Below are 56,416 nucleotides of genomic sequence, written 5' to 3'. Positions count from 1 at the left end.
CGGCGGATGAGGCGCAGATCCGCGCCGCGCACCGGATCGGCGCGCCGGTGATAGAGCTGCATTCCGGCGCCTATGCCGATGCCTGGGCCGAAGGGGACTGGGCCACGCGCGACGAAGAACTGCGCAAGATCACCGCAATGACCGACTTTGCTACGGATCTGGGGTTGGAGGTCCATGTCGGCCACGGGCTGACCTATGAATGTGTGGCACCGATTGCCGCGCTACCGCAGGTCGCGGAACTGAACATCGGTCATTTCCTGATCGGGGAATCGGTGTTCTTGGGCCTCGGCCCCGCGATTGCCGAAATGCGCCGCCTGATGGATGAAGCGCGCGGATGATCCTTGGCATCGGCACTGATCTGGCGAATATCGAACGGATCGCGGGGACTTTGGACCGTTTCGGCGACCGGTTCCGCAACCGTGTCTTTACCCCTGTTGAGCAGGCCAAGGCCGAAGCGCGGCACGACACGCCCGGCACCTATGCCAAACGCTGGGCCGCGAAAGAGGCTTGTTCCAAGGCACTCGGCACCGGGTTGCGCATGGGGATTGCGTGGAAAGATATGGCGGTATCGAACCTGCACACCGGACAGCCGGTGATGGCCGTGACGGGTTGGGCGAAAGACCGGCTCGATCAGATGACGCCACCGGGGCATGAGGCCATTATCCATGTCACGCTGACCGATGATCACCCTTGGGCACAAGCCTTTGTGGTGATCGAGGCGCGGCCCATCGCTTGACACCACACCGCCGCGCGATCATGTAGCGTCAAACCCATAAAGGAACGGAAAATGGCCGAAAAGACAGGCTTTGTCAGCAGCGTGAAAGAAACGATCAAGACGATCTTTTGGGCGCTGATCATTGCGGGTGTGTTCCGAACGCTGTTTTTCCAGCCATTCTGGATTCCCTCCGGGTCGATGAAGGACACTTTGCTGATCGGCGATTTCCTTTTCGTGAATAAGATGGCCTATGGATATTCCTATGCCTCCTGCCCGTCGATCCGGGTGCCTGCGGTGGGGCTGGATATTGGTGCTGATGACTTCTGCGGCTTTGCCGAAGACAGCGATACCCGCCTGTTCGGCTCTGATCCGGTGCGTGGCGATATCGTTGTGTTCCGCCATCCGGTCACGGGGCAGGATTACATCAAACGCCTGATCGGCGAGCCGGGCGACCGGGTGCAGATGATCGACGGCGTGTTGCAGATCAATGGGACGGCAGTCGGGTTGGAAGACGGCGGCACCTTTACCGAGGTCATGGAACCGCAGGGCCCGATGGGTGGCCGCCCGATGTGCGCCAACGGACCGGTCGGCATGGGCGCTGATTGCGACAAGATCCGCCAGATTGAAACGCTGCCCGGTGGTACGACCCATTCCATCCTCGATGTCGGCCCACGTTCCAGCGACAATACTGGTGTCTATACCGTGCCAGAGGGCCAGTTTTTCTTCATGGGCGACAACCGTGACAATTCCGTTGACAGCCGCGTGCCGCAAACCTTGGGCGGTGTCGGCTTTGTTGAGCGCAAACATATCGTCGGGCGCGCTGACCGCGTGCTGTTCTCCTCTGCTGGTCGGTCGATGCTGGCCTTCTGGACATGGCGCAGCGACCGTTTCTTTAAGGCATTAGAGTGAAATTATCCGCTGATCTGATGGCGTTCTCAATGCGCCTTGGCCATGATTTTGCACGGCCCGATCTGTTGGTGCGCGCGGTGACCCATTCTTCCATGGTCAGCCCGCATCGCGATGATAACCAGCGGCTGGAATTTCTTGGTGACCGGGTGCTGGGTCTGGTCATGGCCGAGGCTTTGTTGAAAGCTGATCCCTCTGCGCCCGAAGGTTTGCTGGCACCCCGCTACAATGCCCTCGTGCGTCGCGAAACCTGCGCCGATGTCGCCCGACAGATTGATCTGGGTTCGGTGATCAAACTGGGCCGGTCCGAGATGAAATCAGGTGGCCGCCGCAAAGAGGCTCTGCTTGCCGATGCGATGGAGGCGGTGATTGCCGCCGTCTATCAGGATGGTGGCTTTGACGCCGCGCGGCAGGTGATCCTGACCCTTTGGGGTGCGCGGATCACGGATGTGGCCGATGACGCCCGCGACGCCAAAACCGCGCTGCAGGAATGGGCGCAGGCCCGCGGTGAGGAACCGCCGAGCTATACAGAGGTCGCGCGCACTGGACCTGACCACCAGCCCGCGTTTACGATTGCGGTCAAACTGGCATCCGGCCAGACCGAGACAGCGACCGCAGGGTCAAAACGGCAGGCGGAACAAGCTGCTGCCGCCGCCCTTTTGAAGAAAGTTGACCCATGAGTGACGCACCGACCAAAGCAGGCTTTGTCGCCCTGATCGGGGAACCGAATGCCGGCAAATCGACGCTGCTGAACCGGATGGTGGGGGCCAAGGTGTCTATCGTCACCCATAAGGTGCAGACCACGCGCGCGCGCATTCGTGGTGTCGCGATGGACGGGCAGGCGCAGCTGATCTTTATCGACACGCCCGGTCTGTTCAAACCCCGTCGGAGGCTGGATCGTGCAATGGTCGCCGCTGCTTGGGGCGGTGCCGCAGATGCCGATGTCGTCGTGCTGATGATCGAGGCCCATCGCGGGATGAGCGAAGGGGTCAAGGCGATCCTTGCCAATCTCGCGGACCGGACCGGCAAGACCAAAGTGGCGCTGGCGATCAACAAGATCGACAAGGTGAAATCCGAAGGTTTGCTGGCCCTGACTCGCGATATGAATGAGGCATTTCCTTTTGCCGAAACCTTCATGATCTCTGCTGAACGTGGCCACGGCTGCGATGCGCTTCGCGCCTGGCTGGTTGAACAGGTGCCGGAAGGCCCGTGGCTTTATCCCGAGGACCAGATCGCCGATCTGCCGATGCGGATGATCGCGGCAGAGATGACCCGTGAAAAGCTGACTTTGCGGTTGCATCAGGAATTGCCTTATGAATTGACGGTCGAGACTGAAAATTGGGAAGAACGTCCAGATGGATCAGCCAAGATTGACCAGTTGATCTATGTCGCGCGTGACGGCCACAAAGGCATCGTGTTGGGCAAGGGCGGCGAGACGATCAAAGCTGTCAGTCAGGCGGCCCGTGCCGAGATCACCGAATTTCTGGGCCGCCCGGTGCATCTGTTCTTGCAGGTCAAGGTGCGGCCCAACTGGTTGGAAGAAAAAGAGCGCTATTCCGAAATGGGGCTGGATTTCAAAGACGGCAATACATGAGATTGACCGCCGACATCTGGGTGTCGGCCTATCTGACCCGGTTGCGGCTCGCCGCGATCCCGGCTTTTGTTGTAGAGCGCGGCGATGCCACCTCCGGCGCGGTGATGGTGAAGCTGAACACGCTGGACGGGCAGGCTTGTTGTTACCAGCGCAGTTTTGATCTGATGAGTGGGGATCGCGTCTGGGTCGTGCTGGCCGAAGGCGCGGAGGCGGATGTCGATCAATCGATCCAATGCCAATGCGGCTTTGATCCTGACCTTTGGGTGATCGAGGTTGAAGACAGGCTGGGGCGGCATCTTTTGGATGACGATGGGTTGAAATGACTTTGATGCCTCCGGCGGGAGTATTTTTGGAAATAAGAAGCCAGGGTCCAAAATGATCACCTGGCGCGATGAGGCGGCTTTGCTTTCGGTGCGCGCCTTTGGTGAAACCTCGGCGATTATCGAAGTGTTCAGCCCGGATCATGGCCGTCACGCCGGTGTTGTGCGCGGCGGTGTCAGTCGCAAAATCGCGCCTGTGTTGCAGCCCGGCGCGCAGGTCACAGTGACCTGGTCGGCCCGGCTGGATGATCATCTGGGGACGTTTACCGTCGAGCCTGTCCGGTCACGATCAGCCGCAGCGATGGGGGACCGGTTGTCGCTGGCGGGGCTGAATGCGGTCTGCGCATTGTTGGTGATGGTCCTGCCAGAGCGCGAGGCGCATCTGCCGCTTTATCAGCGCACTATCGCCCTGCTCGACCTGCTGGGGCAGCCGGATGTCTGGCCATTGGCCTATCTGCGCTGGGAACAGGCTTTGCTGGAGGAGATGGGGTTCGGGATGGACCTGTCCGCCTGTGCGGCAAGCGGGGTGAATGAGGATCTGGCATTCGTTTCGCCCAAATCCGGTCGCGCGGTCAGCCGTGATGCGGCGGGGATATGGGCGGACCGGTTATTGCCTTTGCCGGCGGTGCTGGCCGGCAAAGGTGAAGCTTCGGGGGCAGAGATTGCCAAGGCGCTTGGGACGACCGGGTTCTTCATCGAAAACCGGCTGATCAAAGGGTTGGGGGATCGCCCGATGCCAGCCGCTCGCGCGCGGCTGATTGATGCGATCCTGCGGATGGATGCCAATTAACCGAGCACCCGCCGCGCGATGACCTGGGCCTGAATTTCGGCGGCACCTTCAAAGATATTGAGGATGCGGGCATCGCAGAGAATCCGGCTGATCTTGTATTCCAGGGCGAAGCCGTTGCCGCCGTGGATTTGCAGCGCATTATCGGCGCAGGCCCAGGCGACACGCGCGCCCAGCAGTTTGGCCATCCCGGCCTCAAGATCGCAGCGCCGGTCGTGGTCTTTTTCATGGGCGCTGAAATAGGTCAGTTGCCGGGCCACGGTGATTTCTACCGCCATCATGGCCAGTTTGCCTGCCACACGCGGGAAATTGATCAGCGCGGCACCGAATTGCTTGCGGTCCTGCGCATATTGCATCCCCACATCGAGCGCCGATTGCGCGACACCCACGGCGCGGGCGGCGGTCTGGATCCGGGCGGATTCGAAGGTCTGCATCAATTGTTTGAAACCTTTGCCGGTTTCGCCGCCAAGCAAATTGTCGCCTTTGACCACGAAACAGTCAAAAGCCAGTTCATATTCCTTCATGCCGCGATAGCCGAGCACTTCGATCTCGCCGCCGGTCATGCCGGGCGTGGGAAAGGGGTCTTCTTCCGTGCCGGGTGTCTTTTCGGCCAGAAACATCGACAGACCGCTGTAATCGGTGGTGGAAGGATCAGTCCGGGCGAGCAAAGTCATCACATGGGTGCGGGTCGCATGGGTGATCCATGTCTTGTTGCCGGTCACTTCCCAATCATCGCCCTTTTTCACGGCGCGGGTACGTAAGCTGCCCAGGTCGGACCCGGTATTAGGTTCGGTGAAGACAGCGGTGGGCAAGATTTCGGCAGAGGCCAGGCCGGGCAGCCAGTGCTGCTTTTGCTCTTCCGTGCCGCCGCAGAGGATCAGTTCGGCGGCGATTTCCGTACGTGTCGCCAGTGACCCCACGCCGATATAGCCGCGCGACAATTCCTCTGACACGACGCACATGGAGGCTTTTGACAGGCCAAAACCGCCATATTCCTCTGGGATGGTCAGGCCGAAAACGCCCATTTCGGCCATTTCATCAATGATCGCCAGCGGGATCAATTCATCCTTGAGATGCCAGTCATGCGCATGAGGTTCGACCTTTTCCAAGGAAAAGCGCCGGAATTGTTCGCGGATCATTTCCAATTCGTCATCAAGGCCCGAGGCGCCGACCGTCAGATTGGCGGATTGATCCTGCATCAATGCGACGAGGCGCATCCGTGCGTCCTGCGTATTGCCCTGTGCGGCCAATGTTTTCACCGCAGGCACATCCATGCTGAGCAGGTCGTCCTGCGACAGGCCGATATCCTGAGGGCGGATGATCTCGCCTTGGCTCATCGGGATGCCGCCGATGATCTGGGACAGATATTCGCCAAAGGCGATCTGGTGAATCAATTGTTCGACCTCGCCGAATTTGCCTTCCGCCTGCAAACGTTCAGCCCAGCGTTGCATCTGGGTCAGGGATTGGGCGTAGGTGGCAAGCCAAGCAAGGCCATGGGCAGCAGTTTGGTATTTGTCGATCAGCTTGGCGCTGACGCGGCCATCCTGTGTGACTTTGGCGCGTACGGCGTCTTTGGCCAGCGTGAGGATTTGGTCAACGGCGGGCACAGCCGTGCCTGTCAGCGCCAGCAGATCCGCAAGCACCGGGCTTTGCGTCATGTGAATGTCCTGTCCGTCATGGGGCATGGCGTCTCTCCAATCGATGTGCAGGTGCAGAGATAAACACTTCGCAGTCGCAGCGCAATATTAATTCACAAAACGTAGATCCAGTGAATGAAAGTGTCGCATGCAATTTCGTGATGCGGCGGGTCAGGAAACATCCTAAGACACGGCATGTCATATATTTTCAGCGTCATCTCGCCCGAATTATTCGCTTTCGCCTGTTTGGTCACCTTGCTTGGCGGGTTTGTCAAAGGGGCGGTAGGCTTTGCCATGCCGCTGATCATGGTGTCGGGGATGGGGATTGCCATCGCACCCGAGCTGATCATCGCGGGCATCGTCCTGCCGATTGTGGTCAGCAATATCTGGCAGGTCGGGCGCGCCGGTATGGGACAGGCGCGCGAGGCTTTGATCGAACATTGGCGTTATATCGTGATGGTCTGCGTGATGATTCTGGTCTCGGCCCAGTTTTTGCGCCAGATTCCAACCGATACGTTGTTCATCGTTTTGGGCGTCCCGGTGGTGATCCTGTGCCTGATCCAGATCGCGGGCTGGCGTCCGGTGATTCCGCCGCATTTGCGCCGTGTGGTGGAATGGGTGGCGGGGATCGCCTCGGGCATTCTGGGCGGTTTGACCGGCACTTGGGGGCCGCCGACGGTGCTCTATCTGCTGGCGGTTGGCACGCCGCGCGACCGGCAGATGTCGGTGCAGGGGGTGATCTATGGGCTGGGGTCGGTGATGCTGTTCATGGGGCATCTGCAATCGGGCGTGCTGAATGCGCAGACTTGGCCATTTTCAGCGGCGCTGGTGGTGCCGGGCCTGCTGGGCATGTGGTTGGGGTTCAAACTGGGGGATCGGTTCGATGCTGACAGGTTCCGCAAAGTGACCCTGTGGGTGCTGGTGATCGCTGGGATCAATCTGGTTCGTCGCGGGCTGATGGGCTGATGGTTGCCATCCGTGCTGCAGCTACCGACACAACGCGGTAGCTGCATGGCGCGGGGTGACATGCCCCACCCAGCTTTTTAGCCAATTGCGGCTGCTTTCACATCTTCATCGATGAACGGCACATATTTCGCGAAATTATCGCTGAACATGCCCACCAGCTTGGCTGCCTGCGCGTCATAGGCCGCAGGATCAGACCATGTGGAGCGCGGGTTCAACAGGCCCGAATCCAGCCCATCGACGGCCACCGGCACTTCAAAGCCAAAGTTCGGGTCCTTGCGGAAGGTGCTTTCGATCAAGGTCCCGTCCAATGCTGCGGCCAGCAAGGCGCGCGTCGCCTTGATCGGCATCCGCGATCCTGTGCCATAGGCGCCGCCGGTCCAGCCGGTGTTGACCAGCCAGCAAGTGGCGCCGTGGCTTGCGATCTTCGACCGCAGCAGATTGCCGTAAACCTCTGGACGGCGCGGCATGAACGGCGCGCCGAAACAGGTGCTGAAGGTCGGTTCGGGTTCAGTCACGCCACGTTCGGTCCCGGCGACCTTGGAGGTAAAGCCGGACAGGAAGTGATACATCGCCTGCGCGGGGGTCAGCCGCGCGATGGGGGGCAACACGCCGAAGGCATCGCAGGTCAGCATGATGATATTCTTCGGATGCCCGCCCAGAGCCGTGTCCGAGGCATTGGCGATGTAGTTCAGCGGATAGGCGCAGCGCATATTGGCGGTCAGGCTGTCATCCTCGAAATCCAGCTCGAAGGTTTCGGGGTCGAACACCATGTTCTCGATCACCGTATGCGGCTTGAAACAGGTGGCGTAGATATCGGGTTCAGCCTCGGCGCTCAGGTTGATCGTCTTGGCGTAACAGCCACCTTCGAAATTGAAGGTGCCACGATCCGACCAGCCATGTTCATCATCGCCGATCAGGACACGGCTTGGGTCAGCCGACAGGGTCGTCTTGCCGGTGCCGGACAGGCCAAAGAACACCGCGGTATCGACCGGATTGCCCGGCGCGTGGTTGGCGCTGCAATGCATCGGCATGATGCCTTTCTCGGGCAGCAGGTAATTGAGCAGGGTGAACACGGATTTCTTGTTCTCGCCTGCGTATTCGGTGCCGCCGATCAGGATCAGCTTTTTGTCAAAATTCAGGGCGATCACGGTTTCGGTCCGGCAACCATGTCTGGCCGGAACGGCCTTGAAGGTCGGGCAGTTGATGATGGTGAATTCAGGCGAGAAACCGGCCAGCTCTGCCGCATCGGGACGGCGCAGCAGGTGACGGATGAACAGCCCGTGCCAAGCCAGTTCTGTCACCACACGCACATCCAGGCGATGTGCCGGGTCGGCCCCACCGAACAGATCCTGCACATGGTAGGTGCCGCCCTGCATATGGGCCAGCATATCAGCGTAAAGCACGTCAAAGGCAGAAGGTGTCATCGGGGCGTTATTGTCCCACCAGATTTTGTCTTCGACAGATGGCGTACGGACGACGAATTTATCCTTGGGTGACCGGCCGGTATGTTTGCCGGTGGTGACAAGCAGGCTGCCGCCCTTGCCGGTGACGCCTTCACCAGCCGCGATGGCCGCATCATGCAATTCGGATTCAGAGCTGTTGTAATACACATAACCCAGCCCTGTGATGCCTTGATCGTCAAGTTTCATCTGCGGGTTGACCGTTCCGTGGTCCATGGGTTCGCTCCTTTTTGAATTGGCCAGATTGGCCAGCGATAATGATCCTTAGCATCAAGCTTTCCGCCGCCGATAGTGCGGTTTACAGGCGTTAGCGCAACCAAATGCATGTTAGCGCAATCAAGGGGGTCGCTTTTGCCTGTGCTGCTGGCAGGATAGTATTCAGACCCGCCTAAAGGCATAATGCCTTACTCAACCTTTTGGGGATTGATTCGGATACCCGGAACGGGGAAACTGCATCAGTTACCGCCAAATTTATTCGACGTATGAGGATAAGCCGTTCATGGCACGAATTGCACTTGTAGATGACGACCGGAACATCCTGGCTTCTGTTTCAATGACGTTGGAAGCCGAAGGGTTCGAGGTGGAAACCTATAGCGACGGGCAAAGTGCGCTGGATGCATTCAACAAGCGGATGCCTGACCTTGCCGTTCTTGATATCAAGATGCCCCGTATGGACGGGATGGATCTGCTGCAACGTCTCAGGCAGAAAACCAAGATACCGATCATCTTTCTGACCTCCAAAGATGATGAAATTGACGAGGTTCTGGGCCTGCGGATGGGTGCGGATGATTATGTCAAAAAGTCATTCTCGCAGCGGTTGCTGGTTGAACGGATCCGTGCCCTGCTGCGCAGACAAGATGCCATCAATGGCGAAAAAATTGAAGAGACCGAAGACACCAAGATCATGGTGCGCGGTGAGTTGACGATGGACCCGCTGCGGCATGCCGTGAAATGGAAAGGCCAGGACATTTCTTTGACTGTGACAGAGTTTTTGCTGTTACAGGCTTTGGCGCAGCGTCCGGGCTTTGTGAAAAGCCGTGACCAGTTGATGGATGTGGCCTATGACGATCAGGTCTATGTCGATGACCGCACCATTGACAGCCACATCAAACGTCTGCGCAAAAAGATGCGGCAGGCTGATGATGCGTTTTCAGCAATTGAGACACTTTATGGTATTGGGTATCGTTATAACGAAGATTAAGGCATGACGCCTGCACATGATATCGACGTGCGTGATCTGAAATCGGTCCGCAAGGCCGTGCAATCACCTGATGTCGTCTTGGGCGAAGACTGGATCGGGTTGGATGGCGTCAGCGACCGGCCCGTCAGGCGGCGTGGGCTTTTTGCGCTGCGCAAATCGCCCATCGCGCGCAAGATTGTGACATTCAACCTGATCGCGATGATCCTGATGATCGCGGGGCTGTTGTTTTTAAGTTCGTCACGCGACGGTCTGGCCTATCAGCGCGCCAATAGCCTGATTAGCGAAGCTCAACTGATCGCCGATGTATTTGAGGCGCAATTGCCGGCGCAGCCCCCGGTCAACCTCGCGACTGCAGATGGGATCGACCCCGCGGCGATGCTGTCACGACTGACATTAAGCGGCGGCATCGAAGTGTCGGTCTACGCGCCTGATGCGACTTTGGTTGCCCGCACAACGGGTACGCTGACCCAGAGCGAGATTGCCGATCTTGAAGCGCAGATCGGACGCACAATCATGATCGATTTTCTGGGCGCGATCAGCACCCGCGTTGCGGATCTGTTTCAGCTGGAACCGGCACAAGCCGTCGATCAGACCCTGTCGTCGATGTCGCCAACTGCTGTGGCACAGGCCATGCAGACCGGCACTTTTCTGGACGTCCATGACATTGCAGGCAATACGATCTTTACCGCCGCGACGCCGATCATCCATAATAACGCCGCAATCGGTGTGATCGCTGTCGCCACTGCCGCTGGCGAAGTCGACAGCTTTGTGCGTCGCGCGCGCGAAGATGTGTTGCGCCTGTTCGTGGTGGGCCTTGCTGTCAGCATCGGGCTTAGTCTGGTTCTCGCGTCTACCGTGGCGAACCCGCTGGCCGATCTTGCCCATGCCGCGGAGGCCAGTCATCAGAAAAACGCGCGCAAGATGTCGCCTGTCAGGGTCCGTATCCCTGACCTGACCGCGCGCCCCGATGAGATCGGCAGGCTGTCGGGGGCGTTGCGCGGGATGGTGTCGGCCCTGTCCGAGCGGATTGAGAGCAACGAACAATTCGCCGCCGATGTCGCGCATGAGATCAAGAACCCTTTGGCGTCGCTGCGCTCTGCCGTGGGGTCGCTGCGGGTGGCGCAGCGCGAAGACCACCGTAGCCGCATGTTGGAGATTATCGAACATGACGTCAGGCGGCTGGACCGGCTGGTCACCGATATCTCTAATGCATCACGACTGGACAGCGAATTGGTCAAAGAGGTCGAAGAAACCTTTGATCTGAATACCACTTTGCGTAATATCGTGGATTATCTGGGCAAGGATGCAGCCCAGCAGGGCATCGATTTCATCGCCGATGTGCCGGATGCGCCGATCATGATCCAGGGGCTGGAAGGACGGTTGGCGCAGGTCTTTGTTAATCTGATCACCAATGCGATCTCTTTTTGCGAAGACGGTGATTCGATCCGGGTCTGGAGCAGGACCCGCGAAAACCGCGTGCTGGTCGTGGTCGAAGACACCGGACCCGGTATCCCGGAAAGTGCTCTCAAGAAAATCTTTCAGCGGTTTTATTCCGAACGGCCCGCCGGGCAATTCGGGAATAACTCCGGGCTTGGTCTTGCGATCTCGAAGCAGATTGTCGAGGCACATGGCGGTGTGATCTGGGCAGAAAACATCCGCCCGACAGATGCAGACCCGACATCGGAACCGGCAGGGGCAAGGTTTGTCGTTGGCCTGCCCTTGTAAAGGATGAACATGCCCGATGCCCAGACCCTGCACGGCACCTGCGTGGCATGGGGTGATGATGCGGCGCTGATCATCGGCGCATCCGGGCGCGGGAAATCGGCACTGGCCTTGCAACTGATGGCGCTGGGCTGTGTGCTGGTCGCCGATGACCGGGTGATCGTGCAAGCTGATGGTGCGCGCCTGCGGGCCTCTTGCCCCCCTACCATCGTCGGGCTGATCGAGGCTTGGGGTGCTGGTATCCTGCGGGCACCGCCGCGGGCGCAGGCCCATATTGCGCTGGTCGTCGATTTGGACCATGACACAACAGGCCGCATGCCCGACCGTCGCCTGACCCGGGTCGCGGGCTGCGACATTCCCTTGATTAACCGGATCTCGGGGCCACATTTCGCTGCAACGATCCTGCAGATCCTCAAATCCGGCTGGAGCGACCGATGATTGATGAATCCCGCAGCTTTCCGATGATTGTGCTGGTGACCGGCCCGTCCGGTGCCGGACGGTCCACGGCGATCAATGCGCTGGAAGATCTGGGATATGAGGTGATCGACAACCTGCCCTTGTCCTTGCTGCCACGCCTGCTTGACGGGCCGCCGCCCGCCCGGCCCTTGGCGTTGGGGCTGGACGTGCGCAATCGCGATTTTGGCACTGATGCGCTGATCGCGATCATTGATCAGCTCGCTGCGCGCAGCGATCTGGACATGCAGGTGCTGTATCTGGATGCCGCAGAAGAAGAACTGGTCAAACGCTATTCCGAAACCCGCAGGCGGCACCCGCTCGCACCTGCCGGCCCGCCATTGTCGGGCATTGCGCGCGAACGTGAGCTTTTGGTGCCGGTGCGCAGCCGCGCCGATGTGCTGATCGACACCACGGGCCTGTCACCGCATGACCTGCGTGCCGAGGTAGACAGGTGGTTCGCTACGCCGGACGGGCGTAATCTGGGTGTGACTGTACATTCATTTTCCTATAAACGCGGTTTGCCGCGCGGGCTTGATATCGTCATTGACTGCCGTTTCCTGCGCAATCCGCATTGGGATGAATCCTTGCGCGGCATGGACGGGCGCGACGCCGCTGTCGTGGCCTATGTCGCGGCTGACCCGCGATTCGCGGATTTCTTTGACCGGGTGAAAGCCTTGATCGATCTGGTGCTGCCTGCGCATAAGGACGAAGGCAAAAGCCATCTGTCGATCGGTTTTGGCTGTACCGGCGGGCAACATCGTTCCGTCACAATGGCCGAACGCATGGCAGAAGCCCTTGCGAAGGACGGCTGGCATGTGTCTAAACGTCACCGAGAGATGGAACGACGCGACACATTGGCCAGCAAGGAAAGACAGGCTTGATCGGAATTGTCATCGTAGCCCATGGTGGTTTGGCGCAGGAATATCTTTCTGCTGTTGAGCATGTCGTCGGCCATCAGCCTGGTATGGTCAGCGTGGCCATCGGGCCAGAGGATGACCGCGCCCTGAAACAGGCTGAAATCTGCGATGCCGCCGATGCCGTCGATACCGGGGCAGGGGTGATCATCGTGACCGATATGTTTGGTGGATCGCCGTCCAACCTGTCCTTGCGCGCCTGCAGCCCGGCGAACCGGAAGATCCTTTACGGGGCCAATCTGCCGATGCTGATCAAGCTCGCGAAATCGCGCAGACGCTCTGTCCCCGATGCGGCAGAGGCTGCGATTGCCGCCGCACATAAATATATCAACAGCCACAATGGCGGCCCGGCCCAATGACCACAGCACAGCTGAAGATCGAAAATATCAAGGGTCTGCATGCCCGCGCCTCTGCCAAACTGGTTGAGGTGGTGGAAAGTTTTGACGCCGAAGCGACCGTGCGCAAAGATGGCGAAACGGCCAGTGGCGATAGCATCATGGGGCTTTTGATGTTGGCAGCTTCCATCGGGACCTTTATCGAGGTGGAAACCCGCGGCCCGGACGCGGAAAAACTGCTGGCCGCAATTACGGCGCTTGTGGCGGATAAATTTGGTGAAGGTGACTGACCTTCCGCATGGATCTGACAGGGACGATCTTTTGACCAAGGAAAGCCCGATCATCACCCCCGTTGCCAGCAGCCCGACCGGGCCTGCACCGCGACTCTACGACAGGCGGAGCCTGACCTATTCCAACACATTCGACAGTCGCGGTCGCCGTGCCTTGATCAAGGCGGTGGAATGGATGACCGGCAAGGTCACGATCATCCGCATGATCCGCAAATTCGAAGCCAAAGGCAAACAATCCGGCCAGCAATTCTGGCGCGGCGCACTTGATGTGATGGGGATCGACCTGCTGACGCCCCAGGACCAGCTTGATCATATCCCGCGCCAAGGCCCTGTTGTGCTGGTGGCAAATCATCCGCATGGGCTGGTCGACGGGATCATTCTGGCAGAACTCATTGGCCGGGTGCGTCCCGATTACCGGATCCTGACCCGCGCTTTTCTGACCGGGATTGATGAGGAAGCCTCGCAATATCTGATTCCCGTACCGTTTCCGCATCAGGCGGATGCGCAGGGCCGCATGGTGGAAATGCGGCGCGCCGCGATGGATCATCTCAAACAGGATGGGCTGATCGCGCTGTTTCCCTCGGGCGTCGTCGCCTCCTCGCCCAGCCTGTTCAGCCCGGCAGAAGAGGCGGAATGGAACGTCTTTACCTCCAAGATGATCCGCACCTCGGGCGCGCAGGTGGTACCGCTGTTCTTTCCGGGATCAAATTCGCGCTGGTATCATATCGCCAACCGCCTGTCTGCGACCCTGCGGCAAAGCCTGCTGATCTACGAAATCGTGCGCGCCTGCGGCAAACCGCATAAACCCGTGATCGGCCCGACCTTTGCGCAAAGCGAAATCAAGGCACGCCTATCGGAACCCCGCGCCTTCATGGCCTGGCTGCGGGCCGAGACGCTCGCCCTCAAAAACCGGCCATAGCCGCATCGTCAGAGCTTAAATATCCCCGCCGGAGGCATAGAATCGTTCAGCGCGTGGGCACCGGCTGATCGCCACGGTAATCATAAAACCCGCGCTTGGTCTTGCGACCCAGCCAGCCCGCCTCGACATATTTCGTGAGCAGCGGGCAGGGCCGGTATTTGGTATCCGCCAGCCCGTCATGCAGCACGTTCATGATCGCCAGACAGGTATCCAGCCCGATGAAATCGGCCAGTTCCAGCGGCCCCATCGGATGATTGGCACCCAGTTTCAGCGATGTATCGATGGATTGCACTGACCCCACACCTTCATACAGCGTATAAATCGCCTCGTTGATCATCGGCATCAGGATGCGGTTGACGATGAAGCCGGGGAAATCCTCTGACGCGGTGCTGGTCTTGCCTAATTTGCCCACGACCTCTTCGCAGGCGCGGAAGGTCGGTTCATCGGTGGCGATGCCGCGGATCAATTCGACCAATTGCATGATCGGCACTGGGTTCATGAAATGAAAGCCCATAAAACGTTCGGGCCGGTCAGTCCGCGATGCCAGCCGCGTGATCGAGATCGAGGATGTGTTCGATGTCAGGATCGTATCGGGCTTCAGATGCGGCACAAGGTCTTCGAAGATCGCCGCCTTGATCGTTTCGCGTTCAGTCGCGGCTTCGATGATCAGATCGGTGCGGCCCAGATCGGTCAACGTCTGGGTTGAGCTGATCCGGCGCATCGCTTCGGCCTTGGTCTCGGCCGTGATGATCTCGCGGCTGACCTGCCGTTCCAGATTCCGGTCGATCTGGGCCAGGGCGGCGGCCAAAGCATCGGCGCTGATGTCGGTCATCAGCACATCATATCCCGCCACGGCAAAGACATGGGCAATCCCGTTGCCCATCTGTCCCGCACCCACAATGCCCACACGTTCGATTGCCATCGCTTTTCCCTCAGCTTTTCAGCTGCACCATAGGCCCTAGGGTGGGCCATCTTCAAGCCGGACAGTTCCTGCAAATTTGAATGAAAGGCGATCATTAGCGATTTGGCAAAACTATTGCACGAATCTGTCCGGCGATGGGTGAAAACGCGGGGGCGTGTATGCGACAGGAACTGATTGATCCGGGGAATTTGTATTACCCGCCTTGTCGCTATGGTGCGTCGCGGATGTTCTTTCGCGGGCCGGGCAGGACATTGGACCGGCCTTATATTGTCTTTATCGGCGGGACGGAAACCTATGGCAAATATATCGAGGCACCGTTTCCCATGCTGGTCGAGGCGGCCTTGGACCGGCCGTGCGTTAATCTGGGCTGCGTGAATGGCGGGATTGATGCTTTCGTCCATGATCCCGTGATCATGGACCTGTGTCATGCGGCAGAGCTGACAATCGTGCAGATCATGGGGGCAAATCATCTGTCGAACCGGCTTTATACCGTGCATCCTCGCCGAAATGATCGGTTCCTGCGACCAATGCCGATGTTGCAGGCCTTGTACCCCGAGGTTGATTTTACCGAATTCGCCTTTACCCGCCACCTGCTTGGGGCGTTGCACGCGATCTCACCCGTTCGGTTCGAAATTATCGTGCAGACTCTGCGTGAGGCTTGGGTGAACAAGATGCAGCGGATGCTGACCCGGATCGGGCGGCAGAGTCTGTTGTTGTGGTTTTCGGCAGATCCGTTGAGCGACGCAGATTGGTCGGCGCGACCAAACCATCTGCAAACCGATCCTTTGTTCATTACCGCCGCCATGATTGACCGGCTGCACCCCCTGGTCAGATCTTTGGTCGTGGTCACCCCTTCGCCTGCGGCTTTGGCGCAGGGCAGTGCAGGCATGCGGGTGCCGCCATCGCAACAGGGTGTCGCTGCGGGTATGTTGGGTGTCCGGTGCCACGAAGAAGCAGCCACTGCCCTGATCCGCAATTTGCAAGACCTCTGAGCGGCTGCTGATATGGCGCTACAGGGCTGGCTGGCGGTCCTGCGTCAGCCGCGTCGCCATGGCAAAGGCAAAAGGCGTGACCCCCATCCCAAAGACAAATGCGATGGGCCAGGCGGTCAACATCTGGAGCGGCCAGGCGGCCAGCCATTCCATGCTGAACCCCATATGGATCAGGGACATGGTCCCCGACATCAAGGTGGCCATCAGGAAGGTGATGATGATCTGGGCGGTGATCAGTGTTTTCTTAGGCATAATTTCAGTCCGATAAAGGGACGGGCCGGGGCCATATCGGACTCACCAGCACCGACCCGGGTTAAGGTCGATGCCGTGGGGCTGCGCATCTGGCGCAATGCGATCTTTGCGATGCAAAGGACCGGAATAACCAACCAGCCTGAAATCTTTTCGGCACGGAGGCGATACAAGAGGCAGGTGGTTTTGGCAAGACGCAGATGGGGATGCAGATGCTAGGCTGCGATAGAAATCCGTTTCTTGGCGTTTTCCACGACCAGCCGCCCAGATGATGCACCTGACGTTTTCTTTTTGACGACAATGTCGATATCGCGCCCAAGCTTCAGAAGCATCGTCATAATTCGGTCTGCGGTGATGCCGGCCAGCTTGCCGTTCACGATGTTTGATACGTGGGATTGCGGGATATTCAGAATTTCTCCCGCTTCGCGTTGGGTAAGGTGACGATGTTTGATGATCGAAGCAACCTGAATGGCGAGCGCTGCTTTCAAGCTCAGCTCTTCGGGGTTGTCCAGTCCCAGATCTGCGAAAACATTGCCTGATCCATCTATGATATGCTCAGTCATTCTGTTGGCCTTTTCTCGTAATCTTCTTGCGCAAGTTTGATCCTTGATCTGATCAAGACGATGTCTTGGGTCGGGGTTTTGATGCCCTTCTTTGACTTTTTCTGAAAGGCATGGAGGACATAAACACATCCCTTCAGACGAAGAAGGTAGACGCAGCGGTAGGTGTCACCATCATGGTCATCAACAATCTCCAGAACGCCAGTTCCGAAACCCTTTAGCGGTTTTGCGCAACCGACCTTGCTGCCCGCTTGTGCGTACATCAATGCCGTCCCGATGTGTTCTTTCACCTTCGCCGGGAAATGCTGGAGGTCTTTCTTGGCACTTCCTACCCAGCGACATGGTTTCAGTTCCATCTTGTGCCTGAAGTTATACTCATTCATGTATATCCGTCAAGCTGGGCGCTTGCCGCATATGGATCTACCGCACAAAGATGAAGAAAGCCTGAACCGGAAAGGACACAAAGCACAGATCTGGCCTGCGTGACGACTTCAAACGCAAAAGGGGCCAGCAATTGCCAGCCCCCCTTGCACTATCTCACGCGGATCACAGCTTGTCGGTCAATTCCGGCAGCGCCTCGAACAGATCGGCGACCAGACCGTAATCGGCGACCTGAAAGATCGGCGCTTCTTCGTCCTTGTTGATCGCCACGATGATCTTGCTGTCCTTCATCCCGGCCAGATGCTGGATCGCACCGGAAATACCGACCGCGACGTAAAGATCGGGGGCGACCACCTTGCCGGTCTGGCCGACCTGCCAGTCGTTCGGCGCATAGCCGCTGTCGACGGCGGCGCGCGAGGCACCGACTGCGGCACCGAGCTTATCCGCCAGCTTTTCGATCATGGCAAAATTCTCTTCCGAGCCGACGCCACGCCCACCGGACACAACAACGCCTGCCGATGTCAGCTCTGGCCGGTCAGAGGCCGCGACCTTGTCTTCGACCCATTCCGACAGGCCGGGGTTGCCAGCGGCATCGATGTTTTTCACCGCAGCCGAACCGCCCATTGCGGCAGCATCGAACCCGGCGGTGCGGATCGTCATGACCTTGGTCGCGTCAGAAGATTTGACGGTCTGGATCGCGTTGCCCGCATAGATCGGGCGTTCAAACGTGTCGGCATCGACGATCCCGGTCACTTCGGAGATCACCATCACGTCGAGCAGGGCCGCAACACGCGGCATCACGTTTTTCGCATCCGTGGTGCCGGGCGCTGCGATATGGCTGTAATCCCCTGCCAGCGACACAATCAGATCGGCGGTGGGTTCGGCCAACCGATGCCCCAGCGCCGCATCCTCGGCGCAAAGCACGCGCGCGACCCCGTCGATCGTCGCCGCTTCATCAGCGGCGGCCTTGGCAGAGGCACCGGCGCAAAGCACGGTCACATCGCCAAGCAATTTCACGGCCATCACGGCCTTGGCCGTCGCATCGACCGACAGAACGCCACCGGTGACTTCACCAATCAACAGAACAGCCATTACACAGCCCCCGCTTCTTTGAGTTTCGCGACCAGCTCATCCACCGATTTCACGATGATGCCCGCCTTGCGGGTGCCGGGTTCGACGGTTTTCACAACGCTCAGGCGCGGGGTGATGTCGACGCCGTAATCGGCAGGTGTCTTTTCATCCAAAGGCTTTTTCTTGGCCTTCATGATATTGGGCAAGGACGCATAGCGCGGTTCATTCAGGCGCAGATCGACGCTGATGATGGTCGGCATCTTGACCTTGATGGTCTGCAAACCGCCGTCAACCTCACGCGTGACTGTCGCATGGTCGCCGTCAATGTTGACTTCGGACGCAAAGGTCGCCTGCGACCAGCCCAGCAGCGCCGACAGCATCTGGCCGGTGGCGTTCATATCATTGTCGATGGCTTGCTTGCCGCAGATCACCAAACCGGGGTTTTCTTCCTTCACGACAGCGGCGAGGATTTTCGCGACGGCCAAAGGTTCGATATCCTGATGCACGTCATCCGTGGCGATGACCAGAATGGCGCGGTCAGCGCCCATGGCCAAAGCGGTGCGCAGCGTTTCTTGCGCCTGTTTGACGCCGATGGAGACCGCAACAACCTCTTCGACTTTGCCCGCTTCGCGCAGGCGGATCGCTTCTTCGACGGCGATTTCGTCGAAAGGGTTCATGGACATTTTGACATTGGCAAGATCGACACCGGAACCATCCGCTTTGACGCGGACCTTCACGTTATAGTCGATCACGCGCTTGACAGGTACGAGCACCTTCATCTGCGTTTCTCCCATAGAAATTGATCATGTGGTCTGGTGACGTTGTTAACGGCTCGCCGCCGTCAACAATAGTGCAAAATCGACGCGGGGACGCGACGTTCTTGACGCGCACGTCAAGTAAGGCACCCGTCTTCAGCGGTTCGCCCCCGGAACCCAGAGCACATCCGCCTTGCCGTCATCGTTGGCGATACGCGAGGCCTGAAAGAACCAGTCTGACAGCCGGTTGAGGTATTTCGCCGCTGCCGGATTGACCGCCTCGACCCCGGCCAGTTCAACCGTCAGCCGTTCAGCGCGGCGCGACACCGTGCGGCAAAGATGCAGATGCGCGGCCAGCGCCGACCCGCCCGGCAGCACGAAACTGCGCAAAGGTGCGACCTTGCCGGTCATTGCATCGATCTGGGATTCCAGCCGCGCGACCTGCGTGTCCGACATCCGCAAGACTTTATAGCCAGCCTCGCCGTCCTTCTCCATATCGGGACGGCATAGATCAGCGCCCAGATCGAACAGATCATTCTGGATCATCGCCAGATGGGCATCCATCTCGCCCGTCGCATGCAACCGCGCCATGCCGACTGTGGCGTTGGTTTCATCCACCGTGCCATAGGCATTCACCCGCAGCGCATATTTCGCGACCCGGTCGCCATTGCCCAAGGCAGTTTCGCCCGCATCGCCAGTTTTCGTATAGATCTTGTTCAGCACCACCATCGGTTCAGCTCCCTTGTCCGCGCAGATAAACGAAAAGCACGATCAGGATCACCGCCACGAATTGCGCCCCGATCCGCCAGCGCATGATCTTGTTGGCGTTCTTGCGGTAAAATTCGCCGCCTTTACCAAAAGACCCGATGCCCAGCATCAAAATTCCCAGCACCAGCAGCACTGCGACGGCGACCAGCCAGAAAAGGGGATCGTTGCCCATTCGTCTTATCCTTCAACCATGTCATCGCGAACTAGCGCCGCGCGCCTTGATAGCAAACCCCTACCCGCGCAGCAGCACCGCATCAAGCAGCCGCGTCGGCAGGACCCGGCGCATGAACCCCGCCAGATAGGTGGGCCGGGTGACGTAATAGCGCGGCTTGGGGTTGGGTACGGTCAGCGCGTGCAGCAGTTTTGCCGTCACCGCAGCGGGCGGCAGTTCAAACCGGTCCGGCCCGCTGGCGGTGTAAAGCCGCGACAGCACTTTGGCATATTCATCGGCGCGGGCAGAGGCTTTCCAGTCAATCCAGCGTTCAAAATGCGGGATCGCGTTCTGGCGGATATCGGATGTGATCGGCCCGGGTTCGATCAGGATCACCTTGATCCCCGTCCCGGTCATTTCCAGCCGCAGCACATCCGTCAGCCCTTCCAGCGCGAATTTGCTGGCGGTGTAGGCACCGCGCCATTTGATGCCGACCAACCCCAGAACCGACGAACAATTCACGATCCGCCCATGCCCCTGCGCCCGCATCACCGGAATCACAGCGCGGGTCAGCGCATGATAGCCGAAAAAATTCGTCTCGAAGATCGCGCGCAGCGCCTCGACCGGCAGATCCTCGACCGCGCCGGGCAGAGCGAACGCGCCGTTGTTATATAGCGCATCCAAAGTGCCACCCGTGGTCGCCAGCACTTCGGCCAGACCTTCCACGATGCTGTCTGCATCGGTGTAGTCAATCCGGGGGCTGTCGAACCCTTCCGCCTGCAACCGCGCGCAATCCTCTGCCTTGCGGCAGGAGGCAAACACCCGCCAGCCCGCCGCGCGCAATCCCTGCGCCGCATCATAGCCGATGCCCGAGGATGCGCCGGTAATCAGGATGGTTTTCTGTCTCATGGCGCAGCTTTGCCGAAACCCCGCGCAAAGGGCAAGCAGCGCCATCGGTTCATTTCCACGCTTTACGGCTGAAATGCGGATCGCTACACCGCAGCCCATGGATGATGATAACGACAGCGCCCTTGGCCCCAATGATGTAACCGAATCTTTGCGCAGCGCGATCGGCGATCGCTATCTGACCTATGCTTTGTCGACGATCATGCACCGTGCGCTGCCCGATGCGCGCGACGGGCTGAAACCTGTCCACCGGCGCATCCTTTACGCGATGTCGCGACTGCGGCTGTCGCCCACGGGCGGTTTCCTGAAATCTGCCAAGATCAGCGGCGACACGATGGGGGACTTCCACCCGCACGGCGACGCTGCGATCTATGATGCGATGGCGCGCTTGGCGCAGGATTTCAACGTCCGCTATCCGCTGGTCGACGGGCAGGGCAATTTCGGCAATATCGACGGCGATAACCCGGCTGCCAGCCGCTATACAGAGGCACGGATGACCGCCGCCGCCGAGGCGTTGCTGGAAGGTCTGTCCGAAGATTCCGTCGATTTCCGGGACAATTACGATGGCCGCCTGACTGAACCGTCGGTCCTGCCTGCCAGTTTCCCCAACCTGCTCGCCAACGGCTCCAGCGGCATCGCCGTCGGCATGGCCACGAACATTCCGCCGCATAGCCTGCACGAATTGATCGACGCCTGCCTGCATCTGATCAAATCGCCGGGGGCAGCGGATGACAGCCTGCTGAACCATATCCTTGGCCCTGATTTTCCCACCGGCGGCGTGATCGTCGAACCACCCGAAAACATGGCCGAGGCGTATCGCACCGGTCGCGGCTCCTTCCGCCTACGCGCCAAATGGGAGATTGAGGATCTGGGCCGCGGTCAATGGCAGATTGTGGTCACAGAGATCCCCTATCAGGTCCAGAAATCGAAACTGATCGAAAAACTGGCCGAGGTCATCCAGACCAAAAAGGTCCCGCTGCTCGCCGATGTGCGCGACGAATCCGCCGAAGACGTCCGCGTCGTGCTGGAACCGCGCGCGAAAACAGTGGACCCTGATATGCTGATGGGCATGTTGTTCCGCAATTCCGATCTGGAAATCCGGTTCAGCATGAACATGAACGTGCTGATCGACGGGCTGACACCCAAGGTCTGTTCGCTGAAAGAAGTCCTGCGCGCCTTCCTCGACCACCGGCGCGAGGTGCTTTTGCGCCGCAGCCGCTATCGTCTGGGTAAGATCGACCATCGGCTTGAGGTTCTTGAAGGTTTCATCATCGCCTTCCTGCATCTGGACCGGGTGATCGACATTATCCGTTACGACGACGACCCGAAATCTGCCCTGATGGCCGAGGATTGGGCGCATCCGCATACCCGCGCGACATCGGAAAAGGATTACAAAGGCCCCACGGCGACCGACCCCGAAATCGCCCTGACGGAAGTGCAGGCCGAGGCGATCCTGAACATGCGCCTGCGGTCCTTGCGGCGTCTGGAAGAGCTCGAACTGATTGCCGAACGCGACGGTCTGGCGGCAGAGCGCGCAGAGATCGAGGCTTTGCTGGCCGAGGAATCCCTGCAATGGGCGCGGACCGCCGAAGAATTGCGCGAAACCCGCAAGATTTTCGGCAAAACCAGCCCCGGCGGCGCGCGGCGAACCGCTTTCGCGCAAGCGACCGAAGTCCCCGATGTCCCGCTGGAGGCGATGATCGACCGCGAACCGATCACGGTCGTTTGTTCACAAATGGGCTGGGTGCGCGCGATGACCGGGCATATCGATCTGGCCCGCGATCTGAAATTCAAGGATGGCGACGGGCCGCGCTTTACCTTCCATGCCGAAACCACGGATAAATTGCTGGTCTTCGGCGCGAACGGGCGGTTCTACACCGTCTCTGCCGCCAATCTGCCCGGCGGGCGCGGCATGGGTGAACCTTTGCGCCTGATGATCGACCTGCCGAACGAGGCTGAAATCGTCGATATCCTGATCCACAAACCCGGCGCGAAGATCCTGCTCGCCTCATCGGACGGGAATGGTTTCGTAGTGCCGGAAGATGAGGTCGTGGCCCAGACCCGCGCCGGAAAACAGGTGCTGAACTTGGGTAGCAGCAAGGCAATGGTCTGCAAACGCATCGCAGGTGATCATGTCGCCGTGGTCGGCGAAAACCGCAAAGTGCTGGTCTTCCCGCTGGATGAACTGCCAGAGATGACCCGCGGCAAAGGCGTGCGCCTGCAGAAATACAAAGACGGCGGGCTGTCCGATGCGACGACCTTTACGTTGGCAAACGGGCTTAGCTGGCTCGATCCGGCAGGCCGCACCCGCACCCAGAATGATCTTGACGAATGGATCAGCAAGCGCGCCACCGCAGGCCGGATGGCCCCACGCGGATTTCCGCGCGACAACCGCTTCTCCTGACATCGTCAGAGTATAAGTATCCCCGCCGGAGGCATAAAAGTCGAAACCACCCTCTCCCCTTGGCATTGCCCTTGATTTCCCGCGCAAGAGGCAATAATTGGCCCGCGATGGTGCAACGGGCCGCCGCCCTCTGGCGGGGTTTTTCCCGCCGCCCCAAACATCAAGTTGAAGGAGCCAGACCATGGCAAAGGCAAAGTTTGAACGCAACAAGCCGCACGTCAACATCGGCACGATTGGCCACGTTGACCACGGCAAAACCACATTGACCGCAGCGATCACCAAATATTTCGGTGATTTCAAAGCCTATGATCAGATCGACGGCGCGCCTGAAGAAAAGGCACGTGGCATCACCATTTCGACCGCCCACGTCGAATACGAATCCGAGAGCCGTCACTACGCCCACGTCGACTGCCCCGGCCACGCTGACTATGTCAAAAACATGATCACCGGTGCTGCCCAGATGGACGGCGCGATCCTGGTCGTGAACGCTGCTGACGGCCCGATGCCCCAGACACGCGAGCATATCCTGCTCGGCCGTCAGGTCGGCATCCCGTACATGGTCGTCTACATGAACAAAGTTGACCAAGTGGATGACGAAGAACTGCTCGAACTGGTCGAGATGGAAATCCGCGAACTGCTGTCCAAATACGACTATCCAGGCGATGACATCCCCGTCATCCCCGGTTCGGCCCTGCATGCGATGAACGGCACCGAGCCTGCCATCGGTGAAGAATCGATCCGCAAGCTTATCGCCGCTGTCGACGAATATATCCCGACACCAGCACGCGCAGTTGACCTGCCGTTCCTGATGCCAATCGAGGACGTGTTCTCGATCTCTGGCCGCGGCACAGTTGTGACCGGTCGTGTGGAACGCGGTGTGATCAACGTCGGCGACGAAATCGAAATCGTCGGTATCCGCGACACCAAGAAAACCATCTGTACCGGCGTGGAAATGTTCCGCAAATTGCTGGACAGCGGTCAGGCTGGCGACAACATCGGTGCGCTGCTGCGCGGTGTGGATCGTGAAGGCGTCGAGCGCGGTCAGGTTCTGTGCAAGCCCGGTTCGGTCAAGCCACACACCAAATTCGAAGCAGAAGCCTATATTCTGACCAAGGAAGAAGGCGGCCGTCACACACCGTTCTTCGCAAACTACCGCCCGCAGTTCTACTTCCGCACAACGGATGTGACCGGGACTGTGGTTCTGCCTGAAGGTACGGAAATGGTGATGCCCGGCGACAACCTGAAGTTCGAAGTCGAGCTGATCGCGCCAATCGCGATGGAAGACGGCCTGCGCTTCGCGATCCGCGAAGGCGGCCGGACCGTCGGCGCCGGTGTTGTGTCGAAAATCCTGCTGTAAACGGTTGGGTGCGTCTTGACGCACCCAACGCCAGACGAAAGGCCGCTCCTTTGGGGGCGGCCTTTTGCGCTTCGTACATCCAAAGCTTCGGCGCATCGATGTCAGCTACATGCCGACCACCAATCCAGATCTCCGTTGTACCTTGCTTGAAAGCTGGCATTCATTGGTCATGATTTTACGCAAACCAACCACGTCAGATGCCTCTAGCATTGCCGCGATTTCGATTGAGGTATGGATCGGCACCTATCTTAAACGCGGTGTAAATGCCTTTTTTGCGGATTATGCGCTGTCGGAATTTACGCCATCCAAGATCGAGAAGCTCATACCTGATCCCGATCAGTTCATCCTTGTTTCTGAAAATGCAGAGGGGATAGACGGATTCATACGGTTGTCCTCTGCGAGCAAGGCACCCGTGCCCGGCTGTTCAGAAATGGAGATTTCGACATTTTACGTTCAGCCGCGTCATCATGGAAAGGGCATCGGCAAACGTCTGTTGGATGCAGAGCTCCAACATTGTCGTGAAAAAGGAATCGAGTCTGTCTGGCTCACGACCAATGCTGAAAATGACCCAGCAATAGCCTTCTATCTCGCGCGGGGGTTTGAACAGGTTGGAGAGACCCATTTCCGTATCGGAGACCAAGGTTATCTAAATAACGTATATTCATATCGCTTGTGATGATGCTTCTTTAATGACGGTAGCGGCGGGACGGTTCCTCTGGCGCTGTTTTTTCACTTGGGGACTTTTCTGACGCTGCATCCTCATCTATGTCAGCTATAGCTAAGGGAGGTACCAATGGATCATCCGCTGTTCTGAAACTGACATCGTTCCAGCACAAAGGTATCCTATGCCCTTCCCAGACCCCAAGACCCGCAATCCATTGCGCCTGCCCGATGGCGCTGCCCATGCAGGCACTGTGTTTTTATCCGCCGTCATCGACCATCCGCGTATCAGCATCGGTGACTATACCTATGCCAGCGCCCATGTTCCGCCCGAGGATTGGGCGGCCCGGCTCGCGCCCTATCTCTACGATTTCTCGCCCGAGATGTTGCGTATCGGCAAGTTCTGCCAGATCGCGGATGGCGTGACCTTTATCACCGCCTCGGCCAATCACCGGCATGACGGGTTTTCCAGCTTTCCCTTCATGATCTTTACCGGCGGTGGCCCGGACAGCCCATCCGTCCCTGATCCAGGGCCGGATACGATCATCGGTCATGATGTCTGGATCGGGCAGGGGGCGCGGATCATGCCGGGTGCTGTGATCGGCAATGGCGTGATCGTGGGGGCGGGGGCTGTGGTCAGCGGGACGGTGCCCGATTATACCATTGTCGCGGGCAACCCCGCCCGGGTGATCCGGCGGCGCTTTGCACCTCACATCATCGCCGCACTGACCAGGATTGCTTGGTGGGATTGGGACATTGATCGGATCGCAGCAAATGAAGCCGCCATTGTCGGTGCGGATCTGGCCGCGCTGGAAAGCGCTGCCAAGGCTGGTCGGGACTGACTGAATCCGGTCCTTCACCCCGCAGCATGCGGTCGTTCTTACCGCAAAAATACGCCTTCATCCTGCGGGGGATTCTGCCATTTTCTGCAAGATAGCATATTTTATATAACCTATTGATAATGCGCTGAATATCAGGAGATTGCCAATTGGCAACTTTTCCTGGCCCTGCCGTCTGAAAGCGTTTCTACCGCGCGATCAGCGCATCGGCGCGTGCGGTGGTGGCGTCCATGAACAGGCGCAGATCCTCGCGCAAAGTCTCGCGCGCGGCATCGGGTAATTTCCGAGGAACATCGCCATCAAACCGCGCAAAAACCACCGCGCCGCGTCCGAACAAGCGCGGCACCAGCATCCGGTCCCAGGAGTTCAGCCGCCGCCCGCGTGTCGTCGCAAAAGCATAGCAGAACACCGGCGCGCCGGTGACCCGCGCCCATTCCAGCGGCGCATCCTTGACCACCAGCGCAGGCCCCAGCGGGCCATCGCCGGTCAGCCCGATGCTGACGCCGTCGCGCACGCGCTTCAGCACGATGCGCGACGCCGCCAGATTGCCCGTCTTGCGCGACATCTGCATCGATTGCAGGCCGACACGCCGTTGCAGGGCCCCCGACACCCGCCCGATGGGCGAGGCGTCGTAAAGGCTCGACAGCGGCCCATCCGCCACAGGCCAATGCAGCGCACCCATGACCGACCTTTCGTGCCACATGATCAGCAACACCGGCCCTTTGGCCAAGGCGGCGCGCAGATCATCCAAGCCATCGACCTGCCAGCAGGTCGTGCGGTTGCACAAGGCCAGATAGGCCCCCGCCAGCCAGGCGAGCCACGATGCCAGCCGTTGAGAATGTTCAATCCGTCTGCGCAGGGACAATATATTGGCCTTTTGGTCGGGGTCTTACGGCCTGTTTCAACATTTCTGGTGTTGAACACAAGTCTGCGGCACCTTCGCTCTTGATCAGCAGGGCTTTTGCGACTAATCCGACACTCGGCCTTAGGGGTATAGCTCAGTTGGTAGAGCGACGGTCTCCAAAACCGTAGGTCTGGAGTTCGAGTCTCCATGCCCCTGCCACTTTTTACCATCATTGCAGATGACGCGTGAGAATGCGAAATTTGGTGTCTTCCGAGGGGGAGAGCCAATAGCATGTCATCCGCGGCATATTGCAACAAATGCCCGTTGCCGGGCCAGCTTTGATGGATATCGATACCGGACGATTACATCATCAGAACTGGATCATTTTGTCAGCGCCCGCGACAGCACAGGCGGGCTGTCCTGAGCCGCCGGACGAGGCAATCCCGTCCGGTAGTGAGTTCAAGACAGGCAGTCGCCCATCAGACCTTGCAGGTCTGGACGACACCGGGCAGTTTGCTCCATTCCGCATACCAGGCGCGGAACTGGGTCAGTTGCGCCTCGGCCCAGCCTTGCTGGCTGGGGGTCAGCGCGTCGGTGGCGTTGAAATGCAGGCTGTATTCCGCATCACCCTGCAGCACCATCATGTGTTTGTAATACAGCACCAGATCGGTGCCTTCGTCCCAGGATGACAGCACGTCCAGCGCTTCGCCCAATTCGCGCGCGCGCGTGCGGGCCTCGGGGTTGCCGGTGGCGGCAAGCTTGGCCAGCGCGACGAAGTGCAGCACTTCTTTGGGGATCACATTGCCGATGCCGGTGATCGTGCCGCTGGCACCGCATTTGACATAGCCGTGGTAAACGCCGGTATCGACGCCGGCCATCAGGATCACGCCGTCATCGGCGCTGGTGATATGTTCGGCGGCATAGGTCATCGCGGCGGCACCGCCGAATTCCTTGAAACCGATCAGATTGGGATGCGCGGCGCGCAAAGCAAAGAACAGATCAGCCTTGGTTTCATAGCCATAATAAGGGCTGTTATAGATCACGGCAGGCAGATCGGGGGCGGCGGCAAGGACTGCCTCGAAATGGTTGCGCTGCGCGATGGCCGAAGCACCGCGCGACAAGACCCGCGGGATCACCATAAGGCCAGCGGCACCGACCTCTTGCGCATGGGCGGCATGGGCGACGGCGAGGGATGAATTGACCGCGCCGGTGCCGACGATGACCGGAATGCCCGCCTGCACGAGCCGCGCGACACCCTCCATCCGCTGCGCATCGGTGAGCAGGGGCCAGTCGCCCATCGAGCCGCAATAGACGACACCGGACATGCCAGTATCCATCAATTGCCCCGCCTTGCGCACCAGCGCATCAAAGTCAGGGGTGCGATCCGCCTTGCAGGGCGTCATGAGCGCCGGAATGACGCCGTTGAATACCTTCGTGTCCATGAAAACTCCTTATGATCCATTGCGGCAATACGGCACGCAAGCGCCGATTCCTGATCAGATCATAAAGATTGCATTTTATTTGTCGACATAAATTATGCGGGCGTTGGCGTCACTATAACGGCACATCCTGCCGCAGGTCCCGGGCAAAGTATTGCTGGATTTGCTGCATGATCTGATCGGCATGGGCGCGCGCCAGACGGTCGCTGAGTTCAATGTCGCGGGCCGCGATGGCGGCGATGATCGCCTCGTGTTCGTCGGCATATTCTTGCGGCAGCCGATCGTTGAAGGATTGGTAATAAAGTCGCAACAGACGCCGCCCCTCATCCAGAAGCCGCAGGAACAGCGTGGTATAATATGGATTGCGCCCGGCTTCGGCGATGGCGGCGTGAAAGTCGCGGTTGGTCGCGATCATGCCCAGAGCGTCCTGCGCTTTCACCGCAGCGGCAAAATCAGCCTGAAGCGCGCGGATCCGGTCAAGATCAGCGGGGTGGTGATATTGCGCTGCCCCCCGGCTGGTAATCCGATACATCAATGTGATCGCGTCGAAGAACGTGTGCAGGTTCAGAAAGTCGATATTCGACACCATGGTCGAGCGGTTGGGAAGTGTTTCGACCAGTCCTTCACCGGCCAGCCGCACCAGCGCTTCGCGGATCGGGGTGCGTGACATGCCGAACCGTTCGGCAAGCTGCACTTCGTCAATCGGGCTGCCGGGGGCGAGAATCAGGTTCAGGATTTCATCGCGGAGCGATTCATAGACCAGCTTGACCCCTGATCCGCGTTTGCGTTCCGGGGCGGTGTCAGGCGTGGCTTCGGTCATGGCGATATCCTTCCTCGGTCAGAACTTTGTGTCGACAGGGGGATACGGTGGTTCGCCGTGCGAATCAATCACCCGCCGCTTGCGTCAGGTAATCGCCTCCAGCCCCAGTTCCAGCATCCGGTCCAGCTGATCCGCTTCGGCCTGGGTCAGTGTCACACCATCCACCATGGCGCTGGCCCGTTCGGCAAACCGCCGGGCCGACGGCAGCCGCGCCCCTTGACCGGTGATTGCGTCAAAGAGAACCTCGGCCCGGGAAAAGGGGTCGCCGGGTCGCCCAGCGGCGAAAGCTTCGGGCGACAGGGCGATGATCAACTCGCCATGGAACGGGGCCAGCATGGTGCTGCCGATCTGATCGAGCACTTCGGGGCTGGTCAGATCGCCGATCATCACGCCAGCCAGCAATTCGATCATCGTCCCGATGGCCGATCCCTTATGCCCACCAAAAGGCAGCATAGCACCGGCGAGTGCTGCGACCGGATCATCGGTGGGTTGGCCTGCTGTATCAATCGCCCAGCCTGCGGGGACAGGTTTCCCGGCACGGCGCAAAAGTTCGATCTCGCCCCGCGCGGCGACTGAGGTGGCGAAGTCGAACACATAGGGTTGCCCTGACGGGCGCGGCCAGCCGAAGGCCAGCGGATTCGTTCCCAAGAGCGGCTTTGTGCCGCCGGTCGGGGCGACGCTGGCATAGCTGGGGCACATCACCAGACCGGCCAACCCATGGGCGGTGATCGCCTCGACCTCGGGCCAGAGCGCGGAAAAATGCGTGCAATCATTCACCACCATGGCCGCCAGACCCAGATCGCGGGCGCGATCTGCGAGCAGTGGCAGGCCCAGTTCGAACGCCGGGCTGGAAAAGCCGCGCTTTGCATTCACCCGGATGATTGCCTTGCCGTCATCAGGTTGCAGCACCGGCAGCGCAGTGCCGTCAACCATGCCCGCCTTGAGCGTGCGCAGCACACCTTCGATCCGGTAGATGCCGTGCGACTTGCAGCCGTCACGCTCGCCCGCTGTGATGACACGGCCCAGCGCCTCAGCCTGCAGCGTGTTCATCCCGGCGCGGCGCAGGATCGCCACGGTTCGTGTTTGCAGGGCTTCGATGGGCAGAGTCAGGGACATGGCGACAAACCTTTTTGGACAAGGAGGAGATTGCTTGACCATTTGCATACTATTTGTATACAAAAAGCAAGGCATCTGGCGCGCCTTTGACGGGTGGCCGTTGATCGTGCCCAAAGTCATAATGAAAAGGACGCCAGATGGAATTTCATCCGACAGGGAAGCATCTCATCGCCGGTAACTGGGTCACCGGTGCTGCAGTCTTTGCTTCGACGCCCGCCCATGGTCCGGCGCATAACTATGCCGTTGGCACTGCTGACCTCGTGGACCACGCCTGTCAGGCCGCTGAACAGGCATTCTGGTCTTATGGCTATGCCAGCCCTGCCACACATGCCGGTTTTCTGCGCGCCATCGCGGACGAAATCGAGGCCCGCGCGGAGGCGATCACCCAGATCGGCACGCAGGAAACCGGCCTGCCTGCGGCACGGCTGAACGGTGAACGCGGGCGCACCACTGGTCAGTTGCGGCTGTTTGCCGATCACATTGAAAAAGGCGATTTCCTTGATCGCCGTCATGACGCCGCCCTGCCTGACCGGCAGCCTGCCCCGCGCCCGGAATTGCGGATGATGCAGCGGCCTATCGGCCCGGTGGCCGTCTTCGGTGCGTCGAATTTTCCGCTGGCCTTTTCCACCGCCGGTGGCGACACCGCCGCAGCGCTGGCTGCGGGTTGCCCCGTCGTGGTCAAAGGCCATTCCGCCCATCCCGGCACGGGCGAGATTGTGGCACAAGCGATCCACGCCGCGATCAGCCGGACCGGCGTGCATCCGGGTGTGTTCAGCCTGATTCAAGGCGGCGACCGCAGCGTCGGCGCGGCATTGGTGACCCATCCGCTGATCCGCGCGGTGGGCTTTACCGGCAGTCTGGGGGGTGGCCGTGCGCTGTTCAACCTCTGCGCTGCACGCCCGGAACCGATCCCGTTCTTTGGCGAGCTTGGCAGCGTGAACCCGATGTTCCTGCTGCCCGCCGCCATGGCAACACGTGCCGACGCGCTGGGCGCGGATTGGGCGGCATCGCTTTGCATGGGGGCAGGGCAGTTCTGCACCAATCCCGGTATTGCCATTGTGCTGGATGGTGCCGATGCGGATGATTTCACCGCCAGCGCCAAAGCTGCGCTGGAAAAAACTGCGCCGCAAGTCATGCTGACCGATGGTATTGCGCAGGCCTATCAGGCAGGCCAGCGGCGCTTTGCCGATCATCCCGGCGTGATGGCTTTGGTGACGACGACATCCGAAGGGCGCCTCGCACAGCCCAATCTGTTCCAGACCTCTGCCGCCAGATTCCTGTCGGATCATGATCTGGGGGAAGAAGTGTTCGGCCCGCTTGGCCTGATTGTCCGCGCCGGATCTGTCGATGAAATGGATCAGCTGGCGCGTGGCTTATCCGGGCAATTGACTGTGACCCTGCATATGGACGATGCCGACCTGCCTGCCGCACAGCGCCTGCTGCCGGTGCTGGAACGCAAGGCCGGGCGCATCCTTGTCAACGGCTTTCCCACTGGGGTCGAGGTCGTCGATTCGATGGTCCATGGCGGGCCCTACCCGGCGAGCACGAATTTCGGCGCAACGTCGGTCGGGACATTGTCGATCCGCAGGTTCCTGCGCCCGGTCTGCTATCAGAACCTGCCCGCAGACTTGCTGCCCGAGGCATTTAATTCCTAATAAAAACAATAGGGCGCCCCGATCGGGCGCCCAGCACCAACACCATGAAATTCACACTTGTATATTTTTTGTATATTATGTTTGATTTGATCAGTCGGAAGCAGAATACTGCCGTGACACCACACCATCCACACAGGGAGATAACGATGAAAACGACGATTTTTGCGATTGGCCTGATGGCCGCCACGGGGGCTGCTGCCCCCGCCTTTGCTGACAAGCTGGACGATATCATTGGTTCCGGCACTTTGCGCTGCGCTGTCGTGCTGGACTTTCCGCCGATGGGGTCGCGCGATGCCGATAACAACCCGATCGGCTTTGACGTCGATTATTGCAACGATCTGGCCGCTGCCTTGGGCGTCGAGGCTGAGATTGTCGAAACCACCTTCCCCGAGCGTATCCCCGCCCTGATGTCGAACCGTGTGGATGTGGCTGTCGCCTCGACCTCGGACACACTGGAACGTGCCAAGACGGTAGGTTTCTCGATCCCCTATTACGCCTTTGAAAACGCTGTCGTCGCCAATGAAGGCGTCGAAATGGCGACTTGGGAAGACATGAAGGGCAAGACTGTCGGCGCGACCGCCGGCACTTACGAGGCGATCTGGCTGGAAGAGCAGGTCACGACCTGGGGTGAAGGCGAATTCCGCCCTTACCAGAACCAGGCCGACGTGTTCCTCGCGCTGAGTCAGGGCCAGTTGGACGCGACCGTTTCCACCGTGGAAGTGGCCGAAGCAAATGTCGCATCGGGCAATTTCCCCGGCCTGCGGATCGTCGACAAGGCGCCTATGGTGCCCGATTATGTCGGATTGATCACCCTGCGTGAAGAATATGGCCTGATCAATTACATGGACCTGTTCATCAACCAGCAGGTCCGTACCGGCCGCTATGCCGAGCTTTATGCCAAATGGGTGGGTGAAGGTGAGCCTGCCGACTTGACGATCCCCGGCGTTTACCGCTGATCTAAACAGATCCGGGGCGCGCTGTTGCGCCCCGGTTTTCCGCCGGGGGTGTGATGTTCAATTATAATTTCCGCTGGGCGCAGGCGCTTGATTCTCTGCCGCGCATGCTCGAAGGCGCGCTGATCACGCTGGAGGTCGCGCTGCTGTCGATGGTAATCGGCATTTGCATCGCCATGGTGCTGACGATGTTCCGCCTGTCCGGCAGCCGCATCCTGTCGGCCATAGCGACCACATGGGTTGAAATTGCGCGTAATACGCCCGCTTTGTTCCAGATCTATATGGTGCATTTCGGGCTGGGTAGTTTCGGCATCCATCTGTCGCCCTATCTGTCGCTGCTGATCGGCATCGCCTTCAACAACGCAGGCTATCTGGCCGAGAATTTCCGTGGCGCGCTGAAAGGTATCCCCGATACGCAAACCCGTTCTGCCCGGTCACTTGGCATGACGCCGGTGCAATCGTTCCGTTATGTCGTGATGCCACAGATGCTGCGGATCTCGTTCCTGCCGATGACCAATCAGATGGTCTGGGCGATCCTGATGACCTCGCTTGGCACGGTGGTTGCGATGAATACTGACCTTTATGGGGTCACCTCTGACCTGAACGCCCGCACTTTCCGTACGTTTGAACTGTTCGCGATTGCCGCCGTGATCTTTTACGTGATTACCAAAACCGTCACCCTATCTGCCCGCCTGCTGGCGGCGCGGCTGTTCCGTTACTGAAGGGGGCGCGCGATGTTTGACACGGCTTTAACCACCAATGATCTGATCTTTCTGGCCAAAGGTGCCGGGATGACGCTGATCGTCACCGCGATCTCGGTCTTTTTCGGCACCATTCTGGGCGTGATCTTTGGCGTGTTCCGCTATCAGGTCGGCCCTTGGTGGGCGGCACCTTTGACCTTTGTGCTGGATATCTTCCGCTCGATCCCTTTGTTGATCCAACTGGTGTTGGCCAATGCCTTTATCACCACCGTGCTGGGGATCCGGGTGTCGGGCTTTACCATCGCCTGCGGGGTGCTGTCGCTTTACACCGCCGCCTATTGCGCCGAAATCGTGCGCGGCGGGATCGAGGCGGTGCCATCCACCCTGCGCCGCGCGGCCCGTTCATTGGGCATGACATGGCGTCAGGATATGACCAGCGTGACGATGCCTTTGGCGGCACGGATCGCGCTGCCATCATGGATCGGGCTGGCGCTGGGCGTGATGAAGGACAGCGCGCTGGTTTATGTCGTGCAGGTCGTGGAACTGCTGAAATCCGCCCAGATCCTGATCACCCGCCTGCAAGAACCATTGTTCCTGCTGATGATCTGCGGGTTGTTCTATTTCCTCATTTCCTTCCCCGTCGCACGGTTCGGCGGTTATCTTGAAAAGAAGTGGTCCAATGATTGAGATCGAAAACGTCCGCAAATCCTTTGGAGCGCTTGAGGTTCTCAAAGGCATCGACCTGACTGTCGCCAAGGGCGAGGTGCTGACCGTCATCGGCGGCTCTGGCTCGGGCAAATCCACCTTGCTGACCTGTATCAACGGGCTGGAACCCATTGATCAGGGCCGCATTCTGGTCGACGGGGTCGAGGTGCATGCCAAGGCCACCAACCTCAACCAATTGCGCCGCAAGATCGGGATCGTGTTCCAACAATATAACGCCTTTCCGCATCTGACCGTGCTGGAAAATGTCATGCTGGCGCAGCGCAAGGTGCTGGGCCGGCCCAAGGATCAGGCCGAGGCCGAGGCGGTGCGGCAGTTAAGCCATGTGGGGCTGGGCGATAAACTGGGCGTCTACCCCACCCGCCTGTCGGGTGGCCAGCAGCAGCGCATGGCAATTGCCCGCGCTTTGGCGATGTCGCCTGATTATATGCTGTTTGACGAGGTCACTTCGGCCCTCGACCCTCAGTTGGTCGGCGAGGTGCTGGACACATTGCGCCTGCTCGCATCCGAAGGCATGACGATGATCTGCGTCACGCATGAGATGAAATTCGCGCGCGAAGTCTCCGACCGCGTCGCTTTCTTCCATCAGGGCGTGATGGTGGAAATTGCACCACCTGCCCAATTTTTCGACACGCCCGAAAGCCCGGAATTACGAAACTTTCTGGCAGCGACCCACTGATCATGCCCCATGTGATCGTGATCGGTGCCGGGGTGATCGGCCTGTCCGCCGCTTTGGCGCTACAGGCGCGCGGGATGCAGGTAACCGTGCTGGACCGCGAAGGGCCAGCCGCCGGGGCATCCGCCGGGAATGCCGGGGCTTTTGCCTTCAGCGATATCCTGCCGCTGGCCTCACCCGGTATTCTGCGCAAGGCGCCGCGCTGGCTGTTGGACCCTTTGGGGCCTTTGTCGGTGCCGCCGCGCTATGCTTTGCAGATTGCGCCATGGATGTTCCATTTCTGGCGCGCTTGCCAGCCATCCCGCGTGGCGCAATCGACCAAGGCACAGACCCTGCTGATGGATCTGTCCAAGGCCGAGCTTGAACCGTTTCTGGCCGCCACCGGCACGGCGCATATGCTGCGCAAGGATGGCAATTTGCAGGTCTATGAATCGCAATCAGAGTTTGACGCCGCTCTGCCCGGCTGGCAGGCCCGCGCTGATCATGGCATTGATTTCCGCCACATGAGCGCCGCTGAAATGGCACTGATCCAGCCCGGTCTTGCGCCGCGTTTCACCCATGGCACCTTTACGCCAGGCTGGTATTCCATCGCCGATCCGCGGCTTTACGTGCTGGCACTGGCCGAAAAGTTCCGCGCGCAGGGCGGGGTGATTGAGACTGCACAGGTCACCGCGCTGACGGCCAGTGCCGATGGCGTGACGGTGACAGCGCAGGGCCGCACATGGTCCGCCGATCATGCTGTGCTGGCTGCTGGGGCATTTTCGCGCGATCTGGCGCGCGGGCTGGGTGACAGGATCCCGCTGGAAACTGAACGCGGCTATAACACCACCCTGCCGCCCGGTGCCTTTGATCTGCGCACGCAGGTTACTTTCGGCGGCCATGGGTTTGTCGTCAGCAGCCTGTCCACCGGCATCCGCGTCGGTGGTGCTGTGGAAATGGGCGGGCTGCATCTGCCGCCGAATTACAAACGCGCCGAGGCGATGCTGACCAAGGCGCGCGCCTTTCTACCCGGCCTTGACAGCCAAGGTGGCACGCAATGGATGGGGTTCCGTCCTTCGCTGCCCGACAGCCTGCCTGCGATTGGGGCCTCGCGCGCGTCGCAAAGGGTGATCTATGCGTTCGGCCACGGTCATCTGGGCTTGACCCAATCGCCCGGCACCGCGAGGCTTGTGGCGGATCTGATCACCGGCGCGGCACCGGCCATTGACCCACAACATTTCTCACCGCAAAGGTTCTGACATGGCCAATCACACGTTTTCCTGCCTTGATGGGCATACTTGCGGCAATCCGGTGCGGCTTGTCTCTGGCGGCGGCCCGCTGCTGGAAGGGGCGACCATGCTGGACAAGCGCGCCCATTTCCTGCGCGATTTCGACTGGATCCGCACCGGGCTCATGTTCGAGCCGCGCGGCCATGACATGATGTCGGGATCGATCCTTTATCCGCCGACCCGGCCCGATTGCGAAGTCGGCGTGTTGTTCATCGAAACCTCGGGCTGTCTGCCGATGTGCGGCCATGGCACGATTGGCACGATCACCATGGCGCTGGAAAACGGGCTGATCACGCCGCGCGTTCCGGGGCAATTGTCCATCGACACACCAGCCGGCAAGGTCGATATCACCTATCGGCAAGAGGGTCGCTTTGTCGAAGAGGTCCGCCTGACCAATGTCCCCGGTTTCCTGTTCGCCGAAGGTCTGACGGCGCAGGTCGAAGGTCTGGGCGAGATCACTGTCGATGTCGCCTATGGCGGCAATTTCTATGCCATCGTCGATCCGCAGCCCAATTTCCGCGATATCGCGGATCATACCGCCGGTCAGTTGATTGGCTGGTCCCCCGCCCTGCGCCGGGCGCTGAACGAGAAATACGATTTCGTGCATCCCGAACATCCGCAGATCAACGGGTTGAGCCATATCCTGTGGACCGGTGCTGCGACGCAACCCGGCGCGCATGGCCGCAATGCGGTGTTTTACGGCGATAAAGCGATTGACCGCAGCCCCTGCGGCACCGGCACCTCGGCCCGGATGGCGCAGTTATCGGCCAAGGGGCAATTGCACACGGGCGATGAATTCTGGCATGAAAGCATCATCGGGTCGATCTTCAAAGGCCGGGTCGAGGCGGAAACGACTGTCGCGGGCAAACCCGCGATTATCCCGTCGATTGGTGGCTGGGCGCGGCAGACCGGGATCAACACGATCTTTATCGATGATCGCGATCCTTATGCGCATGGGTTTGTCGTCAAGTGAGTGCTATGGCGATCCTGCCCGGCAGCGCGCAAGGCCCGGTCATTGCCACGACCGAACCGCTCAGCTTTTGGGGCGGGATTGACCCGGCTACCGCGACGGTGATCGATGTGCATCACCCTTTGCATGGGCGTTGTCTGAGTGGGGCAATTGTCTTGATGCCATCGACACGCGGGTCCTGCACCGGGTCGGGCGTCCTGCTCGATATGGCGCTGAACGGGCGCGCGCCCGCAGCGCTGGTGTTTAGCGAGGCCGAAGATGTCGTCACCCTTGGCGCGCTGATCGCAGCCGAGATGTTCGGCAAAGTGCTGCCAGTGCTGCGCCTTGATCCGCAGGATTTTGCCGCCCTCGCGGCAGAGGCGGAAGCGCAGATCACCCCCGATGCGATCCTTGCGGGCAATCTGCGCCTGAAGGTCCAGCCGCTGCCTGACAGCATGCTCGCACTGACCGAGGCTGACCAATCCATGCTGGCAGGGGACGCAGGTGCTGCCCCGCAACTCGCCATGCGCATCCTGACGCGGATGGCCGCAGCGCAGGGCGCCACCAGCCTGATCGACGTGACGCAAGGCCATATCGATGGTTGCATCTATGCCAGCCCCGCCAATCTGACCTTTGCGCAGGCCATGGCCGATCTGGGCGCAAAGGTGCGGATCCCGACGACGATGAACGCGATCTCCGTCGATCATCAAAACTGGCGCGCACAGGGCGTGCCGGATTTGTTCGGCGGCCCGGCCCAACGGCTGGCCGATGCCTATACCAGCATGGGTTGCCAGCCGAGTTTCACCTGCGCGCCCTATCTGCTCGATTCTGCCCCGGCGCAGGGTGACCTGATCGCATGGTCGGAATCCAATGCGGTGATCTATGCCAATTCGGTGCTGGGCGCGCGCACGGCCAAGCACCCCGATTTCCTTGATCTCTGTATCGCTTTGACCGGGCGCGCGCCGCTGACTGGCGTCTATCTGGATGCCAACCGCGCCGCGCAACGGGTGCTGTCCATCGATCTGCCCACCGAGATCGACGACGCCTTCTGGCCGCTGATCGGCTGGCTGGCAGGAAAGATGTCGCCCGACCGCATCCCCGTGCTGCGGGGGTTAGCGCAGGCGGCCCCGTCGCCTGACGACCTTAAGGCACTCTGCGCTGCATTTGGCACGACATCAGCAGCGCCCATGCTGCATGTCGCAGGTGTCACGCCCGAGGCGGATCGTTTGTCGCCGAAAGCCGATCACCGGACCATCACCCGGTCCGACATGGCCGAAGCATGGCATAGCCTGAATGCGGGACCAGAGGCGGTTGATCTGATCGCCATCGGCAGCCCGCATGCGTCCTCGTCCGAGTGCCGCGCCTTGGCCGCTGCGCTTGGCGGTCGCCACGTCGCAATCCCCACCATCGTCACCGCCGGGCGCAAGGTGATCGCTGATGCACAGGCCTGCGGCACGCTGGGTCAGTTGCAAGCCGCAGGCGTGCAGGTGATCCCCGATCTGTGCTGGTGCTCGATCTCGGAACCTGTGTTTCCCGTTTCCACGCAAACTGTGATGACCAATTCCGGCAAATATGCCCATTACGGGCCGGGGCTTAGCGGTCGGCAATTGCGCTTTGGCAGCTTGGCCGCTTGCGCTCAGGCCGCAACGACCGGCCACGCCCCCAAGATATTACCGCACTGGCTGGAGACCTGAATGCGTAGCAGCAAAACCATCCACGTCATTTCCGCCCATGCCGAAGGTGAGGTCGGCGATGTGATTGTCGGCGGCGTCGCGCCGCCACCGGGGGACACCTTATGGGAACAATCGCGCTGGATTGCGCGTGACAATACCTTACGCAATTTTGTGCTGAACGAACCGCGCGGCGGGGTCTTTCGCCATGTGAACCTGCTGGTGCCGCCGAAAGACCCGCAGGCCGATGCCGCCTTTATCATCATGGAGCCCGAGGATACGCCGCCGATGTCCGGCTCGAACTCGATCTGTGTGGCAACCGTGCTGCTGGATAGCGGCATCATCCCGATGCAGGAACCGGAAACCCATCTGGTGCTGGAGGCACCGGGAGGGTTGGTGCGCGTGCGCGCCCTATGCCGCGATGGCAAGGCAGAGCGGATCTTCGTGCAGAACCTGCCCAGCTTCGCCGCGCGTCTGGATGCGGAACTTGAGGTTGAGGGGCTTGGCACCTTGCGTGTCGACACCGCCTATGGCGGCGACAGTTTTGTCTGCGTCGACGCCGCTGCGCTGGGCTTTGCCCTGGGTGCGGATGAGGCGCATGAGATCGCCCGCCTCGGTGTGCGGATCACCGCAGCGGCAAATGAACAGCTTGGCTTTCATCACCCCGGCAACCCCGATTGGCGGCATATTTCATTCTGCCTTTTCGCAGGGCCTGTCACGCGCGCCAGGCGTGAATTGCGCGCCGGTGCCGCAGTCGCGATCCGGCCCGGCAAGGTCGACCGTTCGCCCACTGGCACCGCGCTGTCGGCACGTATGGCGCTGCTGCATGCGCGCGGGCAAATGGGGGTGGATGACAGGCTGACGGCTGTGTCGCTGATCGGGTCAACCTTCGCAGGGCGGATCTTAGGCGAGACTATGGTCGGCAGCCAACCCGCGATCCTGCCAGAGATTTCGGGACGCGGCTGGATCACTGGTGTGCATCAGCACATGCTCGACCCGTCCGACCCTTGGCCCGAAGGCTATCGGCTAAGTGACACCTGGGGTGCGAAATAGGGGGGCATTGAAGCCCCCCACCTCATTCAGAGTGCTGCACCGATTTCGCGCAGACGCGCGATCACCGGCGCTTTGGGCTGCCAGATCTTGTCGAATTCGGTGATCAGCATCTCGCGGTCTGCGGCGGCGACTTCGTTCATCACGATACCCGTGTCGGCGAGGTTCTGGATCAGGCCCGATTCTTCGCTGACGATGCTGTTGCTTTGCGTTTCAAGCGCTGCATTGACGGCATCAGCGATCAAGGCGCGGTCGTCTTCCGGCATCGCCTGCCAGTTCCGGCCAGAAGCGACGACAGCGGCAGGCATGAACAACGCATTCATCCGCAGGATGCTTTTCGACACTTGATCAAATCGCTGGTTCCAGGAAAATTCCAGATCCGCCTCCAGCCCGTCGACCTGTCCGTTGGCCATGGCGTCATAGACCTGCGGTGTCGGGATCGGTGTCGGGGCGGCACCCAACAGCTGATAGAAATCACGGTAAACCGGGGTCGGGTTGATCCGCAGTTTCATACCGTTCATATCCTCCACCGTCACTATCTCGCGCGACGAAAACACGGCGCGCATGCCGGTGATGGCCCAGCCCAGTCCGATGGTTCCGGTCTCGGCCGGCAGTACGTCGAACATCGCCAGCACTTCGGGATGGCGCATCAGTTCGGCAGCTTTCTCGGTCGAATCGACCAGATAAGGCGCATTGATCGCCGCCAGATGATCAGAGCGTGATCCAAGTTCGGCTGCCTGAATGATCCCCATATCCAGCGCACCGGATTGCAATTGCTGCATCATCGCGGCTTCATTGCCGAGCTGACCCGCATGAAACACGGTCATCGACAGGCGGCCATCGGTCTGCGTCTGGATCATCTCGGCCAGATCAAGCGCGGCATCGTTCCATGAATGGCCGGTGGGGGTAATCAGCCCCAGCCGCAATTCGCGGGTCTGCGCCCGTGCGATCATCGGGCTGGTCAGGGCAAAGGCGGTGCTGGTTGCCAATATCTGGCGACGTGAAAACTTGGTCATCTGTGGCTCCTTGTTGGTTGCGCTGATATGATTGGACCGCCAACGGGCTTAGCGCGACAGCACCGTCGACAAGACTGGAAAGACCGACAAAAGCACGAGGATCGTGACAATCACCGCAAAGAACGGCAGCGTCACGATGAACAGCCGCAGGGGTTTCACCCCTGTCACCGCCGCCCCGATGTAAAGGCAAAGGCCCACCGGCGGCGTCATGAAACCCAGCACCAGATTGAGCACGACAACCACGCCGAAATGGAAGGGATCAATGCCGTAAACCTCGGTTGCGATAGGCAACAGGATCGGCACGGTCATGATCAGCGCCGGTGCGCCATCGACGACTGTGCCGATGAAGAGCAAAATGACATTGACCAACAGCATGAAGGTCAGCGGATCATGCGCTACGGTCTGAATCCATGCGCCGATCTGCTGTGGCACACGGCCATAGGTCAACACCCAGGAAAACACGCCTGCTGCCGCCACCAGAAACAGGATGATCGCCGAATAGCAAGCCGCGCGCATGAAGATACGAGGCAGCGCCGCAAAGCTCAGATCGCCGATCCAGAACCGCCCGACCACAAAGGCGGCGAGAACACCGACAGCCGCTGCCTCGGTCGGGTTGGCCAGACCGGTCATGATCGATCCGACGATCACCAGCGGGATCAGCAGTGTCGGCAATCCATCGATGATGGCCCGACCGCGCTGTGCCATGGATTGCGGCGGACTGACCGGATAGGGATAGAACAGGCCCAGGATGGCGATCAGGACGATAAAGGACCCCGCGATCATCAGCCCCGGCACGATGCCTGATAACAACATATCCCCGACCGAGATTTGCGCCAGCACGCTATAGACCACGAACATGATCGAGGGCGGCACAATCGGCCCCAGAATACCCGCATAGATCGTCAGCCCGGCGGCAAAATCGCGGCGGTAGCCTTGGCGTTCCATCTCAGGCACCATGACGCGCGACATCACGGCGACCTGCGACGCGGCGGAGCCCATGATCGAGGCCACGAACATATTGGCGATCAGATTGACATAGGCGAGCCCGCCCTTGACCGAGCCGATAAAGGCCATCGCCATGCGTACGATCCGTGCGGTGATACCGCCTTCGTTCATCAGATCGCCAACCAGAATGAACAAGGGGATCGCGATCAGACCGTAGCTGCCGACGCTGTCGAACATCTGCGTGGGATAGGAGGCAAACAATACCGTGTTATCGGTGCTGTACAGAAACACGATGGCGGCCACGCACAGGCAGATGCCAATCGGTGCGCCGATGATCATCGCCAGAAAAAGAACTGCTCCCGTGCCCATCAGACGCTCGCCTCCTCAAAGCCGGAGATGGCGGTGTGATCGCAACCCCAGATTTCCTCAATCAGGCTGGCGATGCCGTGCAGCATCATGGTGATCGCGAAGATCGGGATCACGCACATCACCGCCCAGCGTGGCCAGCCCAGTGTCATCGTCGTTTCGGTGTAGACAAAGTTGAACGTCGCACCGGCAAAAGCACGACCGTCAAACCCGGCTTTGGCGATGCCCACAGGGTCAAGCCAGAGCCAGCACATCCAGGCCAGCGCAAAGCCAAACAGCACCACCAGGGCAATCCCGCCAATCCGCACCACCGCCCCGAGCCGTAACGGCACGGCCCCCGCCAGAAATGTGATCGCAAAGTCGAGCCGGAGCCGTGACATCGCCGAGGCGCCGATGAACCCGAGCCAGACCATCGCGATGACAGCCAGCTCATCAATCCAATATATCGGCATACCAGCATAACGGGTCACCACATTGGTCAGGATCACGCAAAGCAGAACCGCGAGCAGCAGCGCTGCCAACCGCAATTCGATGAAGAGGACCGCGTTTGAAAAGGTGATCCAGCCTCGCGCGGCACGTGGTGGCTGATGTGACGCTGCATCCATCGCTTGCTCCTTGTAAACAATATGTGTTCAGGCGTAGCTCGGTCTCAGTATGCAATCTATATCATCTGTAAATTTTTTATGTCGACATAAAAGTTGACCGTAACAGTCCTTTGATGAAAATTTATGCGGTTATCACCGTGTCTGGTCGGCGACGTTCAAAGAACCCGCGTTCCTTTTGCCTTGTTTCCCATCGGTGGCCGGGTTTATCCCCGGTGACACGCGGTCCCTATGCGAAGGATCACCATTGCCCATGACCAAAGCTGACTTTTCCGTCGCCTTCCATATCGGTGCGCATAAGACGGCAACATCGCATTTGCAGCGCTCTGTCGAGGCGCGGGCCGAAGCGCTTTTTGCCGCGGGCACGGCCTATCTCGGGCCGGACCATCTGCGATTGCCGGGGCAATCGGTCGCAGCGCTGTTCGGCTTGAAGCCGGGCCGCCCCGGCCTGTCCGACCTGATCGCCACGCTGCGTCAGAGCGTGCAGCGGCTGGCACTGAGCGAAGAAAACTTTATCGGACCGCTGAACAGCCCGCACCGCAAAACCGTAATCCGGCGCTATCCCGACGCTGCTGCGCGCGTCGATGCTGTCGCGCAGGCGCTGGGGCAAAAGATCGATGTCTTGCTGGGGATCCGGCGCCCGACGGGCTTTATCAACTCGGCCTATTGCCAGCAATTGATGGGCGGGCATGTTGTCCGCATGGCGCAGTACCGCCAGACAAATCCGCCCGAGGCGGTTGATTGGGCTGGAATGGTGGCCCGTCTGCGGGCGATGCCGGGGGTCGGGCGGCTGATCATCTGGTGCCATGAGGATTACTCTGTGCATTTCGACAGGATCTGCGTTGATTTACTGGGGCGGCCGTCCCAGATGGTCACGCCGCTGGACGGACGTATCCATGCCGGGCTGTCCGCTGCCGCCGTTGCCGAGGTGTTGCACCGCCATACATTGGGCGGACGCGGCGATCTTGGGATCACGGCACGCGGCCTTTTGCCGGTCGAGGATGGCTATCCGGCCTTTGACGGCTTCACGCCCGCCGAACATGCGGCAGGCGATGCCGCCTATCTGGACCAGATTGCCGCGATCGCCGGGATGGCGGGCGTCACCCTGCTTGATCCGCTATGGGCCGCAGATAGTATGCGGGCTTGAAGTCAACCGGGCAAAGCCGTATGTCCGCCGAAGTTTCGATAAAGGAAAGCGCCGATGGCTATCGCCAATCCTGTGAAGTTCATTCAAGAAGTCCGCGCCGAAGTGGCCAAGGTCGTCTGGCCGACCCGCCGTGAAGTCGTGCTGACCACCATCATGGTGTTCATCCTTGCTGCTTTGGCGGCTGTCTTCTTTTCGCTGGTCGATTTCCTGATCCGCATGGGTCTGTCCGGCGTGCTGGGCTATTTCGGCGGCTGAGGCGCTTTGGCCCTTATTCTGCCCCGCCCCTCTTGAAAACAGGCGGTGGGGGCTGTAATGGCAACCAACTTCGGAAATATGGCGTGCGGCGAATCGAGTTGCGCGCCGCTTTTATTTTCGACACCGGCGCAGGCGTCGGATCAATTTGAACCAGGGATCGTAAAGGTCTCGTGACGACAAGGTGCTCTGACAGATGGCTAAACGCTGGTATTCGGTAAGCGTTCTTTCGAACTTCGAAAAGAAGATCGCAGAGGCAATCCGCGCGAAAGCGGAAGAAAAAGGCTTGTCCGACCAGATTGACGAAGTCTTGGTGCCGACCGAAGAAGTGATCGAGGTCCGTCGCAACAAAAAGGTGACGACTGAACGCCGTTTCATGCCCGGCTATGTGCTGGTGCATATGGAAATGTCGGATGAAGGCTATCACCTGATCAACTCGATCAACCGCGTCACCGGGTTTCTGGGGCCGCAAGGCCGCCCGATGCCGATGCGCGATGCCGAAGTGCAGGCCATCCTTGGCCGTGTTCAGGAAGGCGAGGACAGTCCACGCACCCTGATCCATTTCGAGATCGGCGAGAAAGTCAAAGTCAACGACGGCCCGTTCGAGGATTTCGATGGCTTGGTCGAATATGTCGACGAAGAGCATCAGCGCCTCAAGGTGACGGTGTCGATCTTTGGCCGGGCTACCCCGGTCGAACTGGAATTCACGCAGGTTTCCAAACAGTAACTTTGCGTGTTCAGACGTGGGAGCCGCGAGGCGAACCACGGCATAACCGCCCCAATCGGGGCAATGTAGGGTGGGTAACAGCCCACCGCTGAAAAGGAGAGGCCAATGGCCAAGAAAGTAGTCGGCATGCTCAAGCTGCAAGTTGCAGCAGGCAATGCCAAACCAAGCCCGCCCGTCGGTCCCGCATTGGGTCAGCGCGGCATCAACATCATGGAATTCTGCAAGGCGTTCAACGCCAAGACAGCCGACATGGAAAAAGATGCCCCTTGCCCGACCGTGATCACCTATTACGCCGACAAGTCCTTCACCTTCGAGATCAAGACGCCACCAGCGTCTTATTACATCAAGAAGGCTGCAAAGCTGTCGTCCGGGTCCAAGACCCCCGGCCGTGCTTCTGCTGGGTCGATCACCGCCAAGCAAGTGCGCGAGATCGCCGAAGCGAAGATGAAAGACCTCAATGCGACATCCATTGAAGGTGCAATGCAGATCATCATGGGCTCTGCCCGGTCGATGGGCGTGGAGGTCAAGTAATGGCAAAATATGGTAAGCGCACTATCGCAGCCCGCGCCGCATTCGAAGGCAAGTCCAATGTGACTGTCGCCGAAGCTGTTTCCTTGCTGAAAGGCAATGCCAACGCGAAATTCGATGAAACCATCGAAATTTCCATGCAGCTGGGTGTTGACCCGCGCCACGCCGACCAGATGGTCCGCGGCACGGTCACTCTGCCCAACGGCACCGGCAAAACCGTTCGCGTCGCTGTTTTCGCTCGTGGCGACAAGGCTGACGAAGCCAAGGCAGCTGGCGCAGATATCGTCGGCGCAGAAGACCTGATGGAATCCATTCAGGGTGGCACGATTGATTTTGACCGTTGCATCGCGACACCTGACATGATGGCCATCGTCGGCCGTCTCGGCAAAGTACTGGGTCCACGTAACCTGATGCCAAACCCACGCGTCGGCACCGTGACCATGGATGTCAAAGAAGCTGTTGAAGCTGCCAAAGGCGGTCAGGTTCAATTCAAAGCTGAAAAGGCTGGCGTTGTGCATGCCGGGATCGGCAAAGCATCTTTCACAGCTGAACAGCTGGAACAGAACATGCTGGCTTTTGTGGATGCCGTCGGTAAGGCGCGTCCATCGGGCGCCAAAGGCACCTATATGAAAAAGATCGCCGTCAGCTCGACAATGGGCCCAGGCGTGACGGTTGACGTGGCCTCTGCCACCGGCAACTGATCACCTCACAGATCATTGATCGCGCGGCAGGCCGTCATGGCCTGCCGTTTGCGTTTCTGCCCTTGGCAAACGGGGTCACAGACGATAACCACAAACGCAGGCCCGAAAGATTGATTCGTTCGGGCCTTTATTCGTCCGAGACGGTGGGTTGATCGCAAGATCGTTAATTCCTGCCTGAGACGGGATAGACCAGAATTTTTCGAGGCTCTCCTCGGTTCAACTTGGCTCGCCCCGTTTACGTGGACACCGACTGTCGGGTGGTCCGCCGCCCGGCAAAAACGAGAGCCGGTGTCAGACTATCTGGCACCTAAATTGGAGTGAAACTGTGGATAGAGCACAAAAAGAACAATTGGTCGATGAACTCGGCCAGATCTTTGAAAGCTCTGGCGTTGTAGTGGTCGCCCACTACGAAGGCATGACAGTTGCTGAAATGCAGGACCTGCGGGCGCGTATGCGCGATGCCGGTGGGGCCGTGCGCGTTGCCAAGAACAAGCTCGCTAAAATCGCCCTGGAAGGCAAGCCATGCGCAAGCATCGGTGATTACCTGATGGGGATGACTGTTCTCGCTTATTCCGAAGATCCTGTCGCTGCGGCGAAAGTGATCGACGCTTATGCCAAGACGAACGAAAAACTGATCGTTCTTGGCGGGGCAATGGGTGAGACAGCATTGGATCCAGCCGGTGTGAAAGCCGTTGCCGGGATGCCAAGCCGCGAGGAGCTTATCGCTTCCATCGTGGGTTGCATCGCAGCACCTGCCGCAAACATCGCCGGGGCCATTGGCGCGCCTGCTTCGAACATCGCGAGCATTCTTTCGACCATCGAAGAGAAAGCTGCGTAAAGCATCTGAATTGACTTGGGGTTTTCGCCTCACGTTGGAACACACTTAAAACGAACGGAAAGCATAAAATGGCTGATCTGAAAAAACTGGCTGAAGAGATTGTTGGTCTGACCCTTCTCGAAGCACAAGAACTGAAAACCATCCTGAAGGATGAATACGGCATCGAGCCCGCTGCTGGCGGCGCTGTGATGATGGCTGGTCCTGCTGCTGGTGCAGCAGAAGCTGCCGAAGAAAAGACCGAATTTGACGTCGTCCTGAAAGACGCCGGCGCACAGAAGATCAACGTGATCAAAGAAGTGCGCGGCATCACCGGTCTGGGCCTGAAAGAAGCCAAGGATCTGGTCGAAGCTGGCGGCAAGGTCAAAGAAGGCGCTTCCAAAGCCGAAGCCGACGAAATCAAAGCCAAGCTGGAAGCAGCTGGCGCGACCGTCGAACTGGCGTAAGGCGGGGTTATCCCCGCCCTACGGTGGCAATGATCATCGTGGGCGTTCAAAAACGGCTGGATGCGCAAATCGCGCGTCCAGCCAAACCTGTCTTAGCGGTGGGCCATGCGTGGCCTGCGTCTTGGGCTGGTTGAAAAGTCGGGAGGCGGCCGGTGGGACGGCAGCCACGAATAGACTTGAAACCCCTCGTCAAATGGACGCGGCAGCGCAGCCCGGGCGCTGTTCGTTCGAGAGACAAACAAAAGGTGATATCGCACATGGCTTCCTCCTTCCTTGGTCAGAAACGCCTGCGCAAGTATTACGGCAAAATCCGTGAAGTGCTTGAAATGCCGAACCTCATTGAGGTTCAGAAATCTTCCTATGATCTGTTCCTGCGTTCCGGCGACAGTGAAACACCGCTTGACGGCGAAGGCATCAAGGGTGTGTTCCAGTCGGTTTTCCCGATCAAGGATTTCAACGAAACCGCTGTGCTGGAATTCGTGAAATACGAGCTTGAAAAGCCAAAATACGACGTCGAAGAATGTATGCAGCGCGACATGACATATGCCGCCCCGCTGAAGGTCACGCTGCGCCTGATCGTGTTCGAAGTGGACGAAGACACAGGATCTAAATCCGTCAAGGATATCAAGGAACAAGACGTGTTCATGGGCGATATGCCTCTGATGACGCCGAACGGCACCTTTGTAGTGAACGGCACAGAGCGCGTGATCGTCTCCCAGATGCACCGTTCGCCCGGCGTGTTCTTTGATCATGACAAAGGCAAAACCCATTCCTCGGGCAAATTGCTGTTTGCTTGCCGGATCATTCCCTATCGCGGCAGCTGGCTCGATTTCGAATTTGACGCCAAGGACCTTGTGTTCTGCCGGATCGACCGTCGCCGCAAACTGCCTGTGACCACCCTGCTTTATGCGCTGGGTCTGGACCAGGAAGGCATCATGAATGCCTATTACAACACCGTCGATTTCAGCCTTGATAAAGAGGCGAATGCCTGGACCACGAAGTTCTTCCCGGAACGCGTCCGTGGCACACGCCCGACTTATGATCTCGTTGATGCAGCGACTGGTGAAGTCATCGCCAAAGCAGGCGAGAAAGTCACACCACGGTCTGTCAAGAAACTGATCGACGACGGCAAGGTCAAAAACCTGCTGGTACCTTACGAACATATCGTCGGCAAATATGTCGCCCGTGACATCATCAACGAAGAAACCGGCGCGATCTATGTCGAGGCTGGCGATGAGTTGACGCTGGAAATGGACAAGGCTGGCGACGTTGTTGGCGGCACCCTGAAAGAACTGATCGACGCCGGGATCACCTCGATCCCGGTTCTGGACATCGATAACATCTCTGTCGGCGGATATATCCGCAGCACGATGGCGGCGGATAAGAACATGAACCGGGAAACCGCGCTCATGGATATCTACCGCGTTATGCGTCCGGGTGAACCACCAACCGTTGATTCCGCCTCTGCCCTGTTTGACACGCTGTTCTTTGACAGCGAACGCTACGATCTGTCTGCCGTTGGCCGGGTCAAGATGAACATGCGTCTGAACCTGGATGCCGAAGACACGATGCGCACACTGCGCCGCGAAGACATCGTCGCCTGTATCAAGGCGCTGACGGAATTGCGCGACGGTCGCGGTGATATTGACGACATCGACCACCTGGGTAACCGCCGCGTGCGGTCTGTCGGCGAATTGATGGAAAACCAGTACCGCGTCGGTCTGCTGCGCATGGAACGCGCTATTAAGGAACGCATGTCATCCGTCGAAATCGACACGGTGATGCCGCAGGATCTGATCAACGCGAAACCTGCCGCTGCTGCTGTGCGCGAATTCTTCGGCTCCAGCCAGCTGTCGCAGTTCATGGACCAGACGAACCCACTGTCCGAAGTGACGCACAAGCGTCGCCTTTCGGCGCTTGGGCCCGGTGGTTTGACCCGCGAACGTGCCGGTTTTGAGGTCCGCGACGTGCACCCGACCCATTACGGCCGGATGTGCCCGATTGAAACGCCGGAAGGTCCGAACATCGGTCTGATCAACTCGCTGGCCACCTTTGCCCGCGTGAACAAGTACGGCTTCATCGAAACGCCATATCGCAAGGTCGTGGACGGCAAAGTGACGGATGATGTGCAATACATGTCTGCCACCGAAGAAATGCGTCACACTGTGGCGCAGGCCAACGCCTCGATGAACGATGACGGATCGTTTGCGAATGATCTGGTTTCGACCCGTGTGAACGGCGACTACACGCTGGCCCCACGCGAAAATGTCGATCTCATCGACGTATCGCCGAAACAGCTGGTCTCGGTTGCGGCATCGCTGATCCCGTTCCTGGAAAATGATGACGCCAACCGTGCCTTGATGGGCTCGAACATGCAGCGTCAGGCCGTGCCTTTGCTGCAGGCCGAAGCGCCGCTGGTCGGCACCGGGATCGAAGAAGTCGTGGCGCGTGACAGCGGTGCGGCGATCATGGCGAAACGCGCCGGTGTCATCGATCAGGTCGATGCACAGCGGATCGTGATCCGTGCCACATCCGATCTGGAACTGGGTGATGCGGGCGTCGATATCTACCGCATGCGCAAATTCCAGCGGTCCAACCAGAACACCTGCATCAACCAGCGTCCGCTGGTAAAGGTGGGTGACACGGTCCAGAAAGGTCAGGTCATCGCCGATGGTCCGTCAACCGATCTGGGCGAACTGGCACTGGGCAAGAACGTGGTCGTCGCGTTTATGCCTTGGAATGGCTACAACTACGAAGACTCGATCCTGATTTCTGAACGCATCGTGCGCGACGACGTCTTCACCTCGATCCATATCGAGGAATTTGAAGTCGCCGCTCGTGACACGAAACTCGGGCCAGAGGAAATCACCCGCGATATCCCCAATGTCGGCGAGGAAGCTTTGCGCAACCTTGACGAGGCGGGCATCGTCTATATCGGGGCCGAGGTTGGGCCTGCGGATATTCTGGTCGGCAAGATCACCCCAAAAGGCGAAAGCCCGATGACGCCGGAAGAAAAGCTGCTGCGCGCCATCTTCGGTGAAAAAGCCTCCGACGTGCGTGACACTTCCTTGCGCCTGCCGCCCGGTGACTTTGGTACCGTGGTCGAAGTGCGTGTGTTCAACCGTCACGGCGTGGAAAAAGACGAACGTGCGCTCCAGATCGAGCGTGAAGAAGTCGAACGCCTGTCGCGCGACCGTGATGACGAACTCGCGATCCTCGACCGCAACATCTATGCCCGTCTGTGGGATATCATTGGTGGCAAGAAAGCTGCCAAAGGTCCCAAAGGCTTCAAGGCCGGGTCTGTTGTGACCGAAGAAAGCGTTGCAGATCTGAGCCGTGGCCAGTGGTGGCAATTGGCGATGGAAGACGAATACGATGCAAAAATCGTCGAAGCCTTGCATGAGCAATACGGTATCCAGAAAAAAGTCATGGATGCACGGTTCGAAGATAAGGTCGAAAAAGTCCGTCGCGGCGATGATCTGCCACCTGGTGTGATGAAGATGGTCAAAGTCTTTGTCGCGGTGAAGCGCAAGCTGCAGCCGGGCGACAAGATGGCTGGCCGTCACGGCAACAAAGGTGTGATCTCCAAGGTCGTGCCGATGGAAGACATGCCGTTCCTCGCGGATGGCACACCGGTCGACTTCTGTCTGAACCCGCTGGGCGTGCCATCTCGGATGAACGTCGGTCAGATCCTTGAAACCCATATGGGTTGGGCTGCGCGGGGTCTGGGTATCCAGATCGACGAGGCTTTGTCAGAATACCGCCGGTCCGGCGATCTGACACCTGTGCGTGAAGCGATGAAAATCGCCTATGGCGACGATGTCTACGACGAAGGCATCGCCGGTATGGACGAGGCTGATCTGATCGAATCCGCTGGTCACGTGACCCGCGGTGTGCCAATCGCGACACCCGTCTTCGACGGCGCGAAAGAGGCTGACGTAAACGATGCGCTGACGCGTGCCGGTTTCGACACCTCGGGTCAGTCGGTTCTGTTTGACGGTCGCACCGGCGAACAGTTCAGCCGCAAGGTGACGGTGGGGATCAAATACCTGCTGAAATTGCACCACTTGGTCGACGACAAGATCCACGCACGTTCCACCGGACCTTACAGCCTTGTCACGCAGCAGCCATTGGGTGGTAAAGCCCAGTTCGGTGGCCAGCGTTTCGGGGAAATGGAAGTCTGGGCATTGGAAGCTTATGGCGCGGCTTACACCTTGCAGGAAATGCTGACTGTGAAGTCGGATGACGTGGCAGGGCGGACGAAAGTCTATGAAAGCATCGTCAAAGGCGAGGATAATTTCGAGGCTGGCGTGCCTGAATCCTTCAACGTGCTGGTGAAAGAAGTCCGGGGCCTCGGCCTCAATATGGAACTCCTGGATGCGGAGGACGAGGAATAAGGCGGACGATGTCGGGGTAAACCCCGACCTACGCTGCCGGTAGGGCGGGGTTCTCCCCGCCCCCTCACTCCACCGCACCCCAATTCAAGGAATTGACGATGAACCAGGAACTGACAAACAACCCGTTTAACCCGGTTGCCCCGGCAAAGACGTTTGACGAAATCAAGGTGTCTCTGGCATCGCCCGAACGGATCCTGTCGTGGTCCTTTGGCGAGATCAAGAAGCCCGAAACCATCAACTACCGTACCTTTAAACCTGAGCGGGACGGCCTGTTCTGCGCGCGTATCTTTGGCCCGATCAAGGATTACGAATGCCTGTGCGGCAAATACAAGCGCATGAAATATCGCGGCGTTGTCTGCGAAAAATGCGGCGTGGAAGTGACCCTGCAAAAGGTCCGCCGCGAACGCATGGGCCATATCGAACTGGCTGCACCTGTCGCGCATATCTGGTTCCTGAAATCGCTGCCATCCCGCATCGGCCTGATGCTGGACATGACCCTGCGCGATCTGGAACGGATCCTCTATTTCGAAAACTACGTCGTGATCGAACCCGGCCTGACGGATCTGACCTATGGCCAGTTGATGACCGAAGAGGAATTCAACGACGCCCAAGACCTTTACGGCATGGATGCATTCCAGGCCAATATCGGCGCAGAAGCGATCCGCGAAATGCTGGCTCAGATCGATCTGGAATCAGAGGCTGAACAACTGCGCGCCGATCTGAAAGTGGCGACAGGCGAATTGAAGCCCAAAAAAATCATCAAGCGTCTGAAGATCGTCGAGAACTTTCTTGAATCCGGCAATCGCCCGGAATGGATGGTCCTGACCGTGATCCCCGTGATCCCGCCAGAACTGCGCCCGCTGGTCCCGCTGGACGGTGGCCGTTTCGCGACATCTGACCTCAACGATCTCTATCGTCGTGTGATCAACCGGAACAACCGTTTGAAGCGTCTGATCGAATTGCGTGCGCCTGATATCATCGTGCGCAACGAAAAGCGCATGTTGCAGGAATCCGTCGATGCCTTGTTCGACAACGGCCGTCGTGGTCGGGTGATCACGGGTGCCAACAAGCGTCCGCTGAAATCCCTGTCCGACATGCTGAAAGGTAAGCAGGGTCGTTTCCGGCAGAACCTTTTGGGCAAACGCGTCGACTTTTCCGGTCGTTCGGTCATTGTGACCGGTCCGGAACTGAAGCTGCACCAGTGCGGGTTGCCCAAGAAAATGGCGCTCGAACTGTTCAAACCGTTCATCTATTCGCGGCTGGAGGCCAAGGGCCTGTCCAGCACCGTGAAACAGGCCAAGAAACTGGTCGAAAAAGAACGGCCAGAGGTCTGGGATATTCTGGATGAGGTGATCCGCGAACACCCCGTCATGCTGAACCGTGCGCCGACCCTGCACCGTTTGGGCATTCAGGCGTTCGAACCTGTCCTGATCGAAGGCAAGGCGATCCAGCTTCACCCGCTGGTTTGTTCCGCCTTCAACGCCGACTTTGACGGTGACCAGATGGCTGTCCACGTCCCGCTGAGCCTTGAGGCCCAGTTGGAAGCCCGCGTGCTGATGATGTCCACGAATAACGTGCTGTCGCCCGCCAACGGCGCGCCGATTATCGTGCCGTCGCAGGATATGATCTTGGGTCTCTATTACACCACGATCATGCGGGAAGGCATGAAGGGCGAAGGCATGTCCTTCAGCAACATCGACGAAGTCGAACATGCGCTGACCGCAGGCGAGGTGCATCTGCACGCCAAGATCACCGCGCGGATGATCCAGATCGACGACGAAGGCAACGAGGTGCTGACGCGCTTTGAAACCACGCCGGGCCGTCTGCGTCTGGGTGTCTTGCTGCCGCTCAATGCGAAAGCACCGTTCAGTCTGGTCAACCGCTTGCTGCGCAAGAAAGAAGTCCAGCAGATCATTGATACCGTCTACCGCTATTGCGGCCAGAAGGAATCGGTCATCTTCTGTGACCAGATCATGACCATGGGCTTCCGCGAGGCGTTCAAGGCTGGCATTTCGTTCGGCAAAGACGACATGGTTGTGCCTGACACCAAATGGGCGCTGGTCGATGAAACCCGCGAACAGGTCAAAGACTTTGAACAGCAGTATATGGACGGCCTGATCACTCAAGGTGAAAAGTACAACAAAGTCGTCGACGCTTGGTCCAAAGCCAACGACAAGGTCACCGATGCGATGATGACCACGATTTCGACCGCTGGCCGCGAGGCTGATGGCTCGGAATCGGAGCCGAACTCGGTCTATATGATGGCCCATTCCGGTGCGCGTGGTTCGGTCACGCAGATGAAACAGCTGGGCGGGATGCGCGGCCTGATGGCCAAGCCGAACGGCGAAATCATCGAGACGCCGATCATCTCGAACTTCAAGGAAGGTCTGACCGTTCTTGAGTACTTCAACTCGACCCACGGTGCCCGTAAGGGTCTGTCGGATACCGCGTTGAAGACAGCGAACTCCGGTTATCTGACCCGTCGTCTGGTCGACGTGGCACAGGATTGCATCGTCCGTCAGGTCGATTGCGGGACTGATCGTGCGATCACTGCGGAAGCAGCGGTCAATGATGGGGAAGTTGTGTCGTCCCTGGCCGAACGCGTCCTTGGTCGTGTGTCCGCTGATGACGTCCTGCGCCCCGGCACCGATGAGGTGATCGTGGAAGCAGGTGAACTGATCGACGAACGCAAGGCCGACATGATCGATGCCGCTGCCATTGGCAAAATGCGCATCCGCAGCCCGCTGACCTGCGAAGCTGAAGATGGCGTTTGCGCGATGTGTTACGGTCGTGACCTGGCGCGCGGTACCCGCGTGAACCTTGGTGAAGCTGTCGGCATCATCGCCGCACAATCCATCGGGGAGCCCGGCACACAGCTGACGATGCGGACCTTCCACATCGGTGGCGTTGCCCAAGGTGGCCAGCAATCGTTCCTGGAGGCGTCGCAGCCCGGTAAGGTCACATTCCGTAACGCTATGTTGCTGGAAAATGCCGCTGGCGAAAACGTCGTCATGGGCCGGAACATGGTGATCGCCATCGTCGGTCCAGAAGGCGAAGATCGCGCCACCCACAAGGTCGGCTATGGTTCCAAGGTTCTGGTCAAAGAAGGGCAGGAAGTTCTGCGCGGCGATAAATTGTTCGAATGGGACCCCTACACCCTGCCGATCATCGCCGAAAAGTCCGGTACGGCCAAGTATGTCGATCTGGTCAATGGGATTGCCGTGCGGGAAGACACCGATGATGCAACGGGCATGACCCAGCGCATCGTGTCCGACTGGCGTGCAGCGCCCAAGGGCAATGAGTTGGCACCAAAGATCATCGTGGTCGGCGCCGATGGGGAAGTCGTGTTGAAAGACGATGGCAACCCTGTGTCCTACGGCATGTCGGTTGACGCGGTTTTGTCCGCAGAAGACGGGCAAGAGGTCAAGGCCGGCGACGTCATTGCGCGTATTCCGCGTGAAGGTGCCAAGACCAAGGACATCACCGGTGGTCTGCCGCGTGTGGCCGAATTGTTCGAAGCCCGTCGTCCAAAGGATCACGCGATCATCGCCGAAATCGACGGCTATGTGCGCTTTGGCAAGGACTACAAGAACAAGCGCCGCATCGCGATCGAAAGTGCCGATGATCCGGACGTGAAGGTCGAATACATGGTGCCCAAGGGCAAGCACATTCCCGTGGTGGAAGGTGACTTTGTCCAGAAGGGCGATTACATCATGGACGGCAACCCAGCCCCGCACGATATTCTTGCGGTCATGGGTGTCGAGGCCTTGGCGGACTACATGATCGACGAAGTGCAGGACGTGTATCGCTTGCAAGGTGTGAAGATCAACGACAAGCATATCGAAGTCATCGTGCGTCAGATGCTCCAGAAATGGGAAATCCAGGACAGCGGTGACACGGTTCTGCTGAAAGGCGAAACCGTCGATAAGGCTGAATTCGACGAGGCGAATGCCAAGGCGATCAAGCGCGGCGACCGTCCGGCAACGGGCGAGCCGATCCTGCTTGGGATCACCAAAGCATCGCTGCAGACACGTTCGTTCATCTCGGCGGCGTCGTTCCAGGAAACCACACGGGTGCTGACCGAAGCATCGGTGCAGGGCAAGCGGGACAAGCTGATCGGTCTGAAAGAAAACGTCATCGTCGGTCGTCTGATCCCGGCAGGCACCGGTGGGGCAACCCAGCAGATGCGCAAGATCGCAGCGGATCGCGACAATGTCGTCATCGAAGCCCGCCGTGAAGAGGCCGAACAGGCCGCAGCACTCGTCGCACCTGTGCGCAGTGAGGAAACCGATGTCTTTGGTGCCCGCACCGAGACACCGGAAGACGACGCGTAAGCATCACGTCCCATGACTT

At 59.2% G+C, this 56,416-nt stretch carries 56 protein-coding genes and 1 tRNA gene (1 of these 57 cut by a window edge); 39 read left to right on the top strand and 18 right to left on the bottom strand.

The window, feature by feature from the left end; translation table 11 throughout:
* The 7 genes in view from VOY09_RS11495 to recO are tightly spaced (at most 52 nt apart) and all read left to right on the top strand, a layout consistent with a single transcriptional unit that may run on beyond the window.
* Nucleotides 1-338 carry the end of a pyridoxine 5'-phosphate synthase gene (locus VOY09_RS11495; RefSeq protein WP_322894952.1) on the top strand. The gene continues 409 nt to the left of window position 1, outside the view, so only the last 338 of its 747 coding nucleotides appear in the window; the start codon falls outside the window, past its left edge; it ends in the stop codon at nt 336-338.
* Nucleotides 335-736, top strand: coding sequence for a holo-ACP synthase (gene acpS / locus VOY09_RS11490; protein ID WP_322894951.1), 402 nt, complete (start codon nt 335-337; stop codon nt 734-736). Before VOY09_RS11495 ends, acpS begins: the two co-directional genes overlap by 4 nt.
* A gap of 51 nt (nt 737-787) precedes the next feature.
* The gene (lepB, locus tag VOY09_RS11485; protein ID WP_322894950.1) at nt 788-1,624 is read left to right on the top strand and encodes a signal peptidase I; all 837 of its coding nucleotides are present in this window, start codon (nt 788-790) and stop codon (nt 1,622-1,624) included.
* Nucleotides 1,621-2,301 carry a ribonuclease III gene (gene rnc / locus VOY09_RS11480; protein ID WP_322894949.1) on the top strand — a complete coding sequence of 227 codons (681 nt, stop codon included), beginning with the start codon at nt 1,621-1,623 and terminating at the stop codon, nt 2,299-2,301. Before lepB ends, rnc begins: the two co-directional genes overlap by 4 nt.
* Entirely contained in the window at nt 2,298-3,215 is a 918-nt protein-coding gene (gene era / locus VOY09_RS11475) for a GTPase Era (RefSeq protein ID WP_322894948.1), read from the top strand. Before rnc ends, era begins: the two co-directional genes overlap by 4 nt.
* Nucleotides 3,212-3,538: a DUF1491 family protein gene (locus VOY09_RS11470; RefSeq protein WP_322894947.1), complete on the top strand. Its 327-nt coding sequence runs from the start codon at nt 3,212-3,214 to the stop codon at nt 3,536-3,538. Before era ends, VOY09_RS11470 begins: the two co-directional genes overlap by 4 nt.
* Nucleotides 3,539-3,590: 52 nt before the next feature.
* Nucleotides 3,591-4,325, top strand: a complete 735-nt coding sequence (gene recO, locus VOY09_RS11465; protein WP_322894946.1) for a DNA repair protein RecO — start codon at nt 3,591-3,593, stop codon at nt 4,323-4,325.
* Here recO and VOY09_RS11460 read toward each other — a convergent pair.
* Complete coding sequence (locus tag VOY09_RS11460; protein ID WP_322894945.1) at nt 4,322-6,007, bottom strand: acyl-CoA dehydrogenase family protein; 1,686 nt, start codon at nt 6,005-6,007, stop codon at nt 4,322-4,324. The two genes, recO and VOY09_RS11460, sit on opposite strands and share 4 nt — an antisense overlap.
* A gap of 147 nt (nt 6,008-6,154) precedes the next feature.
* On the opposite strand from VOY09_RS11460, the gene VOY09_RS11455 reads away from it, so the two are divergent.
* Nucleotides 6,155-6,925: a sulfite exporter TauE/SafE family protein gene (locus tag VOY09_RS11455; protein ID WP_322894944.1), complete on the top strand. Its 771-nt coding sequence runs from the start codon at nt 6,155-6,157 to the stop codon at nt 6,923-6,925.
* 77 nt (nt 6,926-7,002) lie between these two features.
* Here the strand turns inward: VOY09_RS11455 and VOY09_RS11450 are convergent, their stop codons facing one another.
* Nucleotides 7,003-8,601 (bottom strand): phosphoenolpyruvate carboxykinase, encoded by a 1,599-nt coding sequence (locus VOY09_RS11450; RefSeq protein ID WP_322894943.1) that lies wholly within the window; start codon nt 8,599-8,601, stop codon nt 7,003-7,005.
* Between the two features lie 283 nt (nt 8,602-8,884).
* Between VOY09_RS11450 and VOY09_RS11445 the strand changes: the two genes are divergently transcribed.
* From VOY09_RS11445 to VOY09_RS11415, 7 genes are read left to right on the top strand one after another with little or no spacing between them, the layout of a single operon-like run.
* Nucleotides 8,885-9,586 carry a response regulator transcription factor gene (locus tag VOY09_RS11445; protein ID WP_322894942.1) on the top strand — a complete coding sequence of 234 codons (702 nt, stop codon included), beginning with the start codon at nt 8,885-8,887 and terminating at the stop codon, nt 9,584-9,586.
* A 3-nt stretch (nt 9,587-9,589) separates the two neighbouring features.
* Nucleotides 9,590-11,311, top strand: a complete 1,722-nt coding sequence (locus VOY09_RS11440) for a sensor histidine kinase (RefSeq protein ID WP_322894941.1) — start codon at nt 9,590-9,592, stop codon at nt 11,309-11,311.
* A gap of 9 nt (nt 11,312-11,320) precedes the next feature.
* Nucleotides 11,321-11,746, top strand: a complete 426-nt coding sequence (locus VOY09_RS11435; protein ID WP_322894940.1) for an HPr kinase/phosphatase C-terminal domain-containing protein — start codon at nt 11,321-11,323, stop codon at nt 11,744-11,746.
* Nucleotides 11,743-12,645: an RNase adapter RapZ gene (rapZ, locus tag VOY09_RS11430; protein WP_322894939.1), complete on the top strand. Its 903-nt coding sequence runs from the start codon at nt 11,743-11,745 to the stop codon at nt 12,643-12,645. Before VOY09_RS11435 ends, rapZ begins: the two co-directional genes overlap by 4 nt.
* On the top strand, nt 12,642-13,037 hold the full coding sequence (locus VOY09_RS11425; RefSeq protein WP_322894938.1) for a PTS fructose transporter subunit IIA: 396 nt from the start codon (nt 12,642-12,644) through the stop codon (nt 13,035-13,037). Before rapZ ends, VOY09_RS11425 begins: the two co-directional genes overlap by 4 nt.
* Nucleotides 13,034-13,303 (top strand): HPr family phosphocarrier protein, encoded by a 270-nt coding sequence (locus VOY09_RS11420; RefSeq protein ID WP_322894937.1) that lies wholly within the window; start codon nt 13,034-13,036, stop codon nt 13,301-13,303. Before VOY09_RS11425 ends, VOY09_RS11420 begins: the two co-directional genes overlap by 4 nt.
* Before the next feature lie 49 nt (nt 13,304-13,352).
* Nucleotides 13,353-14,222: a lysophospholipid acyltransferase family protein gene (locus tag VOY09_RS11415; protein ID WP_416236761.1), complete on the top strand. Its 870-nt coding sequence runs from the start codon at nt 13,353-13,355 to the stop codon at nt 14,220-14,222.
* 46 nt (nt 14,223-14,268) lie between these two features.
* On the opposite strand, the gene VOY09_RS11410 is transcribed toward VOY09_RS11415, so the two are convergent.
* Nucleotides 14,269-15,144, bottom strand: coding sequence for a 3-hydroxybutyryl-CoA dehydrogenase (locus VOY09_RS11410; protein ID WP_322894936.1), 876 nt, complete (start codon nt 15,142-15,144; stop codon nt 14,269-14,271).
* 158 nt (nt 15,145-15,302) lie between these two features.
* Between VOY09_RS11410 and VOY09_RS11405 the strand changes: the two genes are divergently transcribed.
* Nucleotides 15,303-16,136 (top strand): DUF6473 family protein, encoded by an 834-nt coding sequence (locus VOY09_RS11405; protein ID WP_322894935.1) that lies wholly within the window; start codon nt 15,303-15,305, stop codon nt 16,134-16,136.
* An 18-nt stretch (nt 16,137-16,154) separates the two neighbouring features.
* Here VOY09_RS11405 and VOY09_RS11400 read toward each other — a convergent pair whose 3' ends face one another.
* From VOY09_RS11400 to VOY09_RS11365, 8 genes are all read right to left on the bottom strand, one after another.
* Complete coding sequence (locus VOY09_RS11400) at nt 16,155-16,388, bottom strand: DUF2798 domain-containing protein (protein WP_322894934.1); 234 nt, start codon at nt 16,386-16,388, stop codon at nt 16,155-16,157.
* A gap of 212 nt (nt 16,389-16,600) precedes the next feature.
* Complete coding sequence (locus VOY09_RS11395) at nt 16,601-16,948, bottom strand: helix-turn-helix transcriptional regulator (protein WP_322894933.1); 348 nt, start codon at nt 16,946-16,948, stop codon at nt 16,601-16,603.
* On the bottom strand, nt 16,945-17,328 hold the full coding sequence (locus VOY09_RS11390; RefSeq protein ID WP_322894932.1) for a type II toxin-antitoxin system RelE/ParE family toxin: 384 nt from the start codon (nt 17,326-17,328) through the stop codon (nt 16,945-16,947). The genes VOY09_RS11395 and VOY09_RS11390 overlap by 4 nt, the downstream gene beginning before the upstream one ends.
* Before the next feature lie 163 nt (nt 17,329-17,491).
* Complete coding sequence (locus tag VOY09_RS11385; protein ID WP_322894931.1) at nt 17,492-18,418, bottom strand: electron transfer flavoprotein subunit alpha/FixB family protein; 927 nt, start codon at nt 18,416-18,418, stop codon at nt 17,492-17,494.
* Nucleotides 18,418-19,176, bottom strand: a complete 759-nt coding sequence (locus VOY09_RS11380; protein WP_322894930.1) for an electron transfer flavoprotein subunit beta/FixA family protein — start codon at nt 19,174-19,176, stop codon at nt 18,418-18,420. Before VOY09_RS11380 ends, VOY09_RS11385 begins: the two co-directional genes overlap by 1 nt.
* A 132-nt stretch (nt 19,177-19,308) precedes the next feature.
* Nucleotides 19,309-19,881 (bottom strand): cob(I)yrinic acid a,c-diamide adenosyltransferase, encoded by a 573-nt coding sequence (locus VOY09_RS11375; RefSeq protein ID WP_322894929.1) that lies wholly within the window; start codon nt 19,879-19,881, stop codon nt 19,309-19,311.
* Between the two features lie 4 nt (nt 19,882-19,885).
* Complete coding sequence (locus VOY09_RS11370; protein ID WP_322894928.1) at nt 19,886-20,092, bottom strand: twin transmembrane helix small protein; 207 nt, start codon at nt 20,090-20,092, stop codon at nt 19,886-19,888.
* 60 nt (nt 20,093-20,152) lie between these two features.
* Complete coding sequence (locus VOY09_RS11365; protein WP_322894927.1) at nt 20,153-20,980, bottom strand: SDR family NAD(P)-dependent oxidoreductase; 828 nt, start codon at nt 20,978-20,980, stop codon at nt 20,153-20,155.
* Between the two features lie 97 nt (nt 20,981-21,077).
* Here VOY09_RS11365 and VOY09_RS11360 point away from each other — a divergent pair, with 97 nt between their 5' ends.
* From VOY09_RS11360 to VOY09_RS11345, 4 genes are all read left to right on the top strand, one after another.
* The gene (locus VOY09_RS11360) at nt 21,078-23,381 is read left to right on the top strand and encodes a DNA topoisomerase IV subunit A (RefSeq protein ID WP_322894926.1); all 2,304 of its coding nucleotides are present in this window, start codon (nt 21,078-21,080) and stop codon (nt 23,379-23,381) included.
* A 181-nt stretch (nt 23,382-23,562) separates the two neighbouring features.
* Complete coding sequence (gene tuf / locus VOY09_RS11355; RefSeq protein ID WP_323811280.1) at nt 23,563-24,738, top strand: elongation factor Tu; 1,176 nt, start codon at nt 23,563-23,565, stop codon at nt 24,736-24,738.
* Between the two features lie 169 nt (nt 24,739-24,907).
* A complete protein-coding gene (locus VOY09_RS11350; RefSeq protein ID WP_322896072.1) occupies nt 24,908-25,414 on the top strand; it encodes a GNAT family N-acetyltransferase in 507 nt (168 codons plus the stop codon).
* Nucleotides 25,415-25,583: 169 nt separating this feature from the next.
* On the top strand, nt 25,584-26,240 hold the full coding sequence (locus tag VOY09_RS11345) for a CatB-related O-acetyltransferase (protein ID WP_322896068.1): 657 nt from the start codon (nt 25,584-25,586) through the stop codon (nt 26,238-26,240).
* 184 nt (nt 26,241-26,424) lie between these two features.
* Here the strand turns inward: VOY09_RS11345 and VOY09_RS11340 are convergent, their stop codons facing one another.
* Nucleotides 26,425-27,102: a DUF374 domain-containing protein gene (locus VOY09_RS11340; protein WP_322896066.1), complete on the bottom strand. Its 678-nt coding sequence runs from the start codon at nt 27,100-27,102 to the stop codon at nt 26,425-26,427.
* Nucleotides 27,103-27,224: 122 nt separating this feature from the next.
* Between VOY09_RS11340 and VOY09_RS11335 the strand changes: the two genes are divergently transcribed.
* Nucleotides 27,225-27,300: transfer RNA gene (locus VOY09_RS11335), tRNA-Trp, on the top strand.
* Between the two features lie 260 nt (nt 27,301-27,560).
* On the opposite strand, the gene VOY09_RS11330 is transcribed toward VOY09_RS11335, so the two are convergent.
* The 3 genes from VOY09_RS11330 to VOY09_RS11320 form a co-directional block, all read right to left on the bottom strand.
* A complete protein-coding gene (locus tag VOY09_RS11330; RefSeq protein WP_322896064.1) occupies nt 27,561-28,523 on the bottom strand; it encodes a dihydrodipicolinate synthase family protein in 963 nt (320 codons plus the stop codon).
* Nucleotides 28,524-28,635: 112 nt separating this feature from the next.
* Complete coding sequence (locus VOY09_RS11325) at nt 28,636-29,340, bottom strand: GntR family transcriptional regulator (protein ID WP_322896062.1); 705 nt, start codon at nt 29,338-29,340, stop codon at nt 28,636-28,638.
* An 84-nt stretch (nt 29,341-29,424) separates the two neighbouring features.
* A complete protein-coding gene (locus VOY09_RS11320; RefSeq protein WP_322896060.1) occupies nt 29,425-30,456 on the bottom strand; it encodes an Ldh family oxidoreductase in 1,032 nt (343 codons plus the stop codon).
* Between the two features lie 137 nt (nt 30,457-30,593).
* Here VOY09_RS11320 and VOY09_RS11315 point away from each other — a divergent pair, with 137 nt between their 5' ends.
* The 9 genes from VOY09_RS11315 (at nt 30,594) to VOY09_RS11275 (ending at nt 40,104) form a co-directional block, all read left to right on the top strand.
* Nucleotides 30,594-32,111, top strand: a complete 1,518-nt coding sequence (locus VOY09_RS11315) for an aldehyde dehydrogenase (NADP(+)) (RefSeq protein WP_322896058.1) — start codon at nt 30,594-30,596, stop codon at nt 32,109-32,111.
* Between the two features lie 146 nt (nt 32,112-32,257).
* Nucleotides 32,258-33,067: a transporter substrate-binding domain-containing protein gene (locus tag VOY09_RS11310; RefSeq protein ID WP_322896057.1), complete on the top strand. Its 810-nt coding sequence runs from the start codon at nt 32,258-32,260 to the stop codon at nt 33,065-33,067.
* A 53-nt stretch (nt 33,068-33,120) separates the two neighbouring features.
* Nucleotides 33,121-33,786 (top strand): amino acid ABC transporter permease, encoded by a 666-nt coding sequence (locus VOY09_RS11305; protein ID WP_322896054.1) that lies wholly within the window; start codon nt 33,121-33,123, stop codon nt 33,784-33,786.
* A gap of 12 nt (nt 33,787-33,798) precedes the next feature.
* A complete protein-coding gene (locus tag VOY09_RS11300; protein WP_322896052.1) occupies nt 33,799-34,452 on the top strand; it encodes an amino acid ABC transporter permease in 654 nt (217 codons plus the stop codon).
* Complete coding sequence (locus tag VOY09_RS11295) at nt 34,445-35,167, top strand: amino acid ABC transporter ATP-binding protein (protein ID WP_322896050.1); 723 nt, start codon at nt 34,445-34,447, stop codon at nt 35,165-35,167. Before VOY09_RS11300 ends, VOY09_RS11295 begins: the two co-directional genes overlap by 8 nt.
* A gap of 2 nt (nt 35,168-35,169) precedes the next feature.
* Complete coding sequence (locus VOY09_RS11290; RefSeq protein WP_322896049.1) at nt 35,170-36,402, top strand: NAD(P)/FAD-dependent oxidoreductase; 1,233 nt, start codon at nt 35,170-35,172, stop codon at nt 36,400-36,402.
* 1 nt (nt 36,403) lies between these two features.
* Complete coding sequence (locus VOY09_RS11285) at nt 36,404-37,405, top strand: 4-hydroxyproline epimerase (protein WP_322896047.1); 1,002 nt, start codon at nt 36,404-36,406, stop codon at nt 37,403-37,405.
* Nucleotides 37,406-37,410: 5 nt separating this feature from the next.
* The gene (locus VOY09_RS11280; RefSeq protein ID WP_322896045.1) at nt 37,411-39,075 is read left to right on the top strand and encodes an aconitase family protein; all 1,665 of its coding nucleotides are present in this window, start codon (nt 37,411-37,413) and stop codon (nt 39,073-39,075) included.
* A complete protein-coding gene (locus tag VOY09_RS11275) occupies nt 39,076-40,104 on the top strand; it encodes a trans-3-hydroxy-L-proline dehydratase (protein WP_322896043.1) in 1,029 nt (342 codons plus the stop codon). It begins immediately after the preceding gene.
* Nucleotides 40,105-40,130: 26 nt separating this feature from the next.
* On the opposite strand, the gene VOY09_RS11270 is transcribed toward VOY09_RS11275, so the two are convergent.
* Genes VOY09_RS11270 through VOY09_RS11260 form a run of 3 tightly spaced genes read right to left on the bottom strand, consistent with a single transcriptional unit; the run spans nt 40,131 to nt 43,033 of the window.
* Nucleotides 40,131-41,117: a TRAP transporter substrate-binding protein gene (locus tag VOY09_RS11270; RefSeq protein WP_322896041.1), complete on the bottom strand. Its 987-nt coding sequence runs from the start codon at nt 41,115-41,117 to the stop codon at nt 40,131-40,133.
* 48 nt (nt 41,118-41,165) lie between these two features.
* Nucleotides 41,166-42,431, bottom strand: coding sequence for a TRAP transporter large permease (locus tag VOY09_RS11265; protein ID WP_322896039.1), 1,266 nt, complete (start codon nt 42,429-42,431; stop codon nt 41,166-41,168).
* Nucleotides 42,431-43,033, bottom strand: a complete 603-nt coding sequence (locus tag VOY09_RS11260; RefSeq protein WP_322896036.1) for a TRAP transporter small permease — start codon at nt 43,031-43,033, stop codon at nt 42,431-42,433. Before VOY09_RS11260 ends, VOY09_RS11265 begins: the two co-directional genes overlap by 1 nt.
* 250 nt (nt 43,034-43,283) lie before the next feature.
* On the opposite strand from VOY09_RS11260, the gene VOY09_RS11255 reads away from it, so the two are divergent.
* The 9 genes from VOY09_RS11255 (at nt 43,284) to rpoC (ending at nt 56,397) form a co-directional block, all read left to right on the top strand.
* Nucleotides 43,284-44,177: a hypothetical protein gene (locus VOY09_RS11255; RefSeq protein ID WP_322896034.1), complete on the top strand. Its 894-nt coding sequence runs from the start codon at nt 43,284-43,286 to the stop codon at nt 44,175-44,177.
* A gap of 54 nt (nt 44,178-44,231) precedes the next feature.
* Nucleotides 44,232-44,432, top strand: coding sequence for a preprotein translocase subunit SecE (gene secE / locus VOY09_RS11250; protein ID WP_322896033.1), 201 nt, complete (start codon nt 44,232-44,234; stop codon nt 44,430-44,432).
* 193 nt (nt 44,433-44,625) lie between these two features.
* Nucleotides 44,626-45,156, top strand: coding sequence for a transcription termination/antitermination protein NusG (gene nusG / locus VOY09_RS11245; RefSeq protein WP_322896031.1), 531 nt, complete (start codon nt 44,626-44,628; stop codon nt 45,154-45,156).
* Between the two features lie 105 nt (nt 45,157-45,261).
* A complete protein-coding gene (rplK, locus tag VOY09_RS11240; protein WP_322896029.1) occupies nt 45,262-45,687 on the top strand; it encodes a 50S ribosomal protein L11 in 426 nt (141 codons plus the stop codon).
* Nucleotides 45,687-46,385 (top strand): 50S ribosomal protein L1, encoded by a 699-nt coding sequence (gene rplA / locus VOY09_RS11235; protein ID WP_322896027.1) that lies wholly within the window; start codon nt 45,687-45,689, stop codon nt 46,383-46,385. Before rplK ends, rplA begins: the two co-directional genes overlap by 1 nt.
* Before the next feature lie 325 nt (nt 46,386-46,710).
* Nucleotides 46,711-47,223, top strand: a complete 513-nt coding sequence (gene rplJ, locus VOY09_RS11230) for a 50S ribosomal protein L10 (RefSeq protein ID WP_322896025.1) — start codon at nt 46,711-46,713, stop codon at nt 47,221-47,223.
* Nucleotides 47,224-47,291: 68 nt separating this feature from the next.
* Complete coding sequence (rplL, locus tag VOY09_RS11225) at nt 47,292-47,666, top strand: 50S ribosomal protein L7/L12 (protein WP_322896023.1); 375 nt, start codon at nt 47,292-47,294, stop codon at nt 47,664-47,666.
* Between the two features lie 257 nt (nt 47,667-47,923).
* The gene (rpoB, locus tag VOY09_RS11220) at nt 47,924-52,063 is read left to right on the top strand and encodes a DNA-directed RNA polymerase subunit beta (protein WP_322896021.1); all 4,140 of its coding nucleotides are present in this window, start codon (nt 47,924-47,926) and stop codon (nt 52,061-52,063) included.
* Between the two features lie 98 nt (nt 52,064-52,161).
* A complete protein-coding gene (gene rpoC, locus VOY09_RS11215) occupies nt 52,162-56,397 on the top strand; it encodes a DNA-directed RNA polymerase subunit beta' (protein WP_322896019.1) in 4,236 nt (1,411 codons plus the stop codon).
* The last annotated feature ends 19 nt before the right edge of the window (nt 56,398-56,416 follow it).

The organism is Yoonia sp. 67-2 (genome assembly GCF_035117555.1).
Taxonomy (GTDB): Bacteria; Pseudomonadota; Alphaproteobacteria; order Rhodobacterales; family Rhodobacteraceae; genus Yoonia.
This window is presented reverse-complemented; position numbering and strand designations above follow the sequence as displayed.

What these genes read in the sequence shown, in the direction of transcription:
- tuf (WP_323811280.1), top strand. Translation starts at nt 23,563, where the DNA reads ATGGCAAAGGCAAAGTTTGAACGCAACAAGCCGCACGTCAACATCGGC.
- VOY09_RS11380 (WP_322894930.1), bottom strand. Translation starts at nt 19,176, where the DNA reads ATGAAGGTGCTCGTACCTGTCAAGCGCGTGATCGACTATAACGTGAAG.
- secE (WP_322896033.1), top strand. Translation starts at nt 44,232, where the DNA reads ATGGCTATCGCCAATCCTGTGAAGTTCATTCAAGAAGTCCGCGCCGAA.
- VOY09_RS11315 (WP_322896058.1), top strand. Translation starts at nt 30,594, where the DNA reads ATGGAATTTCATCCGACAGGGAAGCATCTCATCGCCGGTAACTGGGTC.
- rplK (WP_322896029.1), top strand. Translation starts at nt 45,262, where the DNA reads ATGGCCAAGAAAGTAGTCGGCATGCTCAAGCTGCAAGTTGCAGCAGGC.
- nusG (WP_322896031.1), top strand. Translation starts at nt 44,626, where the DNA reads ATGGCTAAACGCTGGTATTCGGTAAGCGTTCTTTCGAACTTCGAAAAG.
- VOY09_RS11410 (WP_322894936.1), bottom strand. Translation starts at nt 15,144, where the DNA reads ATGGCAATCGAACGTGTGGGCATTGTGGGTGCGGGACAGATGGGCAAC.
- era (WP_322894948.1), top strand. Translation starts at nt 2,298, where the DNA reads ATGAGTGACGCACCGACCAAAGCAGGCTTTGTCGCCCTGATCGGGGAA.
- VOY09_RS11295 (WP_322896050.1), top strand. Translation starts at nt 34,445, where the DNA reads ATGATTGAGATCGAAAACGTCCGCAAATCCTTTGGAGCGCTTGAGGTT.
- VOY09_RS11330 (WP_322896064.1), bottom strand. Translation starts at nt 28,523, where the DNA reads ATGGACACGAAGGTATTCAACGGCGTCATTCCGGCGCTCATGACGCCC.
- VOY09_RS11350 (WP_322896072.1), top strand. Translation starts at nt 24,908, where the DNA reads ATGATTTTACGCAAACCAACCACGTCAGATGCCTCTAGCATTGCCGCG.
- VOY09_RS11365 (WP_322894927.1), bottom strand. Translation starts at nt 20,980, where the DNA reads ATGAGACAGAAAACCATCCTGATTACCGGCGCATCCTCGGGCATCGGC.
- rplA (WP_322896027.1), top strand. Translation starts at nt 45,687, where the DNA reads ATGGCAAAATATGGTAAGCGCACTATCGCAGCCCGCGCCGCATTCGAA.
- VOY09_RS11345 (WP_322896068.1), top strand. Translation starts at nt 25,584, where the DNA reads ATGCCCTTCCCAGACCCCAAGACCCGCAATCCATTGCGCCTGCCCGAT.
- VOY09_RS11320 (WP_322896060.1), bottom strand. Translation starts at nt 30,456, where the DNA reads ATGTCCCTGACTCTGCCCATCGAAGCCCTGCAAACACGAACCGTGGCG.
- VOY09_RS11260 (WP_322896036.1), bottom strand. Translation starts at nt 43,033, where the DNA reads ATGGATGCAGCGTCACATCAGCCACCACGTGCCGCGCGAGGCTGGATC.
- VOY09_RS11420 (WP_322894937.1), top strand. Translation starts at nt 13,034, where the DNA reads ATGACCACAGCACAGCTGAAGATCGAAAATATCAAGGGTCTGCATGCC.
- rplL (WP_322896023.1), top strand. Translation starts at nt 47,292, where the DNA reads ATGGCTGATCTGAAAAAACTGGCTGAAGAGATTGTTGGTCTGACCCTT.
- VOY09_RS11310 (WP_322896057.1), top strand. Translation starts at nt 32,258, where the DNA reads ATGAAAACGACGATTTTTGCGATTGGCCTGATGGCCGCCACGGGGGCT.
- acpS (WP_322894951.1), top strand. Translation starts at nt 335, where the DNA reads ATGATCCTTGGCATCGGCACTGATCTGGCGAATATCGAACGGATCGCG.
- lepB (WP_322894950.1), top strand. Translation starts at nt 788, where the DNA reads ATGGCCGAAAAGACAGGCTTTGTCAGCAGCGTGAAAGAAACGATCAAG.
- VOY09_RS11405 (WP_322894935.1), top strand. Translation starts at nt 15,303, where the DNA reads ATGCGACAGGAACTGATTGATCCGGGGAATTTGTATTACCCGCCTTGT.
- VOY09_RS11305 (WP_322896054.1), top strand. Translation starts at nt 33,121, where the DNA reads ATGTTCAATTATAATTTCCGCTGGGCGCAGGCGCTTGATTCTCTGCCG.
- VOY09_RS11265 (WP_322896039.1), bottom strand. Translation starts at nt 42,431, where the DNA reads ATGGGCACGGGAGCAGTTCTTTTTCTGGCGATGATCATCGGCGCACCG.
- VOY09_RS11325 (WP_322896062.1), bottom strand. Translation starts at nt 29,340, where the DNA reads ATGACCGAAGCCACGCCTGACACCGCCCCGGAACGCAAACGCGGATCA.
- VOY09_RS11395 (WP_322894933.1), bottom strand. Translation starts at nt 16,948, where the DNA reads ATGACTGAGCATATCATAGATGGATCAGGCAATGTTTTCGCAGATCTG.
- VOY09_RS11455 (WP_322894944.1), top strand. Translation starts at nt 6,155, where the DNA reads ATGTCATATATTTTCAGCGTCATCTCGCCCGAATTATTCGCTTTCGCC.
- VOY09_RS11385 (WP_322894931.1), bottom strand. Translation starts at nt 18,418, where the DNA reads ATGGCTGTTCTGTTGATTGGTGAAGTCACCGGTGGCGTTCTGTCGGTC.
- VOY09_RS11300 (WP_322896052.1), top strand. Translation starts at nt 33,799, where the DNA reads ATGTTTGACACGGCTTTAACCACCAATGATCTGATCTTTCTGGCCAAA.
- VOY09_RS11450 (WP_322894943.1), bottom strand. Translation starts at nt 8,601, where the DNA reads ATGGACCACGGAACGGTCAACCCGCAGATGAAACTTGACGATCAAGGC.
- VOY09_RS11440 (WP_322894941.1), top strand. Translation starts at nt 9,590, where the DNA reads ATGACGCCTGCACATGATATCGACGTGCGTGATCTGAAATCGGTCCGC.
- VOY09_RS11290 (WP_322896049.1), top strand. Translation starts at nt 35,170, where the DNA reads ATGCCCCATGTGATCGTGATCGGTGCCGGGGTGATCGGCCTGTCCGCC.
- VOY09_RS11445 (WP_322894942.1), top strand. Translation starts at nt 8,885, where the DNA reads ATGGCACGAATTGCACTTGTAGATGACGACCGGAACATCCTGGCTTCT.
- VOY09_RS11275 (WP_322896043.1), top strand. Translation starts at nt 39,076, where the DNA reads ATGCGTAGCAGCAAAACCATCCACGTCATTTCCGCCCATGCCGAAGGT.
- VOY09_RS11390 (WP_322894932.1), bottom strand. Translation starts at nt 17,328, where the DNA reads ATGAATGAGTATAACTTCAGGCACAAGATGGAACTGAAACCATGTCGC.
- VOY09_RS11400 (WP_322894934.1), bottom strand. Translation starts at nt 16,388, where the DNA reads ATGCCTAAGAAAACACTGATCACCGCCCAGATCATCATCACCTTCCTG.
- VOY09_RS11270 (WP_322896041.1), bottom strand. Translation starts at nt 41,117, where the DNA reads ATGACCAAGTTTTCACGTCGCCAGATATTGGCAACCAGCACCGCCTTT.
- VOY09_RS11375 (WP_322894929.1), bottom strand. Translation starts at nt 19,881, where the DNA reads ATGGTGGTGCTGAACAAGATCTATACGAAAACTGGCGATGCGGGCGAA.
- rpoC (WP_322896019.1), top strand. Translation starts at nt 52,162, where the DNA reads ATGAACCAGGAACTGACAAACAACCCGTTTAACCCGGTTGCCCCGGCA.
- VOY09_RS11360 (WP_322894926.1), top strand. Translation starts at nt 21,078, where the DNA reads ATGGATGATGATAACGACAGCGCCCTTGGCCCCAATGATGTAACCGAA.
- VOY09_RS11280 (WP_322896045.1), top strand. Translation starts at nt 37,411, where the DNA reads ATGGCGATCCTGCCCGGCAGCGCGCAAGGCCCGGTCATTGCCACGACC.
- VOY09_RS11370 (WP_322894928.1), bottom strand. Translation starts at nt 20,092, where the DNA reads ATGGGCAACGATCCCCTTTTCTGGCTGGTCGCCGTCGCAGTGCTGCTG.
- recO (WP_322894946.1), top strand. Translation starts at nt 3,591, where the DNA reads ATGATCACCTGGCGCGATGAGGCGGCTTTGCTTTCGGTGCGCGCCTTT.
- VOY09_RS11460 (WP_322894945.1), bottom strand. Translation starts at nt 6,007, where the DNA reads ATGCCCCATGACGGACAGGACATTCACATGACGCAAAGCCCGGTGCTT.
- rpoB (WP_322896021.1), top strand. Translation starts at nt 47,924, where the DNA reads ATGGCTTCCTCCTTCCTTGGTCAGAAACGCCTGCGCAAGTATTACGGC.
- VOY09_RS11435 (WP_322894940.1), top strand. Translation starts at nt 11,321, where the DNA reads ATGCCCGATGCCCAGACCCTGCACGGCACCTGCGTGGCATGGGGTGAT.
- rapZ (WP_322894939.1), top strand. Translation starts at nt 11,743, where the DNA reads ATGATTGATGAATCCCGCAGCTTTCCGATGATTGTGCTGGTGACCGGC.
- VOY09_RS11285 (WP_322896047.1), top strand. Translation starts at nt 36,404, where the DNA reads ATGGCCAATCACACGTTTTCCTGCCTTGATGGGCATACTTGCGGCAAT.
- VOY09_RS11470 (WP_322894947.1), top strand. Translation starts at nt 3,212, where the DNA reads ATGAGATTGACCGCCGACATCTGGGTGTCGGCCTATCTGACCCGGTTG.
- VOY09_RS11255 (WP_322896034.1), top strand. Translation starts at nt 43,284, where the DNA reads ATGACCAAAGCTGACTTTTCCGTCGCCTTCCATATCGGTGCGCATAAG.